Below are 44462 nucleotides of genomic sequence, written 5' to 3' on the forward strand. Positions count from 1 at the left end.
AAGTCTTTGAATTATCAAACACCTTACCAAGTTTTTCTGAGTTATATAAAAAGTCTAACTTAATTTGACAATTTAAATTTTATAAAAAATTTAACATTTTCCAGATTTTTTGAGAAATTTTGCGAATTGATAGGTGAAGGGATATTTGGTAATGGTCTGATTATGACAAATGTTACAAAAATATTTCAAAATATTACGTTTTTGTTTTTATTTTTACAAAACATATGTTATAATAAAAATATATGTAAGTGAAAATAATTACAAAGGAGGATTAGAAAAATGAATAAACGTCGGTACACTAAGCAAGAGAATCGTTTCTCCATTCGCAAATATTCTGTTGGTGCAGCTTCTGTCTTGCTTGCAACCCTTTCTTTTATGTCTAGCCAAATTGCAGCTGCTGATGAGATTCAGTCAACGCCGCCTAGTGAAGAAAATCCAGTTCTTGTTAGTCCTCCGATTGTGACTAGAGAGATAGTTGAAACTATTTCGGAGACTACAAGTGCCAGCGTGGCTACAAGCAGCGTAGGGACACAGACGGAGGCTGCTGTGACTGAAGTTCCGACTGTTCAAGTACCAGTGCTTCCTAAGCAAGGGACTTATACATTTACTGAAAAGACTGGAATCAAAAATGAACCTGCCATCGCTAGCCAGGATCAATTTTATTATGATAAGGGGCAAAAGGTCATCTATGATAAGGTTATGACAGCGGATGATTATCAGTGGATTTCCTATGTTTCCTTCAGTGGTACTCGTCGTTACGCCCCTATCAATAAGCTAACAAAAACAGAACCAACGCCTACATTAGTTACTGATAAGCCTGTTGAAACTCCGGCAACCAACCAAACTCAAACCGCAGAGACTTCCCTCAAATTAGCTCCTCAAGGTAGCTACACCTTTACCGAGCGTGTAGGTGTCAAACGCGAAGCCAAAATGACCAGTCCAGATGTTGCTTTTTATGATAAGGGTATGAAGGTCAACTATGACAAGGTCATCACCGCTGACAGTCATCAGTGGTTGAGTTACATTTCCTTCGGTGGCGGCCGTTCTTATATTCCAGTGGCTAAAGTTGCACCTGTAAGCACTCCAACCGTTCACAAACCTGCTGAAACTGCCACACCTGTATCAGAACTCCCTAAAGCTGGTACTTATCGTTTTACTCAAGATATGCCTATCCGCAATCAGCCTAAAATGAGTAGCCCAGCGGAATATTTTTATCAAAAAGGTGAGAAAGTCAATTACGATTCAACACTGGTAGCGGATGACCATAATTGGATTTCTTATGTTTCTTACAATGGAACTCGTCGTTACATTGCCATTTCAAAAGTCGCTACACCAGTCACTCCGGTGGTTCAAACTCCACCAACAACCCAAACTGAAACCGCAGAAGCGTTTCTCAAACTGGCTCCACAAGGTAGTTACACCTTTACCGAGCGTGCGGGTGTTAAACGTGAAGCCAAATTGTCTAGCCCAGATGTAGCTTTTTATGATAAGGGTATGAAGGTCAATTATGACAAGATTATCACCGCCGATAATCATCAGTGGTTGAGCTACATTTCCTTCAGCGGCGGTCGTTATTATATTCCAGTGGCTAAGGTTGCACCTGTAACCACTCCAACCGTTCACAAACCTGTTGAAAGTCCAAAACCAGACAAACCAACTGTCACCCCAGTAACATCCCAAACTGAAACCTCAGAAGCGTCTCTCAAATTGGCAGCACAAGGTAGCTACACCTTTACCGAGCGTGTGGGTGTTAAACGTGAAGCCAAATTGTCTAGCCCAGATGTAGCCTTCTATGATAAGGGTATGAAAGTTAACTACGATAAAGTTATCACCGCCGATAATCATCAGTGGCTAAGCTACATTTCCTTCAGCGGCGGTCGTTCTTATATTCCAGTGGCTAAGGTTGCACCTGTAACTGTTGAAAGTCCAAAACCAGACAAACCAACTGTCACCCCAGCAACAACCCAAACTGAAACCGCAGAAGCGTCTCTCAAGCTAGCTCCGCAAGGCACCTACACCTTTACTGAGCGTGTTGGAGTAAAACGCGAAGCCAAAATGACCAGTCCAGATGTTGCCTTTTACGACAAGGGCATGAAGGTTAACTATGACAAGGTTATCACCGCTGACAATCATCAGTGGTTGAGCTACATTTCCTTCAGCGGCGGTCGTTCTTATATCCCAGTGGCTAAGCTGACTGATAAGGCTGACAAACCAGCAGTTTCAAATCTTTCGACTGAGACACAGGCAAATCAAGCCAAGCTTACCTTCAACGGTCAATACTACAGCGTTGATGGCAAGTACGGTCCAGTTATCATTGTCAATAAACAGCATGGACTGGCTTCCACCTATAACCCAGGTGAGAATCCGACTGCTCGTAACGCTTATCAGAACTTGCGCAATGACATGATCCGCCAAGGATTCAACGTTGGCAAGGCCTACAGTGGCTTCCGTAGCTATGAGACCCAGCAGACTCTCTATCTGAACTATGTTCAACGTGATGGGCAGGCTGCGGCGGATCGTTACTCAGCTCGCCCAGGTCACAGTGAGCACCAGACTGGTTTAGCCTTTGACCTGACAGATGCTTCAGGCGCTTTATTGACAAATAGCAGAGCAGAGCAGTGGCTCAAGGACAATGCCCACAAGTACGGCTTCGTTGTTCGCTACCTACCAGGAAAAGAAGCAGTGACAGGCTATATGTCTGAGCCATGGCATCTCCGTTACGTTGGTAAGGAAGCCAAGGATATTTACCAATCTGGTCTGACTCTTGAGGAATATTACGGTATTCCAGGGGGAGATTATCAGAAGAAACAAACTGTCCAAGCTAATCAAGCTAACAGTGGTGCTATAAATGTCGCTGCTCAGCCATTGCCAGCAAAAGGAACCTACCGTTTTACCAAGGGAGCAGTTGTCCGAAACGCAGCAAAATCTACGAGCCCAGCTCTTTACACCTTCGCAGCCGGTGAAAGCATCAATTACGACCGTGTGGTGAAAGAAGACGGTAAAACCTGGTTATCCTATATTGCCTATAGTGGAAATCGTCGCTATGTTCAAATTGCTTAAATGAGCTAGAACCTTTTCCAAAACTCACTTGTTCAGCATAATTCAAGTGAGTTTTTTCATCTCTTTTTACAAATGAGGCTTTTCTATGCTATACTAGTAAGGGTAAATTCGAGACGGAGGAATCATGAAAAAGGTTATTAGTTTAGTATTGTTGGTTTGTTGGTGCTTCACCCCCCTACAGTCTGTTTTGGCTGCAGAGTCAATTGTAGACATTGCCAAGGCGGCAGGTTATCCAGCTAGTGAAGAGACTGCGCCAAAGAGCTCTATTGTTATCAATGCAGACAATGGTCAGATTTTATGGGACGACAATGGAGATTTAGTGCGCGATCCAGCAAGCACGAGCAAGGTAATGGTGGTGTATTTGACTCTAGAAGCCATTAGTCAGGGAAAAATTACCCTAGACACAGAAGTGGTTGCGACAGAGCAAGACCAGGCTATTGCCCAAATCTATGCCTTGAGTAATAATAATATCCTTGCAGGTGTTAGTTACAAAGTCAGAGAGTTGCTGACTATGACCCTGGTTCCCTCGTCCAATGTGGCGACACTGATGTTGGCACATTTGATTTTTGAAGGGGATGACGCTGGATTCCTTACATTGATGAATGATACGGCCCAGGCTCTGGGAATGAAGAATACGGTATTTTACAACGCGACGGGGGCTATTACAGAGGCCTATGAAGGTTTATATGCTCCGGAGGGAGTTGATCAAAGCCTGGCCAATGAATCAACCGCTAAGGATTTGGCTATTCTTGGCTATCATATGATTAAACGCCACCCAGAGGTTCTGGAATTCACAAATGCGACCAAGGTGACAGTCAAAGAAGGTACTCCGAATGAGGAATCGTTTGAGGCCTATAACCACTCTCTGCCTGGTGATCCTATGGGAATTGAAGGGGTAGATGGTCTGAAAACGGGCTCTAGCCCAAGTGCTGGTTACAATTCGATTGTCACTGCTAAACGGGGTGATACCCGCCTGATTACGGTAGTTCTAGGAGCGAGCGAGTGGGGCGATCCAGAGGGTGAATTTGTTCGTCATTATTATGTCAATGGCCTCTTGGAAAAAAGCTTCGAAGACTACAAACAAGCAACGGTTCTTGAACCTGGGAAACACACTGTAAATGGTGAGGAAATCCGTATTGAACAGCCCTTGACCGGTTTGGTTAAGGAGGGGGAAGAGCCAAGTCTGACTATTGAGAACAATAAGGTCATGCTTGCCAATTCTATTGATTCAAGTAAGGGAGTGGACATTGTCGAAGAAAAACCTGTGGTAGATACGGTTCTTGAAACGACTAATTCCCTCATTTCCTCTCCGCTCATGCCTTATATCCTCTTGGGACTGGGAATTTTCTTTGGTCTGTTGGTGCTCCTTTTTATCATTTCACGCATCAAGAAAAAACGCCGGAGGGCGCGTGCTGGTGGCCGACGAGGGTCTAGATAGTAAATATGATATAGAGGGGGCTGAGTAAGCCTCCTTTTTCATCTACATGGTATAATATTCCTATGACAGTTATTGAACAGATTGAAACAGTAAAAAAAGATAAATTGGGCTTACTGACGGTGCTCTGCGGTGAGGACGTGGGTCAATACCAGATAGCCAAGGACCGCCTGCTGCAACAGTTGGAGTTTGATCCGGCGGACTTGACCTATGCTTATTTTGATATGTCTGAGGCGGATTACAGCCAGGTGGATTTAGATTTGGTGTCCCTACCCTTTTTCTCGGATGAGAAAGTGGTCATTTTGGATTATTTTGCGGATATTACGTCTGATAAAAAGCGCTATTTGACGGATGATGAGCTCAAGCTTTTTGAGGGGTATTTGGAAAATCCGGTTGAGACGACGCGTTTGGTCATCCTAGCCCCTGGTAAGCTAGATAGCAAGCGCCGTTTGGTGAAAATTCTCAAACGAGATGGACTGATTCTGGAGGCCAATCCTCTCAAGGAAAATGATTTGAAGGCTCATTTTCAGAAAGAAATTGGTCGCCTGGGGCTCAATCTAGATGCCCAGACCTATCACTATCTCTTGGTCAAATCCAATTTTGAATTTGCTGAAGTCAGTAAAAATCTAGCCTTTCTCCAATCCTATAAGGGGCAGGAGCAGATTTCACAGGCGGACATTGATGCGGCTATTCCTAAGACCCTGCAGGATAATATTTTCGACCTGACCCAGCTGGTCCTCCAGTCTAAGATGGATGAGGCAAGGAGCCTGGTGCGGGACTTACGCTTGCAAGGGGAGGATGAGATTAAACTGATTGCGATTATGCTGACCCAGTTTCGAACCTATCTGCAGGTGCAAATCATGCAGGAGCAGGGGCGGAGTGAGCAGCAGATGGTGGCGGAATTGTCTGAGATTTCGGGGCGCAAGGTCAATCCTTATCAGATTAAGTTTGCCCTGCGTGACTCGAGGCATCTGTCGGTAGGCTTTCTCAAGAAGGTGGTGCGCTTGCTGATTGAGACGGATTACCAGATAAAGACTGGAGTCATGGACAAGGATTACCTGTTTGACTTGGTCCTGCTTAAAATCGCTACGAGTTGATTTGAGGCAATGGAGATGATAAAACTTGAAAAAAAGAAGTTATAAGTTATAATAAAATATAAAAGGAGTTAGCTCCAACTAACTCCTGCGAAAATCCGTTTAAGACGGTTATTTCTTTTTATCTGTAAGCAGGTTTAGCGCTATGACAAGTGTTAATAGGTTGATGGTAAAACCGCCAAACTCTAGCATCACTTGCAAAGCCTCTGCTGTGGACAAAAGTTGTTACTCATTTCTAATAGGATTTTATTGGCTATGTGCATAGGCATCACCGTCCTTTCAAAAATAATTAAAGGGGATTGTAGAAGCAGTCCCTATCTCCCGCCATCACAATTGTAATAACGGGTAGAAAATAGTTATTGATGTTTTACTATCTAATATACTGTCTCACTCTGCTCAAAATCGCTACGTCGTGATTTTCAGACAAATAAATTGAAAAGGCTGCCAGAAAGCGGTAAAATAAAACTATCAAATTGATAGGAGAATTCGATTATGGCAATTATTTTACCAGACCTACCTTACGCTTACGACGCTTTGGAGCCACACATTGATGCAGAGACAATGACGCTTCACCATGACAAGCACCATGCGACTTATGTGGCAAATGCCAATGCAGCGCTTGAGAAGCATCCTGAAATCGGTGAAGACTTGGAAGCTCTTCTTTCAGATGTTGAGTCTATTCCAGCGGACATCCGTCAAGCCTTGATCAACAATGGTGGTGGTCACCTCAACCACGCGCTTTTCTGGGAATTGCTTTCGCCAGAAAAAACAGAAATTTCAGCAGAATTGGCAGCGGACATCGATGCAACATTTGGTTCATTTGATACCTTTAAAGAAGCTTTCACAACTGCAGCAACAACTCGTTTTGGTTCAGGTTGGGCTTTCTTGGTTGTTAACAAAGAAGGCAAGTTGGAAGTTATTTCAACAGCCAACCAAGATACACCGATCATGCAAGGTTTGAAGCCAATCTTGGCCTTGGATGTTTGGGAACATGCCTACTACCTCAACTACCGCAACGTTCGTCCAAACTACATCAAAGCATTCTTTGAAGTCATTAACTGGGACAAAGTAAACGAGCTTTATAAAGCGGCTAAATAACAGACAGAACAAGTGGGGAAACCTGCTTGTTTTTTGTTGTATGATAGTTTATGCTCCTAGAAACAAAATATCGAATGAAATAAGAAATTCACCTCCATTTTCATAATATTTCTGATTTTTTCACTACAATTTCACATAAAGCGAACATTTATCGTTATTTTTATAAAAAACGTTGTTTTATCTTGCCTTTTGCTGAGAATAGGATTATGATAATTATATAAAAATAATATAAGAACAAGGAGTCATTCTGATGAAGAATATTCGTTTGAAGTCTAGTATCTTGGCCTTGGTAGCTGGTTTTAGTGTGGCAGCTACGCAAACCACCCTGGCAGATGAGTTGGCTGTGCAAATCATGGGTGTCAACGATTTCCACGGTGCATTGGATACAACTGGTACAGCTCGTTTGGAGGGGGAAACTGTCCGTAACGCTGGTACAGCGGCCTTGCTAGATACCTACATGGATGATGCTCAAGTAGAATTTGAAGCAGAAGCAACAGCTAAAGAAATTCCAGCGGAATCTATCCGTGTTCAGGCTGGTGATATGGTTGGTGCCAGTCCAGCCAACTCAGGCCTCTTGCAGGATGAGCCAACTGTCAAAGTCTTCAATGAAATTGGCGTTGAATACGGAACCTTGGGTAACCACGAGTTTGACGAAGGTTTGGCAGAATTCGACCGTATCGTGACTGGTCAGGCCCCAGAAGCTGGAAAATTCAACCCAATCGTGGATAGTTATGACCGCCAGGCTTCTACGCAGGAAATTGTCATCGCAAACGTGGTAGATAAGGCAACAGGCGAAATTCCATTTGGCTGGAAACCATATGCTATCAAGACCATTCCTGTTAATGACAAAGTTGCCAATATCGGCTTTATCGGTGTGGTAACAACAGAAATTCCAAACCTTGTCTTGAAGGCAAACTACGAACAATATGACTTCCTTGACGAGGCAGAAACCATTGCCAAATATTCTAAGGAATTGAACGACCAAGGTGTCAAGGCGATTGTTGTTCTTGCCCACGTTCCCGCTACAAGTAAGGAAGGTGTGGCAGCTGGTGCAGCAGCGGATATGCTGGAAAAACTCAATAGCCTCTACCCAGAAAACTCAGTGGACCTTGTCTTTGCGGGTCATAACCATGTCGCAGTAAATGGCACAGCGGGCAATACCTTGATTGTCCAAGCAACTTCACAAGGTAAGGCCTTTGCGGATGTTCGTGCTATTTATGAGACAGACATCGCAGACTTTGTGGCTATTCCAACGGCGACTATCAAGGCAGTAGCACCTGACCAAAAAACACCGTCCGCAACCATCCAGGCCATTGTCGATGAGGCAAATACCATCGTCAAACAAGTGACAGACAAGAAAATTGCGACTGCGGCGTCTACAACTGCCATTTCTCGTGATGTTAATAAATTCAATGAAAGTGCAGTCGGAAATCTGGTGACAACTGCCCAGCTGGAAATCGCTAGAAAATCTGGCTACAATGTTGATTTCGCCTTTACAAATAACGGTGGTATCCGTGCAGACTTGGCTGTTCAAGAAGATGGTACAGTGACGTGGGGTGCTGCACAGGCTGTTCAGCCATTTGGAAATATCCTTCAAGTTGTGGAAATGACAGGTGAGCAAATTATCACTGCCCTTAACCAGCAGTACGATGAAGGTGAAAAATACTTCCTTCAAGTGTCAGGTCTTAACTACATTTACACAGTAGCGGACAATCCAACGGAAGAAAATCCATATAAGGTAGCCAAAGTCTTCAAGGCAGATGGTAGTGAATTAGTGCCAACTGAGACCTATCAATTGGTTATCAATGACTTCCTCTATGGCGGTGGCGATGGTTTCTCTATCTTCAAGGAAGCAAAATTGATTGGGGCCATCAATCCCGATACTGAAGTCTTTGTTGAATACCTGTCAGACTTGGAAAAAGCTGGTCAGAAAATCACTGCTCAAATCTATGGTCGTAAGAAATTTATCGAGAAAGAAGAGCCAGCTCCAATTGAGGAAGAAACTCCACCGTCAGACCCAACTCCTCAGGAGGAAACAGAGAAGCCAACCCCAGAAGACCCAACTAATCCAAAACCAGAACAAAAACCAACTCGACCAACCGACCCAATCATAGACCCAACCATAGAACCAAAGCCAACTATAGCTAGCAAGGAAGAGAAAACATTGCCAAATACTGGTCAATCTGACTTGACAGCTCTAGCTAGCAAGGAAGAGAAAACATTGCCAAACACTGGTCAATCTGACTTGACAGCTCTCCTTATCAGTTTGGGTGGTTTGGTATCACTGGGTACAGCTGTTTCAATTAAGCGCAAAGAAGTTCAATAAGCTCCTTACACTTGATAGCAAGCGGGATTCAATCCTGCTTGCTTTTTGTGTATTCCTTTTCAAAATTAAAGATATTTTGATATAATGAATATAGGAGTCGCTAAAAATTAAGCTAAATGACACCGGTGTAACCACGTGGGTGTTCAATAGCCGTAGAGAAATAGGATGAGGAGTGCCATGATTACAACTGACCAGTATATGTACCTGAAAAATCATCCAAGCTTTAATCAGCTGTCCGTGGAGCATTTTGATCAGCTGGCCAAGGAAATCCGGTTTCGGAAGATTCCCAAGGGTCAGGTCATTTTCTATGCGGAAGACAAGCGTGACTATCTCTTTGTCATCGGCAAGGGTTATGCTCGGATTTAGCAGTATGATGAGACGGACACTTACAGCTACCTAGATTACATTCGGCAGGGCGGTTCATTTCCTTTTGGAGATATGTTTCAGGACAAGACCTACCATTATACGGCCATTGCCATCACGGACTTGGAGTACTTTATTATTCCTATGGCTCTTTATGAAAAGTATTCCATGCGCAATCCGAGGCAATTGGTCTATATCAACAGAAAATTGTCCAATATCCTGCGTTTTCAGGAGCTGCGTTTGCGCAATGCCATGGTGTCAAAGGCCAGTAGTCGAGTGGTTCAGGTCCTAGCCTTACTTTACTGGGACATGTGCCGGCGAGAGTTCTTGGAGGAATTACCGTTTGACATTAGTATCCAAGAGATTGCCCGCCTGGCGGCTACGACTAGGGAAACTGCTAGCCATGTCTGCAAGGAATTAAAGGAAGCTGATAAAATCGCTTACGGCCACAAGCGCCTGACCTACAAGGATGTTCCTTTCTTCCTCAAAAGTTTAAATTAGTTGATTCTCCTTCCTAGACAAGTCCGTTGGGCTTGTCTTTTAGTTATTGTAAACTATTGCATAAAAATCCCACGTTGTAAAATGAAGTGCAAGAAAAAAGACATGTTCGTCTGATATACTAGAATTCCCCAACTCAGCATAGAAAGCAGATGAACATGTCCAACACTCATTCTACCAGAAAAACATCCTATTCTCATCTCTCAGCCACAGAACGTGGTGAAATTGCTGCTTATCTTAAAATGGGAAAGAAACCAATTGAAATCGCTCGACTTCTGGGTCGTCACCGGTCTACAATCTGTCGAGAAATCAAACGTGGTTCAGTAGATCAGGTACAGGATAAGAATGGGAAACGAACCTATTTCAGCACCTATTTCGCTGATAGTGGACAACGTGTCTATGAAACCAATCGCCGAAAGTGTTCTTATCTCAAGTTGAATGATTGCTCCGCGATGACTGTCCCTGCAGATTCAACATTACCAGGTGAAGGTGGCGATGTCCCAGTTATTCCAGACGTTCCAGGTTATGTTCCAGTTAATCCAGGTACGAATGAGCCGTTGAAACCAGTAGATCCAGAAGATCCATCTAAAGGCTACATTCCACCAGTTCCAAGCAATCCATGTGAAGATACACATATTCCTTATGTACCAGTTAAGGATGATGGTCAACCAGGTGAGCCAGGTACTGATGATAAGCCAGGTGGACCAAATGGTGGCGGTAACAACCCAGGTTCCGACACTCCAGCACAACCATTTACAGCTAGACAATTGCCAAACACTGGTGAATCTTCATCAGTAGCAGGTGTTCTCGGAGCAGCAATGCTGGTTGCATCCCTTGGCCTTGCAGGCAAACGCCGTCGTCGCGAAGACTAGGCAACAACTTCCCATCTTAGCATGGGGATCATTGAGTAGGAGCAGTCAGCCCTATCTGCTGAGGGCCCTCTCCTCTTGATTATATTAAGCTTCATATGATGTGATTGGAAACGTCCTCCCTCTTAACCAATCGCATCTGTAGGAGATAGACTCTATTGTCAAAACTGATAGGAGAGTTTTTTTGTTACTTTTAACAAAAAAATAAATATTGATTAAATCGCTAAAATGGTAGAAATATTGATTATTTGGCCGCATTTTTGCATAAAAATCTACCACATCTCCTGAAAATGAGAAATTCCTCTCATATTGATTGCTAAAAACTTCATGATTGCATCCGCTTTCTTTGATAAAGTATAGGTGAACAGGCGAGGAAATACTTACTCAACCTTGCCACAAAGAAAAAAATATATATTAGGAGGTACTGAGATGTCTACACATCCCATTCACGTTTTTTCAGAGATTGGTAAACTGAAAAAAGTTATGTTGCACCGGCCAGGTAAGGAACTTGAAAACTTGATGCCGGACTATTTGGAGCGCTTCCTCTTCGATGATATTCCATTCTTAGAAGAAGCTCAGAAGGAGCACGATGCTTTCGCTCAAGCCCTGCGCGACGAAGGAGTAGAGGTTCTCTATCTGGAGCAATTGGCAGCGGAATCCTTGATTAGCCAAGAAGTTAAAGAACAATTCATTGATGAATACCTGAATGAAGCAAATGTCCGCGGACGTGCAACCAAAAAAGCCATTCGCAAGTTGCTCTTGGCGATTGAGGACAATCGTGAGTTGATTGAAAAGACCATGGCAGGTGTGCAGAAGTGTGAATTGCCAGCGATGCCTGAGGAAGAAACTGGTTTGACAGACTTGGTAGAATCCAGCTATCCATTTGCCATTGACCCAATGCCAAACCTTTATTTCACTCGTGACCCATTTGCGACTATTGGTAACGCGGTGTCTCTTAATCACATGTATGCGGAGACTCGTAACCGTGAAACGCTTTATGGAAAATATATTTTCACCTACCATCCTGACTATGCAGGTAAGGTGCCATTGGTTTACAATCGTGATGAAACCACTCGTATCGAGGGCGGTGACGAGCTTGTCTTGTCTAAAGACTTGTTGGCGGTTGGTATTTCTCAGCGGACAGATGCGGCTTCGATTGAAAAACTGCTCATCAATATCTTTGAACGTGGCGTTGGCTTCAAGAAAGTGATTGCCTTTGAATTTGCCAATAGCCGTAAGTTCATGCACCTGGATACGGTCTTCACCATGGTGGACTATGATAAATTTACCATCCACCCTGAGATTGAAGGAACCCTGCGTGTCTTCTCTGTGACTTATGAAAATGAAACCCTGCACATCGAAGAAGAGCATGGTGATTTAGCGGAAGTATTGGCAAGCAATCTGGGTCTTGAGAAGGTTGATTTGATTCGTTGCGGTGGCGGTGACCTGGTTGCTGCTGGTCGTGAGCAATGGAATGATGGTTCCAATACCTTGACTGTGGCACCTGGTGTGGTTGTTGTTTACAAGCGTAATACCATCACCAATGCGATTTTGGAATCCAAGGGACTTCGCTTGATTAAGGTTAGCGGTAGTGAATTGGTTCGTGGTCGTGGTGGTCCACGATGTATGTCAATGCCGTTTGAGCGGGAAGATATTTAAGATGAAGAATGAAAAACTTGTGGTCGGCTCGCAGGCCTGGGAACGGGCATGTTCCATCTATGTGCGATTCCAAGTTTTTGTCCTGGAGCGCTCGATTCATCTCGAAGATGAATTTGATAGCCATGATCAAGAAGGACGTGTCTATGCGAATCTATTGATTGATGAAGAACCTGTCTCAACTGGTCGCTTTCTTCCAATAGGTTCAGGGAGAGCGCGGTTGACACGGATTGCTACCTTGGCCAGTCATCGGGGTAAGGGCTATGCTAGAAGTATCATCATGGCCCTGGAAGACTATGCCAGAGAGGTAGGTATTCACCACTTGGATATCCATTCGGAGCTGACGGCTAAGACCTTTTATGAGTCTTTGGGATATGTGGCCAGTTCAGAGCTTTACCAGGAAGATGGGGAATGGTGCCAGACCCTGTCAAAACGATTAGACAATGATTAGAATCTATATTCACAGTTCGGCACCTGAACTAAGGTAGTTTTTATGAAATACAGTCAGTATTCCAGCAAAAAACTATCTCTTATCTACATTTACCTCACTTGTGAATACAGCTTTTTAGAAGAGGAAAGACAAATGACAAATATTTTCAAAGGAAGACATTTCCTAGCAGAAAAAGATTTTACACGCGCAGAATTGGAATGGTTGATTGATTTTGCGGCACACTTGAAGGATTTGAAACAGCGCAATATTCCGCATCGTTATTTGGAAGGGAAAAATATTGCTCTCTTGTTTGAAAAAACGTCCACTCGTACCCGTGCGGCCTTTACAGTAGCTTCCATTGACCTGGGTGCTCATCCAGAATATCTGGGTGCCAACGACATTCAATTGGGCAAGAAAGAGTCAACTGAGGACACCGCAAAAGTTTTGGGCCGGATGTTTGACGGGATTGAATTCCGTGGCTTTAGCCAAAAAATGGTCGAAGAATTGGCAGAATTCTCTGGCGTACCTGTCTGGAATGGCTTGACCGATGCTTGGCATCCAACACAGATGTTGGCCGATTATTTGACCGTCAAGGAAAACTTCGGCAAGTTGGAAGGTGTGACTTTGGTTTACTGTGGCGATGGCCGCAATAACGTTGCTAATTCTCTCTTGGTGACTGGTGCTATTCTGGGTGTTAATGTGCATATTTTCTCACCAAAAGAACTCTTCCCAGATGAAACAGTCGTGGAATTGGCGCAAGGATTTGCCAAGGAAAGTGGCGCGCGTATCCTGATTACGGATGATGCGGACGAAGCAGTTAAGGGCGCAGATGTCCTTTATACGGACGTTTGGGTGTCTATGGGTGAAGAAGCTAAGTTTGAAGAACGGGTGAAAATGCTCAAACCTTACCAAGTTAATATGGATTTGGTGAAAAAAGCTGGCAACGAAAATCTCATCTTCTTGCATTGCTTGCCTGCCTTCCACGATACCAATACCGTTTATGGCAAGGATGTGGCTGAGAAATTTGGCGTAGAAGAAATGGAAGTGACAGACGAAGTCTTCCGCAGCAAATACGCTCGTCATTTTGACCAGGCTGAAAACCGCATGCACACAATCAAAGCAGTCATGGCTGCGACCTTGGGTGATCCATTTGTGCCAAGAGTGTAATATAGAAGTATAAAATTGCTTGCTGGTCAATCTCCGAGATATTGGAGGTTGAGAAGTAGGTTGATGAAATGACAGCAGCAGTGGGTGGGCTGGCTTTTGACGAGTCAGTCCTCCCTTCAAGAGAATCGTGAAAACGGTTTCCTAAATAAAAGAGAGGAGTGATCTTGTTCTATGGCAAATCGTAAAATTGTCGTGGCTTTGGGTGGAAATGCCATTCTATCATCCGATCCATCAGCCCAGGCCCAGAAGCAGGCCTTGGTTGACACAGCCAAGCACCTGGTTAAGTTGATAAAAAATGGTGATGACTTAATCATCACACACGGAAATGGTCCGCAGGTAGGCAATCTGCTGTTGCAAAATTTGGCGGCTGATTCTGAGAAAAACCCTGCCTTTCCACTGGATAGCCTGGTGGCCATGACCGAAGGCTCTATCGGCTTTTGGTTGCAAAATGCCCTGGAAAATGAGTTGGCCAAGGAAGGCATTAAGAAGGATGTCGCTTCAGTAGTGACCCAGGTCATTGTTGACAAGGCAGACCCTGCTTTTGAGAATCTGACCAAGCCAATCGGTCCCTTCTATACAGAAGAGGAAGCCAAGGCTGAAGCGGAAAAAACAGGAGCAACCTTTAAGGAAGATGCTGGTCGTGGTTGGCGCAAGGTCGTTGCCTCACCAAAACCAATTGGTATCAAGGAAATCGGCACCATCCGTACCCTCTTGGATGCAGAGGAAGTGATTATTGCCGCAGGTGGTGGTGGTATTCCGGTTATTGAGGAGGCTGATGGCACCTTGACAGGGGTAGAGGCTGTTATTGATAAGGATTTTGCCTCTCAATGTCTGGCTGAACTGGTCGATGCAGATCTCTTTATCGTTCTGACAGGTGTGGACTATGTCTATGTTAACTTTAACAAACCAAATCAAGAGAAGTTGGAGCGCGTGACGGTGGCAGAATTGGAAGAATACATCAAACAAGGCCAATTTGCACCAGGTTCTATGCTGCCTAAGGTAGAGGCGACGATTGCCTTTGTCAATCATAAGCCAAGCTCCCAGGCAGTTATCACCTCTCTTGAAAATCTCGGTGCCTTGATTGAATCAGAAAGTGGCACCATCATTGTCAAAAGTTAAGCAGTAAATGAAAAGGAAGAGGGCCTAGCCAAGGGTAATTGTGAGGACTTGATTTCGGACTATGTTATAATAACAAGGATTGATTCTGGAAGTCGGACCTGCTTGTCCGAGCTTCTGGATAGAGAAGAGGGGAAGAAAGATGGAAATACAAGCCTTTGGTGTAGAAGAATGGCTCAATGAGTGGGAAACTCAAGCCAAATATGATATTGCAGGTAGTTCGATTGCTTCAATGACCTTGGAAGAGGTCTTGGCTTTGGGAGATGGCCAGGCGGTAATGGGGGATTTATTGCAAGCCAAGATGAACTACGGCTGGATAGAAGGTTCACCTGCCTTTAAGGAAGAAGTTGCCAAGTTATACGAGACAGTCAGTGTCGACTCGATTCTTCAGACCAATGGAGCTACAGGGGCCAACCACTTGGCCATCTACGCCTTGATCCAGCCAGGAGATCATGTGATTTCTCTCTATCCGTCCTACCAACAGTTGTATGATATTCCTCGTTCTTTTGGGGCGGAGGTAGACTTGTGGCGGATTGATGAGAAGCGTGATTGGTTGCCTGACTTGGAGGACTTGAAGTCCCTCCTTCGGCCAAATACCAAGATGATTTGTATCAATAATGCCAACAATCCGACGGGGTCTGTTATGACCAGGGATTTTTTGGAGAAAGTGGTTGAACTGGCTCGGAGTGTGGGTGCCTATATCTTGTCAGATGAGGTCTATCAACCCTTGGAAGAAGGGATGGATGTGCCTGCTATCGTTGATTTGTACGAAAAGGGCATTTCGACCAATAGCCTGTCTAAGACTTATTCCATTCCTGGGATTCGGGTCGGTTGGGTGGCAGCCAACAAGGAATTGTCGGATTTGTTTCGCAAATATCGAGATTACACCATGATTTGTGCTGGTGTGATTGATGATGCCTTGGCGACTCATGTATTGAAAAATAAGGCAGCCATCCTGGAGCGCAATCGCCGTCTGGTAGAAGGCAATCTGCGGATTCTCCAGGATTGGGTAGAACATGAGCCCCATGTGCAACTGGTCTTCCCAAAACAGGTATCAACTTCTTTTATTCGATTGGATATTCCAGAAGATACGGAGAGTTTCTGCCTCCGTCTCTTGCAGGAGGAGGGGGTCTTGCTGGTACCGGGCAATCGCTTTGATATGCCGGGCTTTGCGCGACTGGGCTATTGTACCCATCGGTCAATTCTCCAAGAAGGCTTAAAGCGCCTGTCTGCCTTCCTGCGTCAGTTTGACGACCTGGATTAACTTTATTCATTTACTTGCTCAAACCTCTTTTGATAAAAGGCTTGGCGATTAGCTTAGAAATCTATTTTCTAAGTCTAAGATTGTTCCAGCCTGTGTATTTGTATGTAGGAATCTGTATTCACAGAGCAGTGCATTTGGCTATGACTGGTTATCTGTCAATCATCCTAGTTTTTTTAGAATATCTTGTATTCTTGAAGAAATTATCTTGATAAGAAAAACTTTCTGGTCTAAATGTTCCTTGCTTGTGTATAGAGCTTCTAAGTGTTTTTCCTGTGAAAAACAATCATGTAAAAATATATTAGGAGGTTTTTTGCCATGAGCGAAAAAGTAAAAAAAGGCTTTAAAATGCCTTCATCTTACACTATACTCATGCTCATTATTGCCGCGATGGCAGTGATGACCTGGATTATTCCTGCGGGTCAATATCAGGTTGATGATGCGGGAAACTTTATCACAGGCACCTATGAAGCTGTGGACTCAAATCCGCAGGGTATTTGGGATGTCTTTATGGCTCCGGTTCGGGCTATGCTGGGCCACGGAGCAACATCAGCTGCCATTGATGTCTCCTTCTTCATCTTGATGGTGGGGGCTTTCCTGGGAGTTGTGAATGAAACTGGAGCGCTGGACGTAGGGATTGCCTCTATCGTGAAGCGCTTCAAGGGCCGTGAAAAATGGTTGATTTACATCCTTATGTTCCTCTTTGCCCTGGGTGGTTCGACCTATGGTATGGGCGAGGAAACCATGGCCTTCTTCCCTCTGTTAATTCCGGTTATGATGGCGGTTGGCTATGATAGTCTGACTGGTGTTGCCATTATCCTCTTGGGTTCACAGATTGGCTGTTTGGCTTCAACGGTCAACCCATTTGCGACTGGTGTGGCATCAGCGGCAGCAGGGGTTTCCATCGCAGATGGTATGATCTGGCGGATTGTATTTTTCATCGTTATCCTCGGTTTAGGCATGTTCTTTGTGGCATCTTATGCGGAAAAAGTGAAAAAGGATCCTACCAAATCACTGGTCTACAACCAGCGTGAAGCAGACATGGAGCATTTTAATGTTAATGCCGACCGTGAGGTCAATGATACCTTGACACCTGCCCAAAAACGTGTGCTGGTCCTCTTCTTCCTAACCTTTGTATTCATGATTTTGAGTTTCATTCCTTGGGAAGACTTGGGCGTGAATTTCTTTACAGATATCAAAGAATGGCTGATTTCCATTCCAGTTCTTGGTCAAATTGTGGGGATTACGACCTATCCATTTGGATGGTGGTACTTCCCAGAAGGCGCTATGCTCTTTGGTGTAGCCGGTGTTATGATCGGTATTGTCTACGGTATGGAAGAAGAACGCCTGGTCAAATCCTTCTTGAATGGTGCAGCCGACCTGCTCAGCGTTGCCTTGATTTGTGCGGTGGCGCGTGGTATCCAGGTCATTATGAACGATGGTATGATTACAGCTACCATCCTCAACTGGGGTGAAGTTGGTCTGCAAGGCCTATCTCCTCAAGTCTTTATCATCCTGACCTATCTCTTCTATCTGCCAATGTCCTTCTTGATTCCATCAACTTCAGGTTTGGCAGGAGCTTCTATGGGTATCATGGCTCCTTTGGGCGAATTTGTCAATGTGCCTGCTAGCCTGATTATCACAGCCTTCCAGGCAGCGTCTGGTGTCCTTAACCTGGTAGCACCGACATCTGGTATTGTAATGGGTGCCCTGGCTCTAGGACGTATCGAAATTGGTACCTGGTACAAATACGTTGGTAAATTGATTGCTGCTATCATTGTGGCTTCCATCCTCATTCTGGCAGTAGCAACCTTCTTTTAGACTAGGCAATATAGCCAACTACCCATGAATGTTTTCCGACTATCGGATAGAATGGAGGTATTGAGGTGACAAGGAATTTTATCAGAGAGGAAGACAAGCAGGCTTGTCTAGCGGCCATTCAAGATTTGGTCGCCTTCCCCTCTATTTTACAAGAACATCAAACCAAGACACCATTTGGTCAACCGATTCAGGATGCCTTAGAATTTACCCTGGACCTTTGTCGTCAGCTAGGTTTTTCAACCTATCTGGACCCGGCAGGCTATTACGGCTATGCTGAGGTGGGGCAGGGTCAGGAACTTTTAGCCATTCTCTGCCATTTGGATGTGGTGCCGGCTGGTGACCTGACCAAGTGGAAGACGCCCCCTTTTGAGGCTGTGATAAAGGACGGTCTCATGATTGGGCGGGGGGTGCAGGATGACAAGGGACCATCCATGGCTGCGCTCTTTGCGGTCAAGGCCCTGATGGATGCTGGTGTGACCTTTACAAAACGTGTGCGTTTTATCTTCGGAACGGACGAGGAAACGCTCTGGCGTTGTCTCCATCGCTACAATCAGCTGGAAGAAGAGGCTACAATGGGCTTTGCACCGGATTCATCCTTCCCGCTAACCTATGCTGAAAAGGGGCTCTTGCAGGCCAAACTCCATGGTCCAGGTCAGGGAGATTTGCACCTGGAGGCTGGGACGGCCTACAATGTAGTACCAGCTAAGGCTTGCTATTCTGGGCATCTCCTAGCCAGCGTTATTGCTGAGTTGAAGCAATTGGGCTTTGATTATGAAATGGATGACGACAGGGTTGTCGTACTCGGTCTGTCCAAACACGCCAAGGATGCGGCCCAGGGTGTCAATGCCATTGTGCGCTTGGCCAAGGCTCTGGATAAGTTTGAGCAGCACCCAGCTTTGGACTTCATTGCTAATACGATTGGGGAGGACGCGACGGCTCAGGGCTTATTTGGAGATGTAAGTGATGAGCCGTCTGGTGCTCTGAGTTTCAATATTGCGGGCCTGACCATCGATTCCCACCGGTCTGAAATTCGTCTGGATATTCGCATTCCAGTCCTGGCAGATAAGGACCAGCTGGTGGAGACTCTGTCTGTTAAGGCAGCAGCTTTGGGTTTGACCTATGAGGAATTTGACTATCTCCCATCCCTTTATGTCCCTCTGGACAGCCAGCTAGTGACTACGCTGATGGCTGTTTATCAGGAAAAAACAGGTGATTTAGACAGTCAGCCCATCTCATCTGGAGGAGCAACCTTCGCTCGGACCATGCCAAATTGTGTGGCCTTTGGGGCTTGCTTCCCCTCAACGCCACAAACTGAGCATCAAGAAAATGAACGAATGCCCCTGGGAGACTTGTATAAGACCATGGACATCTATGCTGAGGCGGTCTATCGCCTAGCAGGCTCTGATCAATAGAAGTTGGAAAGTTATCGGCTTCTAGTAGCTGATTGGAATTCCACTTCCAAATTGTGTTCTTATCAAAACCTGTGTCTGCTGGCTCTATGTGGATACAGGTTATTTTTTGCACTGATTTCAGAATGGAGGAAATCATGAAGAAAAAGTTATCGGCTATACTGTTGCTTTTGTGCAGTAGTCTATGGATTGGTCAGCCAATCGTGTCAGCCTGCACGGGTTTTGTCATCGGTAAGGACCTGACCACAGATGGTTCCTGGCTTTATGGACGGACAGAAGACCTGGAACCAAATCACAATAAGACCTTCCGCGTTTATCCACGGACGGAAAATGAGCAAGGGGCCAAGTGGGAAGACCAGTCTAATGGTTTTACCTATCCTTTGCCAGCAGTATCTCACAAATACACAGCGGTACCCGATGTTACTCCGGAGTACGGTGTCTACGACGAGGCTGGTTTTAATGAACATGGCCTGTCAATTTCAGCGACCGTTTCTGCAACGGCAAATGATGATATTCTAAAATTGGATCCCTATGTAGAAGATGGATTGGCAGAATCTTCCATGACCAGTATTGTTCTCCAATATGCTAAAACGGCCCGTGAGGCTGTAGACCTGGTCGCAAAAATTGTGACTGAAAAGGGCTCAGCAGAAGGGAATATTGTCCTCTTTGCGGACAAGGAAGGCATCTGGTATATGGAAATCTTGTCTGGTCACCAGTATGTAGCCATCAAATTCCCAGCAGATAAGTTTGCTGTCTTTCCAAATACCTTCTATCTAGGTCATATTGATTTTTCGGATAAGGAGGGCGTGATTACTTCTGACAATGTCAAAGGTTTGGCGGAAGAAGCGGGTACCTACAAGGAAGTGGACGGTCAGTTTCATATTGCCCAATCCTACAATCCACCGCTATCAGACGCCAACCGTTCGCGGTCATTTTCAGGCATCAAGTCATTGGACCCGGATTCCAAGGTGACCTACGAAGATGATTACTATGAATTATTGCACACGACGGATAAAAAATTGGGCTTGGAAGATGCCATGGCCCTGCAGCGAAACCGTTTTGAAGGCTTGGATTTGAAACCTCTGGACCAAATGGAATTGGACGGTAAGGGCAAGCCTGAGAATAAGAATGCTATCGATGGCTATGCCTATCCGATTTCTAATGAAAATGTCATGGAGGCCCATATCTTCCAGCTCAAGGATGAATTGCCTGTAGAAGTCGGTGGCGGAGTGATGTGGTTAGCCATGGGAAGTCCGCGCAATGCACCTTATCTACCGTATTTTGGTAATATCACAGACACCTATAAGGCCTATCAGGACACCAGCACAGAATACAGTGCGGATTCTTGGTACTGGGTTATTTCTCATATCAACGATATGGTAGCTCAATATCCAGATGAATTTGGTACGGAAGTCATTGACCAAGTCAAGAGTCTGGAAGCGGACTGGATCAAGGAACAGGATGTATTGAACCAGGAAATCATTTCCCTGGTAGCTGAAAATCCTGAAGAGGCAAGCAAACACGCCACTGAAACCAGTATCAAGCGGGCGGAAACAACCTTTGCCCGTCTGAAAGAGATTGAGAAGGACTTGGAAGCGCGTGTCGCTACTCTAGAAGCAGAAGCAGCGCCTGAGAAAAAAGAAGAGACCAGTGAGGAAAAATCATCTTCCATGAATGTCCTTCCTTACGCCCTACTAGGCCTTGCTGCAGTTGCCAGCGCAGTTTATTTGTTCAAAAAGAAAAATACAAAATAATCTATTTTGAACTACTCTGAAATAGGTATCTTAATAAAAAAAACTCCTAGCTCACTTTGGAACTAGGAGTTTTTGTCACTTACTTGGAAAAGAAGAAGGGGGGTGTGTAGTGCTTGAGCTCTTCAAAGCAGGTCAGCGCTGCTTCCTCGTCCTGACAGATAATCAGGCAAACATCATCTCCGCAGACGGTTGCAATGATTTCAGGAATTTCCATGGCATCTAGGATAGAGCCAAAGGTTCCGGCCAGACCAGGTAGGGTCTTCAGAACCACCTGGTGTTGCACGGGTTTCAAAACGACCAGAGCGTCCTCCATATAGAGGCGGAGCCGCTTTTCCCACCGAGATGGCGCTATCGGATTGATGATATAGTGGGCGGAGTTTGCTTCATTGACCTTAACAAGATTGAGCTGTTTGATATCGCGCGACAGGGTGGACTGGGTGACCGTCACACCGTTGGTCTCTAGCAAGTCTTGTAACTCCTGCTGGGTGTGGATTTTCTTTTCCAGGACCAGGGAGAGGATGAGTTGGTGCCGACTTTCAATTTTATTCATTGCAAACTCCTTTATACAGTGCAATCCTTATTGGATAAACATGGCATCGCCAAAACTGAAGAAGCGGTATTGGTGGTCTACGGCGTGTTTATAAGCTTCCAAGACAAATTCCCGGCCGGCAAAGGCAGATACCAGCATGACCAGGGTTGATTTGGGTAGGTGGAAGTTGGTAGAAAAGGCATCGACAATGCGGAACTGGTAGCCGGGCTTGATGAAAATATTGGTCCAGCCAGAGTCAGCTTCCAGTCGGCCGTCAAATTTATTGCCGATGGTTTCAAGGGTGCGAATCGAGGTGGTGCCGACAGCGACAATGCGTCCGCCAGCAGCCTTGACCTGGTTGAGTATTGTTGCAGCCTCGGCCGTCAAGGTATAGAATTCTGAGTGCATCTCATGCTCATCCAGATTATCAGCTGATACTGGTCTAAAGGTTCCCAATCCCACATGGAGGGTCAGATAGACTAGCTTGACACCCTTGGCCTCGATTTTTTGGAGCAATTCTTCTGTGAAATGGAGACCAGCTGTCGGTGCCGCCGCGGAGCCATTTTCCTTGGCATAGACGGTCTGGTAGCGGTCGCGGTCTTCTAGGGTCTCATGGATATAGGGCGGAAGTGGCATTTCTCCCAGGCTTTCTAAGACTTCTAGGAAAATGCCCTCGTAGGCAAATTCGACGATGCGACCACCGTGTTCCAATTCCTGGGTCACTGTGGCGGTCAATCTGCCGTCTCCAAAGGCGACAGTAGCACCGACCTTGAGCCGCTTAGCTGGCTTAGCAAGAACTTCCCACTGGTCACCCTGGGTATTTTTCAGGAGCAAAAATTCCACATGACCACCAGTCTCAGGCTTAAAGCCGTGGAGACGGGCCGGTAGGACACGGGTATTGTTCATAACCAGGGCATCTCCTGGATTGAGCTGGTCGATGATGTGGTCAAAATGGCTGTCCACCATGGTCTGTTTTTCCCTATCCAGGATGAGCAGGCGGGAGCTGTCCCGTTTTTCAAGAGGAACTTGAGCAATCAGCTCTTCGGGTAATTCAAAATCAAAATCTGTTGTTTTCATATCAACTCCTTACAAAAAAATAGCGTATAAAAAGTAGGCCAGAACTAAAAATGGTGATGCAATCAATAGTCCACCAATCCCATAGAGAATACGCTTGAGCAGGACTTGATTTTTCACAAAATACCCAATCAGACAGAGGATATTTCCCAGAAAAAATAGAATGAGTAAATCTTTTAACATACCTTCATTATAGCATTTTTAGGGGGAATAGGCTAGCAGGATGGGAATTGTAAGCAAGATGACTTGACAAAAATTGGTATATACCATATAATAAAATTAGGAAAACGGTCTATACCAAAAAGGAGGTTACCATGAAAGTTCATGTAGTTGAAAATCAAGCAGAAGGCGCAGCTTTGGCCTTCAATTTATTAAAAGAAAAATTAGCCGGCGGTGCCAAGGTCCTCGGTTTGGCAACAGGTTCCAGTCCTCTGGAATTTTACAAACTCATCCGCGAGAGCGACCTGGACTTTTCTGACCTGATCTCGGTCAATCTGGACGAATATGTCGGGCTAGGCGAGGAAAGTAATCAGTCCTATATCTATTTTATGAAGGAACAACTCTTCAATAGCAAACCCTTCAAGCAGTCCTACCTGCCAAATGGATTGGCTGAGGATGCGGCAGCTGAAACAGCCCGCTACAATCAAATTTTGGCAGACAAACCCATCGATTTTCAAATCCTGGGTATCGGTCGCAACGGCCACATCGGCTTCAATGAACCAGGGGCGCCCTTTGACGGTCAGACTCACTTGGTTGATTTGGCTCCTTCGACCATCGAGGCCAACAGTCGCTTCTTTGAGACCATTGAGGAAGTGCCAAAACAGGCTATTTCCATGGGGATTGCTAACATCATGGCGGCAAAAACCATTGTCCTCATGGCCTATGGACCTGAAAAAGCCGACGCCATCAAGGCAACAGTGGAAGGGCCAGTGACCACAGATGTCCCTGCCAGCGTCCTTCAGAACCACGAGGATGTAGTCCTCATCGTGGACCAGGCAGCAGCCAGTAAATTAGCATAACAGACAAAACCGACTACCATTTTTGGCAGTCGGTTTTTTAGGATTCAAGGTCAGCTTCTACACGATTGCGGTGGCGGAAAGAGATGACGAGCATCATAAATGAACTAGCAACCAGTATAGCGGCAATCAAGGTTAGATAGTGGTGGAAGGCTATCAGAAGAATGATGGTGCTGAATACCAGAATGGCATATTGAAGCCAAACCATTTTATTCAGTCGATAAAGGTCTTGGTTGTAGCGACTGGTCATTAGGATTCCTAGATAGTAGAGGAAGTAACCAATGAGTAGGAAAGGCAAACCCAAACTAGCGTGCTCACCCGGTAAAACCTCCACAGCAACTGTAAAAAAGTTGAGGCCTAAAACCAGTACCATATGGGCATAGAGTAAGGTGGCTACATTTGTCTTTTGATGGTGATTGATATTGAGATAGGTTTGCGAAATGTAAAACATAAAGGAGAACGCCATTGCCAAGAAGAAGAGAACACTAGTGAGCAGATGCGTCTGAATCGGATAATTCTTCAAAATCGCAATGACCGTTTCACCAAAGGTAATAATGGTAATCAACTGACACCGTTCAACGATGTGAGGAAAGTTCATAGCATCGTGACTGAGTTTGTCCTTGAAGAAATAGGAAATAATATACGGGAGATATAAAAGCAAGAGGCTCTTTTCATCATAGGTCCAGAAATTAAAGTAAATAGCTACCGAAGTCAAGAAAAATACCAGCACATAAATCCCAAATATATAGAGACTATTTTTTATATCTGCCGTAAAACCGATTTTCCGCCCCCGAAGGTAGTACTGCAAGCAAAGTATCGAATATGACAGGTTCAAAAAGATAGTAAAGGGCAGGGCTGTTGCTTCAAAATCATGACTAAAGGTTAGAGACAGTTGTCCCACTACAAACATAGAAGCGATGATAGTGAAAATATCCAATAAATCTCGCTCACCATATTTGTTGAGATAGATGGTTTCGTTGATTCACAGGGTCATAATAATCAGGTTGGCGGTGATAAAGGTTAGAATTTCCCTGAGACCGATATGGTCACCGTGCAAAAGTCCAGTCAGTGAAGAAGTGGCCAGAACAAAGACCAAATCATAAAATAATTCATAGTTTGATACGCGTTTTGCGATAATTTCAGACAAGTCAATCTCCTTTTCAAAAAATCTGACCTATTATACCATACGAAAAGGGAGGATGTCATCTCCCTTTGTTTCTTATAGTGTCCAGTCCAAGTCTGGTCCGACTGGGACAATACCTGTTGGGTTAATGGTCTTGTGGCTACCGTAGTAGTGCTGTTTGATATGGTCAAAGTCAACCGTCTCCGCAATACCAGAGTGGTTGTAAATCCGCTTGGTGTATTTCCACAAGTTTGGATAGTCCACCAAGGCCTTGATATTGCATTTGAAATGTCCAAAGTATACAGGGTCAAATCGCACCAAGGTGGTAAAGAGACGCAGGTCAGCCTCGGTTAATTGATTGCCAACTAGATAGTCCTTATCTACTAAATGTTCTTCCAATTTCTCCAAGGCAGCAAAGAGATTTTTGACTTCTTTTTCATAGACTGCCTGATTGGTTGAAAAGCCCGCCTTGTAAACACCATTGTTGATGTTTGGATAGACAAAGTCATTCATGGCATTAATCTCAGCCTGCAAGTCTGCTGGATAATAATCATCCTGATTGCCCGTGATGTCATTGAAGGCGGTATTGAACATCCGCATAATTTCGGCAGACTCGTTGCTGACGATGGTATTGGTTTTCTTATCCCATAGAACAGGAACAGTCACACGACCAGTGTAGTTTGGATCCGCCTTGAGGTAGACTTGATAGAGATATTTGCTACCCAAAATACTATCGCCAATGACCCCAGGACCTTCCTCGAAGGTCCAACCATTTTCCAGCATGAGGGGATGGACGACAGAGAGGGAAATGTGGTCCTCCAAGCCCTTGAGTTTGCGCATCATCAAAGTTCGACTGGCCCACGGACAGGCTAGAGAAATGTAGAGGTGGTAGCGGCCGCTTTCAGCCTTAAAACCACCAGTTCCAGTTGGTCCAGCCTCTCCGTCAGCTGTAATCCAGTTACGAAATTGTGTGACTGTACGAACAAACTTGCCACCTGTTGACTTGGTGTCATACCATTGGTCTACCCATTTTCCATCTTGTAAAAGTCCCATAAGTTTAGTAGCCTCCTGTTTGAAAAAAGGAAATCCAAGAAGGACTCAGATTTCCGGTGTAAAAAAATATATCACTAATTATTAGTATAATCGACAAGCATTAACCTGTCAAGAAAAATGTTTTGTAGAAAATCGATACCGCACAAATTCAAGAATTCTAAGAAAACACGATAAAAACAGTCAAACTTGACTTGATTGGAAATTTATGGGATAATGCAAGGGAATTAAGGATTTGGCGCATATGTGCTAACAGAAATCCCCTAGGTCCTGCCAGACCAAGGGGATTTTTTCTGGGTTAGAAGACACTAACTGTGTATGTTACTTGTCGAAGCGGTTGTCTAACCATCACACCCCCAGCCAGCTAATAAATGCTTCAATGGCTGCAACAAGTACTATTTCGAGGATTTGACTCATAATCGTTACCATCCTTTCTAAGGCGGCATCGTTAGTGTCTTTGCTATCATACAATAATAAAAGAGCTAAAAAGAACTGTTTTTTTATAGTTGGTCTGCTGTCCAAACTGTGTTAAAATAGTTTTATGCGTTTAGACAAGTGTATGGAGGTGGCCAAGATTGGTTCCCGCAAGCAAGTAAAGAAATTATTCAAGGCCCAGCAGATATGGATTGACGATCAACCTGCTCATTCTCTCAGCCAGATTGTGGACCCAGCTCTGCAGGAAATTGTTATCCAAGGAAAACAGATAGCATTGGCAGGCGCTAGCTATTTTCTTCTTCACAAGCCGGCCGGAGTAGTATCAGCTGTGACGGATAGCCAGCATCAGACGGTCATCGACTGCATTCAGCCAGAGGATCGGGCGACTGGGCTATATCCAGTGGGGCGTTTGGATAGGGACACGGAAGGCCTGGTCCTCATCACCAACAATGGACCTCTAGGCTTTCGGATGCTCCATCCCAAGCACCATGTGGACAAGACCTATTATGTAGAGGTCAATGGCCCGCTTAGCCAGGATGCGCCCACTTTCTTTGCCTCAGGCGTAACCTTTTTGGACGGCACACGCTGCCAGCCCTGTCAGCTGACGGTTGATTTTTCTTCTTTGGAACATAGCAGAGCGACCATCCAGCTGTCCGAAGGCAAGTTTCATCAGGTCAAGAAAATGTTTTTAGCCTATGGAGTCAAGGTGACTTATCTGCGACGGATCAGTTTTGGCGGCTTCGCTTTAGGAGATTTACCTCTGGGTCAATACAGAACCTTAACCCAAACAGAAATCCAACATTTACTGACCTATTTCGATTGAGGAGAAAAGTATGAATCTATACGATTTTTCAGTGAAGAAAATGGACGGCAGCCAGCAAGACCTGTCTGATTTTGCTGGTCAAGTCTTGCTGGTAGTCAATACGGCACCGGGATGTGGTCTGGCACCCCAGTATAAGGAATTGCAGGAATTGTACGAAAGCTACAAAGATGAAGGATTTGTGGTTCTGGATTTTCCCTGCAATCAGTTTGCTAATCAAGCTAGTGGAACGGACCGAGAAATTCACCAAGCCTGTAGTCTAAATTTTGGTACGACCTTCCCTCGTTTCGCAAAAATCAAGGTTAATGGTCCCGAGGCGGATCCGCTCTATCAATGGCTGAAAAAAGAAAAATCCAGCCTTTTGGGCAAGAGCATTGAATGGAATTTTACCAAATTTTTGATTGACAGACAGGGGCGGGTTGTTAAGCGCTATCTGCCGATAACTCCACCTAGCAAGTTGAAAAAGGACATCGAAAAATTGCTGAAAATAAGAGCCTAGGTCTTTCCCGGGCTCTTATTATTTATAGATATTTCCGTGCAACTTCCAAGTCGCCGTCGTAAGGAGCATGCTCTCCATTGACAATCTGGTAGGCATCGGCGCCTTTCCCTGCGATAATGACCGCATCTTGACCACCAGTCGTTTGGCTCATGGCTTTTGCAATGGCTTCTTCACGGTCCAAGATAAAGTCGCTGGGTCTAGTCATGTAGGAACGAATTTCTGCGGCAATTGCTGCGGGATCTTCACGGTTGGGATCATCAGCTGTTAGAATGACCTCAACCTGTGGATAGTCATTGAGCAGAAGACCGAAGTCCTTGCGGCGACTTTCTCCCTTGTTGCCAGGAGCCCCAAGGATTAGGATAACTTTGCCTGTCTGGTGTTCCAATACGACATCGATCAGCTTTTTCACGCTGTCGCCGTTGTGGGCGTAGTCCACGAAGACCTTGGCACCGTTTTGCTGGGTCAGGACTTCCATACGGCCAGGGACATTGGTTTGGGCAATTCCTGTGTGAATGTCCTCCAGGCTCACACCCAAACGGAGACAGGCCAGTCCTGCTGCGATGGCATTTTCTTGGTTGAAACCACCGATCAGCTGAATGTCGTAGTGGCCAGCTAATTTGCCAGTCGCTGTGAAGTCAAAACCTGCTGACTGGCTAATCTGGTTTTCAGAAGTCGGTCCATAAAAGTCATGGTCTTTGGAGCTGACTTGCTCTTTCACGACTTCAAAATGGTCCATTCCAGCATTGACAATGACAGCTCTGCTATTGTCCATCAAAAGCCGCTTGTGATAGAAATAGTCCTCAAAAGTCGGATGTTCAATGGGGCCGATGTGGTCGGGGCTGATGTTGAGAAAAACGCCGACATCAAAGGTCAGCCCGTAAACCCGCTTGACCAGATAGGCCTGGCTGGACACCTCCATAATCAAGTGGCTCATGCCGTTTTGGACCGCCTCCGCCATCATGGCAAAGAGGTCCAGACTTTCGGGCGTGGTCAGGGTGGACTTGAAGAAGGTCTTACCGTCCAGTGTGGTGTTCATGGTCGAAAGCATGGCAGGCTTGTGGCTCTGTTTGAGAATGTTAAAAGCAAAATAAGCCGCCGTTGTCTTGCCCTTGGTGCCGGTGAAGGCCAGGAGTTTGAGATTTTTCTGGGGATGACCATGAAACTCCATAGCAATCAGGCTCATAGCCTGCTTGATGTCCTGGACGATGATGGCAGGAATGTCGACTTCGTAGTCGATTTCAGACACGTAAAAAGCAAGTCCAGCCTCGATAGCCTTTTCCAGAAATTCCTTCTTAAAAGCCAAACCCTTGGCAAAAAAGAGGGTCGTTGGGCTAACAGTCCGGCTGTCATAGCTGAGAGAGTCAAACTGGACATCCGTCCAAGTGCTATCAATCTGATTATTTTGTTTGATCTGGCGGAAGTTGTCATCCGCTTTTAAGATGTCTACTACACGTTCAATTTTTATCATGTTTCTATTGTAAACCTATCGAGGATATTTGACAAGTCAGGACAAGAAAACCCTCTCGGAAATGCACGAGAAGGCAAGTAACTATACAATGAATTCTAACCAGAATCCCAAGAAGACGATTCCGACACAAAGATAAATCAGCCAATCCTTTTTCAGATTGCCCTTCTTGGAAAAGAAGGATTGGTAGAGAGTGAAAGGAATCAAAATCGGTTGTAAGTATATCCACCAGTTATATTCATTGTCCAAAATAGCTCCCAAACTATATAGTATCAAGCAAATGGCCATGTAAAAATCCAGGCTGCGGTAAAACTGTTTGTTAAACTGTTTGAACATCCTAGTAGCCCCTATATATCACGATAGCACCAAGCCACAGAAGTAGCAAGGCAATGACAAGCCAAATGGTTCTGGTTTTCGAAAAGCGATGCTTGGGCTTGAAAAAGGCCCGATAAGCATGAATGAGCAGAGTCAGAGATAAAAACAGATTTAAAGGCAGGTACTGACTTTCCGGGTAACTAAGCCAGATATGTCCAATCTGAATCATCCAGAAAATCAACCAGTAAAACTCCGAATAGCGATAAAAATCTTTTTGGAATGTCATAGGAACCTCCTTTGAAAGCTCTTTCACAAGTATAGTATATCAATTCTTAAGGATGTTGTCCAGGATTTTTATGTAAATGTTCACAGGGTGTTATAGCTAAAAACTATAAGAAAGCTCTAGTTTTTCCTATAGGAAATCTTCGGTTTCTTTCTCAAAAATAAGCCAATTTCTGCTAGACTAGTAGATATAGAAACGAGGTAGAGAAGATGACAGAATTAAAAATAGATACGATTTTGGCCCGGACGGGCATAAATAGTGACGAGAAGTCGGGAGCCCTCATATCGCCTATCCACCTTTCGACTACCTACCAGCATCCGGAGTTCGGCCAGTCCACAGGTTTTGATTATACCCGCACCAAAAATCCGACCCGTGCTAGTTTGGAAAAAACTCTGGCAGCGATTGAGAAGGCGGACTATGCCCTGGTGACCAGCTCAGGAATGGCGGCTCTGGTCTTGCTTTTCAACGGCTTTCCAGTCGGCAGTCGAATTGTGGCAGCGCGTGATCTCTACGGCGGTTCTTTCCGCTGGTTTAACGAGCAGGAGAGTCTGGGGCGTTTCAGCTTTACCTATGCCAATAGCGAGGAGGATCTACTAGCGGCCATTGACGACCATACCGACTACGTTTTCCTTGAGACACCGACCAACCCGCTCATGGTGGAATTTGACATTGCTAAGGTTTCGGCTGTCGCCCATGCCAAAGGTGCCAAGGTCATTGTCGATAATACCTTTTACAGTCCGATTTATCAAAATCCTCTGACGCTGGGTGCTGACGTGGTCCTGCATTCTGCGACCAAGTATCTGTCTGGTCACAATGATGTCTTGGCTGGAGTTCTCATGACCAATGACCAGGCTATTTACGACAAGCTCTTCTATGACCAAAATACGACTGGTCCAACCCTGTCGCCGCTGGATGCCTACCTGCTCATGCGTGGTCTCAAAACCCTGTCGATCCGCATGGAACGTGCGACTCAGAATGCTCAGAAGATTGTGGCTTATTTGGAGAATAGCCCAGCAGTTACGCAGGTTTACTATACCGGCAAGGGTGGCATGATTTCTGTTAAGGTTGCAGATGAGGCGACAATTTCCCACATTCTCAACAGCCTTGAGATTTTTACCTTTGCGGAAAGTTTGGGTGGGGTGGAAAGTTTGATTACCTATCCAGCGACCCAGACCCATGCTGATATTCCAGCAGAAACCCGTCATTCCTATGGTCTGACAGACGATTTACTCCGTCTATCTATTGGAATTGAGGATGCGGATGATTTGATTGCTGATTTGAAACAAGCCTTGGAGGGATCAGATGACTAGCTATGATTTTACCAGCCGGCCCAACCGATTGGGCCAACATGCAGAAAAATGGCGTAAGGTGGAAGAGGATGCAGACCTCTTGCCACTGTGGATTGCGGACATGGATTTTGAGCCTTTACCAGAAATCCGCCAAGCCATCCGTGACTATGCTGACCAGCACATTTTTGGCTATCCCTATGCCAGCGAGGGGCTTTATCAGTCCATTATTGATTGGGAAAGAAACCAGCATGGCTACGAGATTGAGCGCGATAGCATTCTCTTGGTCGAAGGAGTTGTACCAGCTTTGACTATTGCCATTCAGGCCTTTACCAAGGAAGGTGATGCAGTCCTCATCAACACCCCTGTCTATCCTCCCTTTGCGCGGTCTATCAAGCTCAACAACCGTCACTTGGTGACTAATTCTCTTGTCAAGTCAGACGGAATTTTTACCATTGACTTGGAAAAATTAGAAAAAGACATCCTCGAAAATGAGGTCAAGATATATATTTTTTGTAATCCACACAACCCCGGTGGCCGTGTGTGGACCAAGGAAGAAGTGGCTGCTGTTGGCCAGCTCTGCCAGAAACATGGCGTCCTTCTGGTTTCAGATGAAATCCATCAGGATTTAGCCCTCTTTGGCAATCAGCACCAGTCCTTCAATACAGTTGATGACCGATTCAAGGAATTTTCGATTGTCCTATCGTCTGCGACTAAGACTTTCAATATTGCAGGCACCAAAAATAGCTTTGCCATTATTGAAAATCCAGAACTGCGGAAGATTTTTGCCAAACGTCAATTGGCCAATAACCAGCATGAAATTCCTGCTATCGGCTTGATTACTACCGAAACAGCCTTCCGTTACGGAGCCGATTGGTTGGCAGAATTGAAAAAAGTCATCGAAACAAATGTTGATTTTACAGTGGATTATCTGGAAACCCATACCAGGATTCAGGTCATGAAACCACAGGGGACTTATTTAATTTGGCTAGATTTTTCAGCTTACGGCCTGAGTCAGGCTGACCTTATGGAAAAATTAGAAAAAGAGGCTAAAGTCCTCCTCAATAATGGTCTGGTCTTCGGCAGCGACGGTAAGCAGCATGCACGATTAAATGTCGCAGCACCTTTTGATACCATCAAAGAAGCCAGCGAGCGGATTGCAAGGGTTTTTGGGAAGTGAGGCTAGTCTAGCATGAACGATAAAAGAGAAGAAAAGACAGAAAAAGAAAAGATGCTGGCGGGGCAGATGTACAATGCAGCAGATAGTGAATTGGTAGCCTTGCGGCAGCAGGCCAGAGTTTACCGCCAGGCCTTTAATGCTGCAGAGTTGGACAGCTCCAAACGAACAGAAATTGCCAAGCAGTGGCTGGGAACAACGGGGGAGCGGATTTACATCGAAGCACCTCTGACCTTGGACTATGGTTGCAATATCCACGTCGGAGAAGATTTTTATGCCAATTTCAACTGGACTGTATTGGATACTTGCCCTGTGACCATCGGAAAGAATGCTATGTTGGGACCAAATGTTCAGTTTTACACAGCCCTTCATCCGCTCAAGGCAGAGGAACGCATTGCTGGACCTGAATATGGAGCGCCGATTGAGATTGGCGATAATGTCTGGATTGGTGGGGGTGCTATTATCTTGGCTGGCGTGACCTTGGGTGACAACGTCGTGGTCGGAGCGGGTTCTGTCGTGACCAAATCTTTCGGAGACAATGTCGTACTGGCTGGCAATCCGGCCCGTGTTATTAAGACCATTGACTAGATAAAAAGTATTTTCAACTACAGTGATGATCTTCTTCTAAAATGAAAAAATGATTTCTATCTGGTTTTGGCAAGCTCTAGTTTTAGTAGAAGGTGTAGTTCCGGCTCTATCCATCGCAGTTCAAGCTTTTACAGCTGAGGGGGATGCAATTATGATCAATACTCCAGTATATCCCCTTTTTGCCAGTACTATTCGACTCAATCATTGACGGTTGATTAGTCAGCCTCTTCGTGTAGAAAATGACCAGTTTACACTTGATTTTCAGGCTTTGGAGCAAAAGATTGTTGAAGAGGGTGTCAAACTCTACATCTTCTGCAATCCCCACAATCCAGGTGGCAGAGTTTGGAGTCATCAGGAACTACAAGAGCTCGGTGCTATCTGTCAGAAGCATGGAGCATCTTAGTCTCTGATGAAATCCATCAGGACCTAACCCTTTTTGGACATGAGCACCATTCCTTCAATACGGTTTCCCCTAACCATAAGGAGTTTTCGGTCATTTTGTCTTCTGCAACCAAGACTTTTAATATAGCGGGAACAAAAAACAGCTTTGCCATTATTGAAAATCCTCAGTTGCGTAAAGCTTTTACCAAGAGACAATTGGCCAATAACCAACATGAAATCCCTAGACTAGGCTTGATTACCACGGAAGTTGCCTACCGACACGGAAAACCTTGGTTGGCCGCCTTAAAACCAGTTTTGGAAGAAAATATCTTGTTGGTCCAAGAAGAATTGAGTAAAAAGACGAATATCAAAGTGCTTAAACCACAAGGAACCTACCTGATTTGGCTGGATTTTTCAGCCTATGAACTCAGCCATCAAGAGCTAGCAGAGAAATTGTTGGAAGAAGCTCAACTGCATTTGAATGATGGATTGACCTTTGGAAAAGAGGGGGAAAAGCATTTCCGATTGAACGCAGCAACACCACAATTTGTCATCAAGGAAGCTTGTCGGAGACTGGTGGACGTGTTTGGGTAACTAAGAAATATTGAAAAATTCAATGTAGACCAAGCATTTTCTGGCCAAACAAATAATAACAGAATTATTATTGGTGTGAATACTAGTCTAGTCCATGAATGAAAATTTTTTTCAATTTTCCATATAGCAATAAAAATAGAAAAAGGAAGAGCTAGGCTATTCCTTTTTTTGTTGTTTTCGATAGTCAGTAGGACTCATGTGAAAGTAATTCTTAAAGGCTGTACTGAAGGTTAACGGATCATAATAACCGACGGAGTTTGCAATCTCTGTAATGGTTCGTTCAGGAGTTTCTAAAAGTTGGCAACTTCGATTCATCTTTACCTGAAGAATGTAGTCTTTGATGGCGTAGCCAGTTTCCTGTTTGAAAATTTTATAGAGATAACTTCGACTTAGAGCGAGCTGATCTGCAATTTCTGTCACCTTAATCGGTAGAGCGTAGTGACTGTGAATCAGCTTAATAGCATGGTGAACATAGCTTTTGGCAAGAGTACCGGCCTCTTTCAGTTGTTGATTGGGAAATTCTGCAACAAGGTAGGCAAGTAATTGATGAAGATGGCCGACCAGGATGTGCTCTGCCACCATTGGTAAGGGGTGTTTGTCTGTTTTGGTAATGTCTATCATTTTTTGTAAAATGGGGGACTGGAGGCTGGAATGCAGATAAAATTTTTCCAATAAGCGACTATGTTCAAGAATTGACTCAGCTTTTGACCCGCTAAAACCAACCCAAATATAAGTCCAAGGGTCTTGTCCATCTGCTTGGTAGAAGATGGCCTTGTTTTTAGGGAGGATAAACAAGTCGCCCGCAGCCAATTCAGTCGTTTCTCCGAGAATGCTAATTTTCCCCTTGCCCTCAGTGATAAAATGGAGGACATAATTATCTCGAATGGTTGGGCCAAAAGAATAGTTTTTATCACATTGTTCCGCACCGTAATGGTCGATATTTAGGTCAAAGTTATGGCTGTCTAGTTCATTGTAGCTATTTAGAATGTTCATAAGCTCTTCTCCTTAGGAAACATTATACCATATTCTAACAACAAAACCCTATTTTGTAAAACGCTTACATTTGTTAGAATAATTCATGTAATACAGATAGGAGCTGACAGTATGATTCAATACATAGAAGAACATGGCCTATTTCACATGAAAACAAGAGAATTTTCCTACGTGATAGAGGTGCTAGAAACAGGCGATCTGGTTCATCGTTATTTTGGTAAGAAAATTCAACAATTTAGCAATGGAAACAAAATAACATATTTAGACAGAGCCTTCTCGCCCAGTCCAATTACTGGAAATCGGACCTACTCACTGGATACTTTGTCCTTGGAATATTCCAGTAATGGTCTAGGAGACTTTCGGACAGCCTCTATTGATGTGCGAAATGAAATCGGCATTGCTTTGGATTTGAAGTACAAGCAACACCGGATTTATCAAGGTAAGCCCTCGATAGAAGGTCTACCAGCTAGCTTTGCTTCTGAAGAGGAAGTGGAGAGTTTAGAAATTGACCTCTATGATTCTCTAGCAGATGTAACAGTAACCTTGCAGTATGCGGCTTTCGAAGAAAGTAACTATCTTGCACGCTCGGCTCGAATCCAAACAGGTCGCTATCCCTCTAAGTTAGAAAAAGCCTTGTCCTTCACCTTGGATATGCCCCATAAGGACTTTGTCATCCATAGTTTGACAGGTCGCTATGCTTATGAAAAAGAGTGGACGAAAACGCCGATTACGAGTGGTACCTACTCTATTGGAAGCATTCGAGGGGCTTCAAGTCACTCGCGGACTCCTTTCTTAGCCTTGGCGGCTCCAACTGCTACAGAAGATAGTGGCGAAGTTTATACCGCCCAACTAGTCTATAGTGGAAACTTCACTGGTTTTGTGGAGACAACTGCTTTGGAAACAGTCCGTTGGGGCATGGGAATCAATGATACTAGCTTCAGCTGGAATTTGGCTTCCGGAGAAAGTTTTCAGACACCTGAGGTCCTCCTGTCCTTTACGGATAAAGGTTTTACAGGTATGACTCAGGATAGTCATGACTTCATCAAAAAACACTTGATTCGTTCTCAATTTGTCAATCAAGAACGACCGATTCTCATCAATAACTGGGAAGGAACCTACTTTGATTTTACAGAAGAGAAGATTCTTTCCATGGCCAGATTGGCCAGTCAGGCAGGCATTGAGTTATTTGTGCTTGATGATGGCTGGTTTGGAAAACGGAACAATGACGAGTCTTCCTTGGGAGATTGGATTGTCAACACAGACAAACTTCCGAATGGTTTAGCAGGTCTAGCAGATTCGATTCGGGCCTTAGGGATGAAATTTGGTCTTTGGTTTGAGCCAGAGATGATTTCCATAGATAGTGACCTCTATAGGCAACATCCAGATTGGGCTATTCATATTGATGGACGCGCACCAATTTACAGTCGAGAGCAGTTGGTACTGGATTTGTCCAAACCAGAAGTTTGTGACTACATTATCCAAGCTGTATCCGATGTGCTGAAATCTGCCAAAATCGATTATGTCAAGTGGGATATGAACCGCAATATCACCAGTATGTCTCAAGAATTTGCCAATGCTGTTTCTTACGAATTCCATCATCGCTATATGTTGGGGCTGTACCGAGTATTAGAAACTCTGACCAGTCGCTTCCCAGATATTCTCTTTGAATCCTGTTCAGGAGGTGGCGGTCGAAATGACTTGGGGCTGCTTTACTATATGCCACAGGCTTGGGCTAGTGACAATACAGACGCGATTGGACGCCTCTCAATTCAGGAAGGTACGGCCTTGCTCTACCCAACCTCTTCAATGGGTGCCCATGTATCAGCAGTTCCTAACCATCAAGTCGGTCGAATTACATCCTTGAAAACCCGAGGAAATGTGGCTATGATGGGCGGAGCCTTTGGTTACGAGTTAGATGTTACCCAACTGTCACCGGAAGAATTAGCAACTCTTACTGAACAGGTTGAAACCTTTAAGCAGATTCGCTCAACAGTCCAGTTTGGTGACCTCTATCGTTTGAAAAAAACGGCAAATACCTGGGCAGCCAACTATGTTGATGCAGATAAGAGTCAGGCTGTTTTGACTTTCGTAAAAATACTAGCTCAACCAGAAGCTCCTCTGTTGCAGGTAAGATTGAAGGGGCTAGACCCAGAAGCTTGTTATTACTGTCCACAGTTGGAAACAAGTTTCTATGGAGATGAGCTCATGAACATCGGCTTAACCATGCCCCATGTTCAAGAAGATTATTTTAGTGTACAATATATATTTAAGAAAATCTAGGAGGATTTTATTATGAAAATGAGAAGATTTCTCAAATGTGCGTCGGTTTGTGCTTTTGCAAGCTTCCTTGTAGCCTGCGGAAATTCTAGCAGCAGTGACAAGGTAGAAATTGAATTTTTCTCGCAAAAGCCTGAAATGCAAGCAACCTTGCAGGAAATTATTGATGACTTTGAGAAAGAGAATCCAGATATTGAAGTTAAGTTTTCAAATGTGCCAGACGCAGGAACTGTTTTGAAAACACGGATGGCCAATGATGAAGCACCAGATGTTATCAATATCTACCCTCAAAATGCAGATTTCAAAGAGTATGCAGCAGATGGCCGTTTCCTTGAAATTGGTGATGATGCAGGTCTTAGTCATTTGAAAGATGGGGCAGTAACACCTTATCTTGTAAATGATACAAACTACACTCTTCCATTGACTGCCAATGCCTATGGTATCTACTACAACAAAGATAAATTTGAAGAACTTGGTTTGGAAGTACCAACTACCTATGCAGAATTTGTTGCTTTGGTAGACAAAGTTAAGGCTGATGGCAGTGTGGCACCATTTGCCCTTTCTCTAAATGATGCCTGGTCGCTCAATGGTTACCACCAATTAGCTTGGGTAACAGTTGCAGGTGGGTTTGACGGTGCAGAGGATATTTTGATTCGCAGTGCCAAGGGTGCTATCCAAGATGATGCAACAACTAAGGAAGTCTTGGAGCGTTTAGAACTCTTGACTGACAATGGTCAAAAAGGTTTCACAGGAGCACTTTACGCCGACGCGGTTGCTTCATTTGCAGCAGGAGAAGCCCTCATGATGCCACAAGGAACTTGGGCTGCTACAGCAATCAATCAGCAAGAGCCTGAATTTGAATACGGCATGTTTACCTTCCCAGGAGATGAAAAAGGTGGTGATTACACGATCGGTGTGGCAGACCTAGCCCTATCTGTATCAGCTGAATCAGAGCATCCAGAAGAGTCTAAGAAGTTCTTAGAATACCTCTCACGTCCAACAGTCATTCAGAAATACTATGACGTGGACGGATCACCAACCTCAGTTGAAGGAGTCGACACTGAAGGCAAGTTTGAAGAAACTGCTGGAGTTACACAATATGCCTTCACAGACAAGCATGTCGTATGGTTGCAAAGTGAGTGGGATTCAGAAGATGAGTTTTGGAATATCACTGTTGAAATGGTGAAAAAACCAGATTCAGCAGAACTTGTTAAGAAACTTAATGCCTTCTTTGATCCGATGAAATAATCAGCATGAAAAACAACTATGGGATTAGGGTTTGGGTTTCCCAAACCTGTCCCCCCTATAGTTGTTTAACCTCAGTTTGAAGGAGAGTCCCCTAATTCTTTTTGGAACTGAGATTAAACAACTATACTTGATAAATTTAGTAAAGGAGTTCTTTATGAATCAAAAAGGATTTGTTGCAAAATATTGGCCCTACTTATTTGTAGCTCTGCCAATCGCTCTTCAGTTAATCTTTTTCTTCTATCCCTTGATAACAGGGGTGTTCTACAGTTTAACAGACTGGAATGGTTTATCCAGTAGTTACGATGTGATTGGGATTCAAAACTACATTGATATTTTGAAGGACCCTGACTTCTATACCAGTATCACCTTTACCATCATCTTTACCATCGGTCTAGTCATTGGGGAGATTGTGATTGGTATTTGGTTGGCAACTCTGCTCAATCGGAAAATCAAAGCAGTTGGCTTTTTCCGGACCTGGTATTTCTTCCCAGCAGTTTTGTCAACGGTAACCTTGGGTCTCATCTTTGTTCAACTTTTTAACTACGGTTTTACACAGATTGGCGAAATTCTCCAAATCGACTGGTTAATGGAAAACCTATTGGTACAAGAGAATACTGTTATTCCGTCCGTCCTCTTTGTCGCTCTTTGGCAGGGTCTGGCGATGCCGGTTATCATTTTCCTATCTGGTCTGCAAAGTATTCCAGATGATGTGAAGGAAGCAGCAGCTATCGACGGTGCGACACGCTCCCAGCAGTTCTTCAACATTGAATTGCCTTTCCTCTTACCATCTATCAGTATGGTCTTTATCCTAGCGATGAAATCTGGCTTGACAGCCTTTGACCTCATTTTCGCTTTAACTAGCGGTGGTCCAGATGGTAAGACAGAGTCACTGGGTTTGCTGGTTTATAACTACGCTTTTGTTGACAATAAGTTCTCGTATGCCAATGCTCTGGCAGTTGTTCTCTTCATCTTTATCATTGTGATTTCCTTGATTCAGATGCGGATTTCTAAGAAATTTGAAGTATAAGGAGGTATGTTTATGAATAAGACCAAACAAAGCAATTGGTGGGTATATCTCATTCTATTCAGCGGCATTCTCTTTATGTTTATTCCGCTACTGGTGACGGTGATTAGTTCCTTCAAGCCAACCAAAGAAATCACAGGAAACTTCTTTGGCTTGCCTGAAAATTTCACACTAGACAACTATAGTCGCTTGTTTGAAGATGGAGTTGTTCAATATTTTGGGAATTCTGCCCTGATTACCATTGTCGCAGTTGGCTTGATTGTTTTGGTTATACCTATGGCAGCCTTTGCAGTGGCCCGCCAAATGAAGCGGCAAACAGCTTTCAACTTTATCTACTTTTTCTTGATTATCGGAATTTTTGTTCCCTTCCAAGTGATTATGCTTCCTATGACCAAGTTGATGTCTAGTCTCGGTTTGAACAATATTTTGGGGTTGATTATTCTTTATTTGACCTATGCAGTGCCGCAGGCCCTCTTCCTCTATGTTGGTTATATCAAGACAATTGTTCCTGAAGAGATGGACGAGGCGGCAGCAATTGATGGTTGTGATAAGTTTACAATGTACTGGAGAATTATTTTTCCATTGATGAAGCCCATGCACGCTACTATTTTGATCATCAATGCCCTCTGGGTCTGGAATGACTTTCTCTTGCCACTCTTGGTCCTCAACCGCGACCAAGAAATGTGGACCTTGCCCCTCTTCCAGTATAATTACCAGGGAATGTATTTCAGTGATTATGGACCGTCATTTGCGTCCTATGTAGTTGGGATTATCCCAATCCTACTGGTTTATCTCGTTTTCCAAAAGCATATCATTTCAGGTATGACCAGCGGATCTGTTAAATAATATTCGAAAGGTTGAGGCAACTCAACCTTTTGCCAAAAAACAATAAGAAAAGGCTTTCAAAAGGAGAACAAAATGAAAGTAAAAAATCAAGCAATGTTAATTACCTATTCAGACAGTCTTGGAAAAAATCTGAAAGACTTGAAGCAGGTCTTGGAAGGTCCTTTGAAAGATGTGGTCGGTGGTGTCCACATTCTTCCCTTCTTTCCATCATCGGGTGACCGCGGGTTTGCACCCATGGACTATACCAAGGTTGATGAGGCTTTTGGAGATTGGAGCGACATTGAGGCACTCAGTAAGGATTACTACCTCATGTTTGATTTCATGATCAACCATATTTCAGCCAAGTCACCTTATTTCCTAGACTTCCTAGAAAAGAAAGATGAGTCTGTCTATGCAGATTTATTTATCCGCTACAAGAACTTTTGGCCAAACGGTGAGCCGACTCAGGAAGATGTAGACCTGATTTATAAACGGAAGCCACGTGCTCCCTATCGCCTTGCCAAGTTTGCTGATGGTAGTGAGGAAAAAGTTTGGTGTACCTTTGATGAGCAACAGATTGACCTCGATGTGACAACGGAAACAACTCGTCGCTTTATCAAAGAAAATCTGGAACAGCTGGCGGACCACGGAGCTTCCATTATTCGCTTGGATGCCTTTGCCTACGCTAATAAGAAAATTGGAACCAACTGTTTCTTCGTTGAGCCAGATATTTGGGACATGCTTCATTTTCCGCGTCAGCTATTGGCACCAAAAGGAGTGGAAATTCTACCAGAAATCCATGAGCATTACACCATTCAGCAAAAAATCGCCGAGCAAGACTACTATGTCTATGACTTTGCCCTACCGATGTTGGTCCTTCATGCTCTTTATTCAGGCAATGTCAACCGTCTTGTTCACTGGATGGAAATCTGCCCTCGCAAGCAATTTACAACCTTGGACACGCACGATGGTATCGGAGTGGTCGATGTCAAGGACTTGCTGACAGATGAGGAAACAGAGGCGACAAGAGAAGCCCTCTATGCCCAAGGAGCAAATGTCAAGAAGATTTATAGCACAGAGGCTTACAATAATCTGGACATTTACCAGATCAATTGTACCTACTATTCAGCTCTAGGCAATGATGATAAAGCCTATCTCTTGGCACGTGTGCTCCAATGTTTTGCACCAGGTATTCCGCAGATTTACTACGTTGGCTTGTTGGCAGGAGAAAATGATATCGAATTGCTCGAATCAACCAAAGAAGGTCGCAACATCAACCGTCACTATTATGATTTGGAAGAAATTGAGCGAGAAGTTCAACGCCCAGTTGTGCAGTCCTTGTTCAATCTACTCAAATTCCGCAATACCAGTGCAGCATTTGATGGAGATTTCGCTGTCGATATGGTAGATGCCAATACCATTCACATCAGCTGGACAAATACCGATGCCAATACAGTGGCAGAATTAAGAGCTAATCTGAAAGATAAAACATTTGAAATCATTGAAACAGTTGACGGACAACATCACGAAATCAACTTATAAAGTTTGGAAGAAGGGTTAGGATTGCTTTCCTAGCCTTTGTTTCCTTTGGAAAGGAATAGACATGGAAAAATCAAATTGGTGGAAAAAGTCGGTTATTTATCAAGTATATCCGAGGAGTTTTCAGGATTCGAATGGTGATGGTATTGGAGACATCAAAGGAATTACCAGCCGTTTAGATTATTTGCAAACATTGGGGATAGAGGCTATCTGGCTCAGTCCTGTCTATCAGTCTCCTATGGATGATAATGGCTATGATATCAGTGATTACCAAGCCATTGCGGCGGAATTTGGGACTATGGAAGACATGGAGGAGCTGATAGCAGAAGGGCAGAAGCGAAATATTAAGATTGTGATGGACTTGGTCCTCAACCATACATCTGACGAACATTTTTGGTTTCAAGAAGCCTTGAAAGGTCCAGAAAATCCCTATTATGATTACTATGTATGGGCCGATGAGCCGAATGAATTAACATCTACTTTCTCAGGATCTGCTTGGGAATATGTTCCACATTTGGACAAGTATTACTTGCATCAGTTTTCGGTCAAACAACCAGACTTGAACTGGAAGAATCCTGCCGTCAAGGAAGAAATTTGGCAGATGATTAACTTCTGGATTGACAAGGGAGTCGGTGGTTTTCGACTGGATGTGATTGACTTGATTGGGAAAGAGCCTGAAAACTTAATCACAGCAGACGGTCCGACTCTCCATCCCTTGATTCAAGAACTAAACCAGCAAACATTTGGTGCCTATGACCTTGTAACCGTGGGAGAAACCTGGAGTGCAACCCCTGAGAGTGCCCAGCTATATTCTCACCCAGACCGTAATGAATTTTCGATGATTTTTCAATTTGAGCACGTTTGTCTAGACCAGCAAGCCGGCAAAGAAAAATGGGATTTAGCTCCGCTTGATCCTGCCAAGTTACATCAGGTTTTATCAAAATGGCAGACAGAATTAGTTGGGAAAGGTTGGAACTCGCTTTTTTGGAACAACCATGATTTGCCACGGGCTATTTCCCGCTTTGGTGATGATAGTCCTGAATTCAGGGAACTAAGCGGAAAAATGCTAGCTATTTATCTGCATTTTATGTCAGGTACGCCTTACATTTACCAAGGGGAAGAAATCGGCATGGTCAACACACCGATTTCAAGTATTGAAGAAGCGGATGACATCGAGACGCGTCGCATGTACGCAGAGCGTTTAGAACAGGGGTATTCGGAAGAGGAACTATTGGCTTCCATAAATGCTAAGGGACGGGACAATGCCCGCAGACCGATGCAGTGGTCTGGCAAAGCTGGGGCAGGTTTTACCGAGGGCGAGCCCTGGTTGTCTTTTAGCCCAACTTATACAGCTATCAATGTGGAAGAAGCCCTGGAAAATAAAAATTCTCTCTTCTATACCTACCAACGATTGATTGCCTTGAGAAAGCTTTATCCCTGCATGGCAGAAGGGAACTATGAGACTTTAGATACAGGTAATCCCTTGGTATTAGCTTATCGTAAATTTGATGATGTAGATGAGTTTGTGGTCTTGGTCAACTTTAGCAATCAAGCTCAGGAATACCGTCTTGAAGAACAATTAGGAGAAACTATCCTTTTTCACAACTATTCAACGGAATCAGAAGATACCTCTCAACTGCGACCTTATGAAGCTCTAGTCTATAAAAAGTAAAATTCCTATTATATTTCCAAGCATTTTTCCTGAAATTTTGGTAGAATATAGTGACATGAAACTTCACAGTCTCTAATGTCCGCAATAAACATCAAAGAGAGGTTTTATCATCATGGGGAAATTCCAAGTTATTTCACACCCACTTATCCAGCACAAATTGTCTATCCTTCGTCGGACGACAACTTCTACAAAAGATTTCCGTGAGCTGGTTAATGAAATTGCCATGCTAATGGGCTACGAAGTCTTGCGTGACTTGCCATTGGAAGATGTAGAAATCGAAACACCGATTACAAAGACGGTTCAAAAGCAGATTGCAGGTAAAAAATTGGCAATCGTCCCAATCCTGCGTGCCGGTGTTGGTATGGTGGACGGCTTGCTCAGCCTAGTACCAGCAGCCAAAGTTGGCCACATCGGTATGTACCGTGATGAAGAGACCCTCCAACCCGTTGAATATTTGGTGAAATTACCAGAGGATATCGACCAACGCCACATCCTTGTTGTGGACCCAATGCTTGCAACAGGTGGTTCAGCTATTCTTGCTGTTGATTCGTTGAAAAAACGTGGTGCATCCAATATCAAATTTGTGGCCCTCGTATCAGCTCCAGAAGGTGTAAAGGCTCTTCAAGAAGCTCATGCAGATATTGACATCTACACAGCTGCCCTGGATGAAAAACTCAACGAAAAAGGCTATATCGTCCCTGGTCTGGGAGATGCAGGTGACCGCCTCTTCGGTACAAAATAAGGGCTCTTTGTCAACTGTAGTGGGTAGATGAAAAGCTAACACCTAGAGAGGACGAACTTCGTTCTCTCTTTCTTGGCTCTTTGTCAACTGTAGTGGGTAGGTGAAAAGCTAACACCTAGAGAGGACGAAATTCGTTCTCTCTTTTTGTAT

The 44462-nt window shown here is 44.4% G+C and carries 38 protein-coding genes and 3 pseudogenes; 30 read left to right on the top strand and 11 right to left on the bottom strand.

What is annotated here, in order from left to right:
* The first annotated feature begins 279 nt into the window (after positions 1–279).
* From ldcB to holA, 3 genes are all read left to right on the top strand, one after another.
* Positions 280–3060 carry an LD-carboxypeptidase LdcB/DacB gene (gene ldcB, locus ACHBGV_RS04765; protein ID WP_394735752.1) on the top strand — a complete coding sequence of 927 codons (2781 nt, stop codon included), beginning with the start codon at positions 280–282 and terminating at the stop codon, positions 3058–3060.
* Between the two features lie 124 nt (positions 3061–3184).
* The gene (locus ACHBGV_RS04770; RefSeq protein ID WP_394735753.1) at positions 3185–4498 is read left to right on the top strand and encodes a serine hydrolase; all 1314 of its coding nucleotides are present in this window, start codon (positions 3185–3187) and stop codon (positions 4496–4498) included.
* 62 nt (positions 4499–4560) lie between these two features.
* Complete coding sequence (holA, locus tag ACHBGV_RS04775; RefSeq protein WP_394735754.1) at positions 4561–5592, top strand: DNA polymerase III subunit delta; 1032 nt, start codon at positions 4561–4563, stop codon at positions 5590–5592.
* 108 nt (positions 5593–5700) lie between these two features.
* On the opposite strand, the gene ACHBGV_RS04780 is transcribed toward holA, so the two are convergent.
* A complete protein-coding gene (locus ACHBGV_RS04780) occupies positions 5701–5808 on the bottom strand; it encodes a putative holin-like toxin (RefSeq protein WP_209306925.1) in 108 nt (35 codons plus the stop codon).
* Between the two features lie 273 nt (positions 5809–6081).
* On the opposite strand from ACHBGV_RS04780, the gene sodA reads away from it, so the two are divergent.
* From sodA to ACHBGV_RS04845, 13 genes and pseudogenes are all read left to right on the top strand, one after another.
* Positions 6082–6687 carry a superoxide dismutase SodA gene (sodA, locus tag ACHBGV_RS04785; protein WP_172009599.1) on the top strand — a complete coding sequence of 202 codons (606 nt, stop codon included), beginning with the start codon at positions 6082–6084 and terminating at the stop codon, positions 6685–6687.
* Positions 6688–6934: 247 nt separating this feature from the next.
* On the top strand, positions 6935–9013 hold the full coding sequence (locus ACHBGV_RS04790) for a 5'-nucleotidase C-terminal domain-containing protein (RefSeq protein WP_394735772.1): 2079 nt from the start codon (positions 6935–6937) through the stop codon (positions 9011–9013).
* A 177-nt stretch (positions 9014–9190) separates the two neighbouring features.
* Positions 9191–9877 (top strand): annotated as a pseudogene (locus tag ACHBGV_RS04795) (Crp/Fnr family transcriptional regulator).
* Between the two features lie 155 nt (positions 9878–10032).
* Positions 10033–10323, top strand: a pseudogene (locus ACHBGV_RS04800) (helix-turn-helix domain-containing protein); the annotation flags it as partial.
* A gap of 3 nt (positions 10324–10326) precedes the next feature.
* On the top strand, positions 10327–10746 hold the full coding sequence (locus ACHBGV_RS04805; protein ID WP_394735773.1) for an LPXTG cell wall anchor domain-containing protein: 420 nt from the start codon (positions 10327–10329) through the stop codon (positions 10744–10746).
* Between the two features lie 426 nt (positions 10747–11172).
* On the top strand, positions 11173–12402 hold the full coding sequence (gene arcA / locus ACHBGV_RS04810) for an arginine deiminase (protein ID WP_394735755.1): 1230 nt from the start codon (positions 11173–11175) through the stop codon (positions 12400–12402).
* Position 12403: 1 nt separating this feature from the next.
* A complete protein-coding gene (locus ACHBGV_RS04815; RefSeq protein ID WP_105160443.1) occupies positions 12404–12850 on the top strand; it encodes a GNAT family N-acetyltransferase in 447 nt (148 codons plus the stop codon).
* A gap of 132 nt (positions 12851–12982) precedes the next feature.
* Positions 12983–13996 (top strand): ornithine carbamoyltransferase, encoded by a 1014-nt coding sequence (argF, locus tag ACHBGV_RS04820; RefSeq protein WP_105137029.1) that lies wholly within the window; start codon positions 12983–12985, stop codon positions 13994–13996.
* Between the two features lie 171 nt (positions 13997–14167).
* Complete coding sequence (gene arcC, locus ACHBGV_RS04825) at positions 14168–15115, top strand: carbamate kinase (RefSeq protein ID WP_172022285.1); 948 nt, start codon at positions 14168–14170, stop codon at positions 15113–15115.
* A 139-nt stretch (positions 15116–15254) separates the two neighbouring features.
* Positions 15255–16376: an aminotransferase gene (locus ACHBGV_RS04830; RefSeq protein WP_394735756.1), complete on the top strand. Its 1122-nt coding sequence runs from the start codon at positions 15255–15257 to the stop codon at positions 16374–16376.
* A gap of 315 nt (positions 16377–16691) precedes the next feature.
* Complete coding sequence (locus ACHBGV_RS04835) at positions 16692–18194, top strand: YfcC family protein (RefSeq protein ID WP_172009593.1); 1503 nt, start codon at positions 16692–16694, stop codon at positions 18192–18194.
* A gap of 65 nt (positions 18195–18259) precedes the next feature.
* Complete coding sequence (locus ACHBGV_RS04840) at positions 18260–19606, top strand: dipeptidase (RefSeq protein ID WP_394735757.1); 1347 nt, start codon at positions 18260–18262, stop codon at positions 19604–19606.
* A gap of 134 nt (positions 19607–19740) precedes the next feature.
* Positions 19741–21357, top strand: coding sequence for a C69 family dipeptidase (locus ACHBGV_RS04845; protein ID WP_105122812.1), 1617 nt, complete (start codon positions 19741–19743; stop codon positions 21355–21357).
* A gap of 79 nt (positions 21358–21436) precedes the next feature.
* Here the strand turns inward: ACHBGV_RS04845 and ACHBGV_RS04850 are convergent, their stop codons facing one another.
* From ACHBGV_RS04850 to ACHBGV_RS04860, 3 genes are read right to left on the bottom strand one after another with little or no spacing between them, the layout of a single operon-like run.
* Positions 21437–21907 carry an arginine repressor gene (locus ACHBGV_RS04850; protein ID WP_105160450.1) on the bottom strand — a complete coding sequence of 157 codons (471 nt, stop codon included), beginning with the start codon at positions 21905–21907 and terminating at the stop codon, positions 21437–21439.
* 27 nt (positions 21908–21934) lie between these two features.
* Complete coding sequence (gene queA, locus ACHBGV_RS04855) at positions 21935–22963, bottom strand: tRNA preQ1(34) S-adenosylmethionine ribosyltransferase-isomerase QueA (RefSeq protein ID WP_105122814.1); 1029 nt, start codon at positions 22961–22963, stop codon at positions 21935–21937.
* 9 nt (positions 22964–22972) lie between these two features.
* On the bottom strand, positions 22973–23143 hold the full coding sequence (locus ACHBGV_RS04860; protein WP_162840655.1) for a hypothetical protein: 171 nt from the start codon (positions 23141–23143) through the stop codon (positions 22973–22975).
* Positions 23144–23274: 131 nt separating this feature from the next.
* Here ACHBGV_RS04860 and ACHBGV_RS04865 point away from each other — a divergent pair, with 131 nt between their 5' ends.
* Positions 23275–23979: a glucosamine-6-phosphate deaminase gene (locus ACHBGV_RS04865; protein ID WP_394735758.1), complete on the top strand. Its 705-nt coding sequence runs from the start codon at positions 23275–23277 to the stop codon at positions 23977–23979.
* 37 nt (positions 23980–24016) lie between these two features.
* Here ACHBGV_RS04865 and ACHBGV_RS04870 read toward each other — a convergent pair whose 3' ends face one another.
* From ACHBGV_RS04870 to ACHBGV_RS04880, 3 genes are all read right to left on the bottom strand, one after another.
* The gene (locus ACHBGV_RS04870) at positions 24017–24913 is read right to left on the bottom strand and encodes a low temperature requirement protein A (protein ID WP_394735759.1); all 897 of its coding nucleotides are present in this window, start codon (positions 24911–24913) and stop codon (positions 24017–24019) included.
* A 45-nt stretch (positions 24914–24958) separates the two neighbouring features.
* Positions 24959–25123 carry a hypothetical protein gene (locus ACHBGV_RS04875; RefSeq protein WP_394735760.1) on the bottom strand — a complete coding sequence of 55 codons (165 nt, stop codon included), beginning with the start codon at positions 25121–25123 and terminating at the stop codon, positions 24959–24961.
* Between the two features lie 72 nt (positions 25124–25195).
* Entirely contained in the window at positions 25196–26152 is a 957-nt protein-coding gene (locus ACHBGV_RS04880) for a glutathione S-transferase family protein (RefSeq protein ID WP_394735761.1), read from the bottom strand.
* Positions 26153–26690: 538 nt separating this feature from the next.
* Between ACHBGV_RS04880 and ACHBGV_RS04885 the strand changes: the two genes are divergently transcribed.
* Together ACHBGV_RS04885 and ACHBGV_RS04890 are read left to right on the top strand one after the other, a co-directional pair.
* Positions 26691–27407, top strand: coding sequence for a pseudouridine synthase (locus ACHBGV_RS04885; protein ID WP_172022315.1), 717 nt, complete (start codon positions 26691–26693; stop codon positions 27405–27407).
* A 10-nt stretch (positions 27408–27417) separates the two neighbouring features.
* Positions 27418–27903 carry a glutathione peroxidase gene (locus ACHBGV_RS04890; protein WP_105122818.1) on the top strand — a complete coding sequence of 162 codons (486 nt, stop codon included), beginning with the start codon at positions 27418–27420 and terminating at the stop codon, positions 27901–27903.
* A 22-nt stretch (positions 27904–27925) separates the two neighbouring features.
* Here ACHBGV_RS04890 and ACHBGV_RS04895 read toward each other — a convergent pair whose 3' ends face one another.
* The 3 genes from ACHBGV_RS04895 to ACHBGV_RS04905 form a co-directional block, all read right to left on the bottom strand.
* Positions 27926–29371 carry a UDP-N-acetylmuramoyl-L-alanyl-D-glutamate--L-lysine ligase gene (locus tag ACHBGV_RS04895; RefSeq protein WP_394735762.1) on the bottom strand — a complete coding sequence of 482 codons (1446 nt, stop codon included), beginning with the start codon at positions 29369–29371 and terminating at the stop codon, positions 27926–27928.
* A gap of 81 nt (positions 29372–29452) precedes the next feature.
* Entirely contained in the window at positions 29453–29704 is a 252-nt protein-coding gene (locus ACHBGV_RS04900) for a hypothetical protein (RefSeq protein WP_394735763.1), read from the bottom strand.
* Between the two features lies 1 nt (position 29705).
* Entirely contained in the window at positions 29706–29969 is a 264-nt protein-coding gene (locus ACHBGV_RS04905; RefSeq protein ID WP_105122821.1) for a hypothetical protein, read from the bottom strand.
* 206 nt (positions 29970–30175) lie between these two features.
* Between ACHBGV_RS04905 and ACHBGV_RS04910 the strand changes: the two genes are divergently transcribed.
* From ACHBGV_RS04910 to ACHBGV_RS04925, 4 genes and pseudogenes are all read left to right on the top strand, one after another.
* A complete protein-coding gene (locus tag ACHBGV_RS04910) occupies positions 30176–31276 on the top strand; it encodes a cystathionine gamma-synthase (RefSeq protein ID WP_394735764.1) in 1101 nt (366 codons plus the stop codon).
* A complete protein-coding gene (locus ACHBGV_RS04915; protein WP_394735765.1) occupies positions 31269–32432 on the top strand; it encodes a MalY/PatB family protein in 1164 nt (387 codons plus the stop codon). Before ACHBGV_RS04910 ends, ACHBGV_RS04915 begins: the two co-directional genes overlap by 8 nt.
* Positions 32433–32444: 12 nt before the next feature.
* Positions 32445–33017 carry a sugar O-acetyltransferase gene (locus ACHBGV_RS04920; protein ID WP_394735766.1) on the top strand — a complete coding sequence of 191 codons (573 nt, stop codon included), beginning with the start codon at positions 32445–32447 and terminating at the stop codon, positions 33015–33017.
* A gap of 70 nt (positions 33018–33087) precedes the next feature.
* Positions 33088–33992, top strand: a pseudogene (locus ACHBGV_RS04925) (MalY/PatB family protein); the annotation flags it as partial.
* Positions 33993–34148: 156 nt separating this feature from the next.
* Here ACHBGV_RS04925 and ACHBGV_RS04930 read toward each other — a convergent pair.
* Positions 34149–34985 carry an AraC family transcriptional regulator gene (locus ACHBGV_RS04930; RefSeq protein WP_394735767.1) on the bottom strand — a complete coding sequence of 279 codons (837 nt, stop codon included), beginning with the start codon at positions 34983–34985 and terminating at the stop codon, positions 34149–34151.
* 111 nt (positions 34986–35096) lie between these two features.
* On the opposite strand from ACHBGV_RS04930, the gene ACHBGV_RS04935 reads away from it, so the two are divergent.
* The 7 genes from ACHBGV_RS04935 (at position 35097) to upp (ending at position 44312) form a co-directional block, all read left to right on the top strand.
* Complete coding sequence (locus ACHBGV_RS04935; protein ID WP_394735768.1) at positions 35097–37265, top strand: alpha-galactosidase; 2169 nt, start codon at positions 35097–35099, stop codon at positions 37263–37265.
* Positions 37266–37277: 12 nt separating this feature from the next.
* Positions 37278–38510 carry an extracellular solute-binding protein gene (locus ACHBGV_RS04940; RefSeq protein WP_394735769.1) on the top strand — a complete coding sequence of 411 codons (1233 nt, stop codon included), beginning with the start codon at positions 37278–37280 and terminating at the stop codon, positions 38508–38510.
* Positions 38511–38664: 154 nt separating this feature from the next.
* Positions 38665–39537 carry a carbohydrate ABC transporter permease gene (locus ACHBGV_RS04945; RefSeq protein ID WP_105110529.1) on the top strand — a complete coding sequence of 291 codons (873 nt, stop codon included), beginning with the start codon at positions 38665–38667 and terminating at the stop codon, positions 39535–39537.
* Positions 39538–39549: 12 nt separating this feature from the next.
* On the top strand, positions 39550–40380 hold the full coding sequence (locus ACHBGV_RS04950) for a carbohydrate ABC transporter permease (protein WP_105137219.1): 831 nt from the start codon (positions 39550–39552) through the stop codon (positions 40378–40380).
* Between the two features lie 72 nt (positions 40381–40452).
* Positions 40453–41901, top strand: a complete 1449-nt coding sequence (gtfA, locus tag ACHBGV_RS04955; RefSeq protein WP_394735770.1) for a sucrose phosphorylase — start codon at positions 40453–40455, stop codon at positions 41899–41901.
* A 61-nt stretch (positions 41902–41962) separates the two neighbouring features.
* The gene (locus tag ACHBGV_RS04960) at positions 41963–43570 is read left to right on the top strand and encodes an alpha-glucosidase (RefSeq protein WP_394735771.1); all 1608 of its coding nucleotides are present in this window, start codon (positions 41963–41965) and stop codon (positions 43568–43570) included.
* A 112-nt stretch (positions 43571–43682) separates the two neighbouring features.
* Positions 43683–44312, top strand: coding sequence for a uracil phosphoribosyltransferase (upp, locus tag ACHBGV_RS04965; protein WP_105110525.1), 630 nt, complete (start codon positions 43683–43685; stop codon positions 44310–44312).
* Positions 44313–44462: the final 150 nt, after the last annotated feature.

Origin of the sequence: Streptococcus sp. A34, assembly GCF_043674115.1 — a bacterium.
Lineage (GTDB): Bacteria > Bacillota > Bacilli > Lactobacillales > Streptococcaceae > Streptococcus > Streptococcus suis_V.

Excerpts from the sequence above, each read along its gene's own strand:
- ACHBGV_RS04805 (WP_394735773.1), top strand. The coding sequence starts at position 10,327 with ATGACTGTCCCTGCAGATTCAACATTACCAGGTGAAGGTGGCGATGTC.
- ACHBGV_RS04920 (WP_394735766.1), top strand. The coding sequence starts at position 32,445 with ATGAACGATAAAAGAGAAGAAAAGACAGAAAAAGAAAAGATGCTGGCG.
- ACHBGV_RS04895 (WP_394735762.1), bottom strand. The coding sequence starts at position 29,371 with ATGATAAAAATTGAACGTGTAGTAGACATCTTAAAAGCGGATGACAAC.
- ACHBGV_RS04865 (WP_394735758.1), top strand. The coding sequence starts at position 23,275 with ATGAAAGTTCATGTAGTTGAAAATCAAGCAGAAGGCGCAGCTTTGGCC.
- ldcB (WP_394735752.1), top strand. The coding sequence starts at position 280 with ATGAATAAACGTCGGTACACTAAGCAAGAGAATCGTTTCTCCATTCGC.
- upp (WP_105110525.1), top strand. The coding sequence starts at position 43,683 with ATGGGGAAATTCCAAGTTATTTCACACCCACTTATCCAGCACAAATTG.
- ACHBGV_RS04815 (WP_105160443.1), top strand. The coding sequence starts at position 12,404 with ATGAAGAATGAAAAACTTGTGGTCGGCTCGCAGGCCTGGGAACGGGCA.
- ACHBGV_RS04885 (WP_172022315.1), top strand. The coding sequence starts at position 26,691 with ATGCGTTTAGACAAGTGTATGGAGGTGGCCAAGATTGGTTCCCGCAAG.
- ACHBGV_RS04915 (WP_394735765.1), top strand. The coding sequence starts at position 31,269 with ATGACTAGCTATGATTTTACCAGCCGGCCCAACCGATTGGGCCAACAT.
- gtfA (WP_394735770.1), top strand. The coding sequence starts at position 40,453 with ATGAAAGTAAAAAATCAAGCAATGTTAATTACCTATTCAGACAGTCTT.
- ACHBGV_RS04960 (WP_394735771.1), top strand. The coding sequence starts at position 41,963 with ATGGAAAAATCAAATTGGTGGAAAAAGTCGGTTATTTATCAAGTATAT.
- argF (WP_105137029.1), top strand. The coding sequence starts at position 12,983 with ATGACAAATATTTTCAAAGGAAGACATTTCCTAGCAGAAAAAGATTTT.
- ACHBGV_RS04905 (WP_105122821.1), bottom strand. The coding sequence starts at position 29,969 with ATGACATTCCAAAAAGATTTTTATCGCTATTCGGAGTTTTACTGGTTG.
- ACHBGV_RS04945 (WP_105110529.1), top strand. The coding sequence starts at position 38,665 with ATGAATCAAAAAGGATTTGTTGCAAAATATTGGCCCTACTTATTTGTA.
- arcA (WP_394735755.1), top strand. The coding sequence starts at position 11,173 with ATGTCTACACATCCCATTCACGTTTTTTCAGAGATTGGTAAACTGAAA.
- ACHBGV_RS04930 (WP_394735767.1), bottom strand. The coding sequence starts at position 34,985 with ATGAACATTCTAAATAGCTACAATGAACTAGACAGCCATAACTTTGAC.
- ACHBGV_RS04950 (WP_105137219.1), top strand. The coding sequence starts at position 39,550 with ATGAATAAGACCAAACAAAGCAATTGGTGGGTATATCTCATTCTATTC.
- ACHBGV_RS04860 (WP_162840655.1), bottom strand. The coding sequence starts at position 23,143 with ATGTTAAAAGATTTACTCATTCTATTTTTTCTGGGAAATATCCTCTGT.
- ACHBGV_RS04845 (WP_105122812.1), top strand. The coding sequence starts at position 19,741 with ATGAAGAAAAAGTTATCGGCTATACTGTTGCTTTTGTGCAGTAGTCTA.
- ACHBGV_RS04880 (WP_394735761.1), bottom strand. The coding sequence starts at position 26,152 with ATGGGACTTTTACAAGATGGAAAATGGGTAGACCAATGGTATGACACC.
- ACHBGV_RS04900 (WP_394735763.1), bottom strand. The coding sequence starts at position 29,704 with ATGTTCAAACAGTTTAACAAACAGTTTTACCGCAGCCTGGATTTTTAC.
- ACHBGV_RS04850 (WP_105160450.1), bottom strand. The coding sequence starts at position 21,907 with ATGAATAAAATTGAAAGTCGGCACCAACTCATCCTCTCCCTGGTCCTG.
- ACHBGV_RS04830 (WP_394735756.1), top strand. The coding sequence starts at position 15,255 with ATGGAAATACAAGCCTTTGGTGTAGAAGAATGGCTCAATGAGTGGGAA.
- holA (WP_394735754.1), top strand. The coding sequence starts at position 4,561 with ATGACAGTTATTGAACAGATTGAAACAGTAAAAAAAGATAAATTGGGC.
- ACHBGV_RS04910 (WP_394735764.1), top strand. The coding sequence starts at position 30,176 with ATGACAGAATTAAAAATAGATACGATTTTGGCCCGGACGGGCATAAAT.
- ACHBGV_RS04935 (WP_394735768.1), top strand. The coding sequence starts at position 35,097 with ATGATTCAATACATAGAAGAACATGGCCTATTTCACATGAAAACAAGA.
- sodA (WP_172009599.1), top strand. The coding sequence starts at position 6,082 with ATGGCAATTATTTTACCAGACCTACCTTACGCTTACGACGCTTTGGAG.
- arcC (WP_172022285.1), top strand. The coding sequence starts at position 14,168 with ATGGCAAATCGTAAAATTGTCGTGGCTTTGGGTGGAAATGCCATTCTA.
- ACHBGV_RS04835 (WP_172009593.1), top strand. The coding sequence starts at position 16,692 with ATGAGCGAAAAAGTAAAAAAAGGCTTTAAAATGCCTTCATCTTACACT.
- ACHBGV_RS04770 (WP_394735753.1), top strand. The coding sequence starts at position 3,185 with ATGAAAAAGGTTATTAGTTTAGTATTGTTGGTTTGTTGGTGCTTCACC.
- ACHBGV_RS04940 (WP_394735769.1), top strand. The coding sequence starts at position 37,278 with ATGAAAATGAGAAGATTTCTCAAATGTGCGTCGGTTTGTGCTTTTGCA.
- queA (WP_105122814.1), bottom strand. The coding sequence starts at position 22,963 with ATGAAAACAACAGATTTTGATTTTGAATTACCCGAAGAGCTGATTGCT.
- ACHBGV_RS04890 (WP_105122818.1), top strand. The coding sequence starts at position 27,418 with ATGAATCTATACGATTTTTCAGTGAAGAAAATGGACGGCAGCCAGCAA.